This window comes from Nordella sp. HKS 07 (assembly GCF_011046735.1).
Lineage (GTDB): Bacteria > Pseudomonadota > Alphaproteobacteria > Rhizobiales > Aestuariivirgaceae > Taklimakanibacter.
Genome location: NZ_CP049258.1, coordinates 787,980 through 845,650, shown reverse-complemented (window position 1 = coordinate 845,650; position 57,671 = coordinate 787,980). Strand labels below are relative to the sequence as shown.

Sequence of the window (57,671 nt, the reverse complement as noted above, 5' to 3'; positions counted from 1 at the left end):
CTGAGGTGATCTCATCGGCAATGAGGAGGCGGGGTTCGACGGCAAGGGCGCGTGCCAGTCCCACGCGCTGGCACTGGCCGCCCGACAACTGGCTCGGATAGCGTTCGAGCAAGGCGCGCGGCAGTTCGACCTTGTCGGCAAGGTCCTCGACGCGACGGGTGATCTCGAGACCTTGCGCCAATTGATGGCGCATGATCGGCTCGGCGATCGCCTCTTTGACCCTGAGGCGCGGATTGAGCGAGTCGTAGGGATTCTGGAACACCATCTGAACGGCGCGGCGGAAAGAGCTGTCGGAGGAGGTCACTTTGCCGTCGAAGGCGATCTGGCCCGCGACCGGTGCCACGAGTCGGACGATGGCGCGCGCCAGCGTGCTCTTGCCCGAGCCCGATTCTCCGACGATGCCCACCGTCTCGCCCGCTTCGACAGTGAGGCTCACGTTGTCGAGTGCCCGGAAGGGCTCGGCGTCCTTGCCGGTGAGCCGGCTCAGGAGATCGCGCCTTTTGGGGAAACTGACGGTCAGGTCCTTCACCGCAAGAAGCGGCTGCGTAATCCCCGAGGCGATAGGCGTGCTGCTGCCCTTGCTGCGCGAAGGCTGCGAGTCGAGGAGCAGGCGCGTATAGGGATGTTTGGGTGCGCGGATGATCTCCTCTGTCGCGCCTTCCTCGACGATCTCGCCCTGGCGCATCACGATAATTCGGCTGCAATTCTGCGCGATGACCCCCAGGTCGTGCGAGATGAGCACGATCGACAGACCGTTCCTGCGGTTGAGCTCGCGCAGCAATTCAAGGATGCGTGCCTGGACGGTGACATCAAGGGCGGTGGTGGGTTCATCGGCGATCAGAAGCTTCGGTCCACAGCCGATGGCGGTGGCGATCATCGCCCGCTGCTTCATGCCGCCGGAGAATTCATGCGGATATGCCTTCGCGCGTCCGGCCGGATCACTGATGCCCACTTGGCGCAGAAGCTCCACCGCCTGAGCGAAAGCCGCCTCCCGGCCGAGCGCCAGATGCCGCCGGATGGGCTCGGCGATCTGCGTGCCGATGCGCTGCAGGGGATCGAGATGCGAGGCGGGATTCTGAAAGATCATGCCGATGTCGCGGCCGCGGATCTTTCTCAAGTCTTCATCGCTCAGGCCGGAGAGTGACTTGCCATCGAAGCTCACCTCGCCTTCGACCGTCGCGGAAGGCGGCAGGAGACGCATGAAGGCGCGGCAGGTTACCGATTTGCCGGAGCCGCTTTCGCCCACGACGCCGAGCACTTCGCCCTCATCGACATGAAGCGAAATGTTGCGCACGGCCTCCGTGCCGCCGAAGCGCACGGTGAGATTTTTGACATCGAGCAGCCTCGCCATCAGCCCCTCACCGGCCGGCGCAATTGCGCCAGCGCATCGCCGAGGAAAGCCAAGCCTAAGCCCAGCGAGATCGCCGCGATGCCGGGGAAGAAGCAGATCCACCAGGCTTGGTCGATGAAGGCCTGGCCGTCGGCGATCATGACGCCCCATTCGGCGGTCGGCGGCTGCGCGCCCATGCCGAGAAAGCCCAGGCTGGCGCCGGCGAGCATCACCAGAACCGCATCGCTCACCGCATAGGATATGACGGGGGAGAGCGCGTTGGGCAGCACATGTTTCAGGAGAATGACGCGATTGGAGAAACCCAGCACCTTGGCGGCAAGCACATATTCGCTGTCGCGCAGCACCAGGACTTCGGCGCGTACGAGCCTCGCATAAGTGACCCAGCCGACAATGGCGAGCGCGATGAAGTAGTTATTGAGGCCGGGGCCCAGGAGACCGACAATCGCAAGCACCAGGACGAAGAAGGGGAAGGCGACAGTGATGTCATAGACGCGCATGAAGAGCGCGTCGGTCAGTCCGCGGAAGTAGCCGGACAGCAGGCCGATGGTGGTGCCGATGATCAGCGGCGGCAGGACGCCCAGCACGCACATCAGGAGATCGACGCGGGATCCATGGAGCACGCGCGAGAAGACGTCGCGGCCGACCTGGTCGGTACCGAACCAATGGGTGGCGCTGGGTGGCCCCAGCATGTTCATCATGTCGATTGCGTCGGGATCGTAGGGCGCGATCCAGGGCGCGAAGAGCGCCGCGAAGATCCAGCCGCCGAGGATAAGCAGGGCGATCATTCCAGCGCCCCTCAGACGCCAAATCTGTCGCGCCGGCGCTCCGATATGGCCTTCCATCGCCGTCATAGCTCGACCCTCGGATCGATGAAGGTCGAGATGATGTCGACGCTGAGGGTGATGAACACGGTAGCCAGCGCAAAGATGAGAGTAAGGCCCTGCACGACATAATAATCGCGGCCGATCAGGGAGGTAATCATCAAACGCCCGAGCCCCGGAACCGCATAGACGGTCTCGACGATGACAGTACTGCCGATAATGAGGGCGACCATGACGCCCAGGAGATTGAAGGTCGGCAGCACCGCGTTGGGCAGCATATGGCGCCAGAAGACCTCCCGCTCGCTCGCCCCTTGGGCGCGCGCCGCGGTGATGAAGTCGGATGTCGATTTCTCGATGAGGGCCGACCTGAGACTCTGCGTCAGCACCGGGATGAGCCAGATCGCGATCGACAGCGCCGGCAGGAACAGGTGATGCAAATGGCCGGTGAAGCCTTCGCCATAACCCGAGACCGGGAACCAGCCGAGTTTTGCGCCGAACAAGCGTGCCATCATGATGCCGAGCCAGAAGACCGGGATGGTGAGACCCAATATGCCGAGGAGGCGGATCACCTGGTCGGTGAGGCCGCCCGGCCGCCGCGCCGCCGTGACCGCCAATAAAAGGGTAGGCGGCACGGTGATGACGACGACATAGGCGGCGAGAAACAGGGTCGGACCCACGAACTGCCCGAGGAGCTCGGCGACCGGACGCTGGAAGCGCACGGAAAGGCCGAGATCGCCCTGCAGGACATTGGTCATGTAGCGCAGGAACTGCAGCGGCAACGGCAGATCGAGGCCGTATTGCTGGCGCACCGCGGCGATCGTCTCGGGGCTGGCGCGGTCGCCGACGAGGAGGCGTACCGGATCGCCGGGGGCCAGGCGCTGCAACAGGAAGGAAATGATGCTGATGCCAATAAGCACCGGTATCAGCTGCAGCAGGCGGTTGAGGATGGAGCGGAGATGCGACAAGGGTGCAAATCTCAGGGGTATCGATGGCGGTCTATCTTTCCCCTTCTCCCGCTTGCGGGAGAAGGTGCCCGAAGGGCGGATGAGGGTGTCCTTTGATCCGCCAGGAGAGCCCTCACCCGGCCTTCGGCCACCCTCTCCCATCCTGCGGACGGGAGAGGGGAAGTTTAGTGAGGAGCCTAATCACTTCTCGATTGTCGTCTCTTCGAGTGTCCATTGCAGCGACGGCGTCAGCTTCAGGCCTTTCAGCTTCTTGCTGTAGGCGACGGTGTTGGGCGCGTAGAAGAGCGGGATCTGCGCCACTTCCCCGGTCGAGATCTCCTGGATCTCCTTGTAGATCTTGGCGCGCTTCTCGGTGTCCATCTCGCGCGTGCCGGCATCGACCAGCTCATCCACTTTCTTGTTCTCGTAGAACGTGTAGTAGGAGTGCGAACCGCAGGAGCCGCAGACCGCCCAGCGCACCGCCAGGTCGGGATCTGGTGTTTCGTTGAACCACCAGTTGGGTGTGGCGTCATATTCACCCTTGGGGATCGCCTCCCACCAGGCGCCGCCATCCACCGTCTCGATCTTGGGCTTGAGGCCGATCGCCTGCCACTGCGCCTGGAGCAGCAGCGCCATCTGCTGCTGCGAAGGATCGGTGGCGGCGAGAATCTTCACTTCCTTGCCGGCCATACCCGATTCCTCGAGCAGCGCCTTGGCCTTGGCGAGATCATAGGTGATGCCCGGATAGGACTTGTCGTGGAAATCGACCGCTCCCGGCAGCGTCGTATTGGCGGCGGTGGCGAAGCCCTGGGTCACCGCCTGGGTCAAAGCCTTGTTGTCGATCGCCTGGGCGGCGGCAAGGCGCGCCTTGGCGTTGGAGAAAGGCTCGCGCTTGTGATTGAGAAGTGTGATCCAGATGGTCGTCGACGGCTCGAGGCGCATGTCGACGCCGTCCTGCGCCTTAAGGCTTTCGACCTGCGACCACGGCACGGAGCGCACCGCATCGGTCTCGCCGGCCTTCAGCATCGAAATGCGCGCATCGGCGGCCGCGACTTCCTGCAGCACCACGGCGTCGGGACTCTTGGGGTAGCCGGTGCGCCAGTAGTTCGGATTGGGATCGAGGGTGAGGCTCTCATTGGCGCGCCACTCCTTGACCATATAAGGGCCCGATGTCAGGGGCTTCTCGGTGAAAGCCTTGTCCTCGCCACGGGCCTCGACATCCTTCTTCGACACGATGCCCATGTTCCAGATCTCGACATTGCCGAGGAAGGGCGCGAAGGGCGATTTGAGTTTCACCACCACGGTTTTGGGATCGGCAGCCGTAATGCTCTCCACGGCGCCGAGCGGGGCTGGATAGGCCGAACGCTTGTCGGTGCGCACGCGCTCCAGGCTGAAGACGACGTCGTCGGCGGTGACGGGTGAGCCGTCAGAGAATTTCGCCTCGCGCAGCTTGAATGTGTAAGTGAGCCCGTCGGCGGCCGCCTCCCAACTTTCGGCGAGGCCTGCTTCGAGGGCGCCCGTCTCCGTATTGCGGCGCAGCAGGCGCGAATAGAGAAGTCCATAGGTTTCGATATTGCCGGCGCTTGCCGAGCGCATCGGATCGAGTGTCGTGGTCTGGTACGGCGAAACGATGCGGATCACTTCGGCGGAAGCGGCGGTGCTGAAGGACAGGGCGCCGGCAAGGCCGAGCAAAACCGCGCCCGTGAACAGGCTCTTCGGAATGAACATGGCGTTCCTCGATGTTTATCGTTGTGGGGGCTCCTTTGCCCCTTATGCGCGGCCACTATGTTATTTATCTAACATCGTGTCAATCGCCTTGCGCAGAGATGTTAGTGCTCTAACTTAGGCTCACGCGAGGCCCAAGGTCGCGACTGTCAGCACGAGATAGCGGCCGATCTTGGCGAGCGCGACAAGCAGCAGGAAAATGGGGAATGGCTCGCGCAGCACCCCGGCGGCGACAGTAAGCGGGTCGCCTATGATGGGCACCCAGCTCAACAGCAGCGACCACTTGCCATAACTGCGGTACCAGGCGCTGGCGCGATCCAGGGCTGCTTCCTTCACCGGAAACCAGCGCCGGTTGCGGTAGCGCTCGATGCCGCGGCCCAGAAGCCAGTTGCAGGCCGAGCCCAGGACATTGCCGACACTCGCGACGGTCACCAGCAGCCAGACCGGCTGCGCGTCGAGGAGAAGGAGTCCGACGAGAGCCGCCTCCGATTGCATCGGCAGAATGGTTGCCGCGGCAAAAGCGGTCAGAAAGAGCCCGGCATAGACCGCGAGATCACCCATCCATTAACGCAACGCCGGCGCGCTCGGCCATTCGGGATGATGGCTGTCGATCACGAAGATATGGCGGTGACGATGGCCGCCACCCGCCAGATGGGGATGGTCGTGATCCAACGTCTCGTGGACATGCTCGATCTCTTCGGGGTCATTGGCGGGCCACAGCCGGATGGCGGCTATCACCGCGAGGGCGCCGATGGCGCCGAGCACGATGAAGGTGGCGGGCAGGCCTGCTTCGGCGCCGAGCCAGCCGGAGAGCGGATAGGTGATCAGCCAGCAGGCATGCGAGAGGGCGAATTGAGCGGCGAACAAAGCGGGACGGTCCTCGGGTTGAGACGACCGGCGCAGCAGGCGTCCGGACGGCGTCATGGCCAGGGAATAGCCGAGGCCGAGCGCGAACCACAAGACCAGAAGCAGTCCATAGCTCGCCACCGTCGCGCCGAGCAGCAGGCCGATGACGAGAACGACGGTTCCGCCCAGCATGGCCTGGCGGTCGGAAAACCTGTCGAGAAGGCGTGGCAAGCCAAGGGCTGCCGTCATCGAGCCCGCCCCATAGGCTGTGAGTGCCAGCGCCGTCTCGCTCTGGCCGAGCCCGAAGCCCGCCTGCACGAGCACGACGGTGTTCACGATCACCATGGCGCTCGCCGCCGCGATCGCGAGCGTGAGCGCGAGCAGGCCGCGCAAGCGCGGTGTCGCCAGATAGATGCGCAAACCCCGCGTCGTGCGCTCATAGATGCCGCGGGCCGCAGCGGGCTTTGGGCTCGGCAGCGTCACCGACAAAACGAGAGCGGCGGAGGCCAGGAAGCCGAAGACCGTGCCGGCAAACAGGCTGTGAAAGCTGATCACGGTGAGAAGGGCGGCCGCCAGCATCGGGCTCAAGGCGCTTTCGAGATCATAGGCCAGCCGCGACAGCGAGAGCGCGCGGGTATATTGCTTCTCGTCCGGCAGTACATCGGGAATGGTGGCCTGGAAGGCCGGGGTGAAGCCGGCTGAGGCCGCTTGCAGGACGAAGATCAGCACATAGACCTGCCAAACCTCGGTGACGAAGGGCAGTAGAACGGCAACGCCGGCGCGCACGAGATCGAGAGCGATCAGCATGGCGCGGCGTGGCACGCGCTCCGCGAAAGCGGCGGCGACCGGCGCCACGCCGACAAAGGCGATCATCTTGATGGCGAGCGCCGTACCCAGCACCGAGCCGGCGTTGGCGCCCGCCAGCTCATACGCTAGCAGCCCCAGCGCCACGGTCGCGAGGCCGGTGCCGATCAGGGCGATCAATTGGGCGAGGAAAAGATGGCGGTAGGTGCGGTGCTTCAGGACTTCGAGCATGCGCGCATACTATCCCCCAGTATAGTATGTTTGCAAGATCGACGCGACCTCACAGGAACTTCGTGATCGCCTTCAGTTCGTCGAGCTGACCGCGGCTGCTGCTACCGGCGGCGCCGACTAGGCAGTGGTCGATGTGATCGCGGATGAATTTGTCCTTGGCGCCGGAGAGCGCGCTGGTGGCGGCGGCGAGCTGCTGGGCGACATCGACGCAGCCGCGGCCGTCCTCGATCATCGCCGCGATGCTGCGGATCTGGCCCTCGACCCGGCGCAGGCGCTTGACGATATCGGGATGGGATTGATGCTGGTGCTTGGGCATGGACGCGTCGACTTCCTTGGCGGTTCTGCCCAGTCTATAGCCGGTTTGCAGCGTTGGGGAAACGGCGCCGCTGCTCAGAACGTGACCGCCAGCGTGGCGTTGAGGCCATGATCCTCGGCGGCATCGGCGATCTCGCCATTATAGGCAAGGCCGGGCGTGGCGTCGGCTGATATCGACAGATCGAACCCAGCTTCCAGCACCGCCGCGTCGCGTGCGATGGGAGCGCCCGCGATCACGAAATCCGTCGAGCCGTCGAAGGCGAGTGTCGATTCCGGATTGATGTCGCCGAACGCATGCCGCCAGCCCGCCATGGCGCGGAATGATGCCGGCATCGTGCCCAACTCGAAGCCCATGGCTGCGCGCATGCCCAGTGTGGTGAAGGTGTTGTCATTGGTCTCGGAATCGCTCTTGAGCGCCGCCGGTCCGCCATTCTCCTCGAAGCTGTCGGTATTGGTCGAGACATAGGCGGCATTGGCGAAGGGCTCGAGGCGCAGGCTGTCGAGATCGAGTGCATAACCCGCTTCAACGAAGACCTGCACAGTGTCGGCATCATAGTCGGCGGTGAGCTTGTCGCCCAAGGCATGGCGTTCGGTGTCGACATCGTGCCAGGCATAGGCAAGGCCGGCGCGCAGGCCGAAGGCTCCCGACTGGGTGCCGCCATAGAGACCGATGTGGTAGCTATCGGCATTGCCGGAGGAATCGTGATCGTCGTCGAAGCTTGACTGGGCATAGCCGGCGAGCGCGCCCACGCGTATCGCATCGCTGGCGGCCATGTCGGCGCCGGCGAGGAAGCCGCCGGCATTGCGGGTGAACTGCGACGCATTGCCGTCGCTCTTGGTCTTGCCCCAGGCGCCGAAGCCGCGCGTCCACAGAGCGAGGCCCTGCGTGTCGGCCGGCGCATTGGTGAGGCCGGTGGCGCTGAAGCCCATGACCTGCTGGCCGGTCGCGGCGACGCTGCCGAAGGCCGAGCGCAGCCGGTTATTCGCGGCATTGCGCCAGAAGCGGCTGTCCTGATTGAACATGCCGGCGAGCGAAGCATGCACTTCGCTCGACAGCTCGTCGAGCAAAGCGCGGGCCTCGTCCGCGTTGCCCGCCATGGCGAGCGCTGTCCAGACCTCGCTTGAAAGATCCAGCGTGTCGATGGCGCCTGCCGTGGCCCTCTGGTTGCGCGTCTGGGCGACATCGACGAAGTCGACATTGTTGCGCACCAGCGTGAGCGTCACGTCATTGCCATCCCCGCCGGCATAGTCGATGAGCTTGGCGAGGAAGGTGAGATTGTTAATGTCGTCCGGGGTGAAGGTGCCGGTCACGGCGTCGTCGAGATCGTTCTCGATGAGGACATAGGGTCCAGTGAGCACGCCCCAGTCTGCCGCGGTGGTGGGGGTCAGGAGCAGCTTGAGCGTGGCCCCGGTGATGTCGACCGTGCCGTTGACGATGATCTTGTCGGCCTCAGTCGGATTGGCTTCGATCTCCAATATGCCGTGATTGGCATAATCGCCGTCGACCGTCTGGGTGTCGATGGAGTTGCCGGGGGCATGGACACCGCCGGCGGCGACCGTCGTCTTGCCAACCGTGCCGTTGCCGCCGAGCGTCGCGCCGTTCGCGACACTCACCGAACCCCCGAGCCTGTCGTTGACCCGCAAGGTGCCTTCATTGACATAGGTCTCGCCGTCATAGGCCGAGCTGTCGCCGGTGAAGATGAGCGTGCCGATCCCTTCCTTGGAGAGGATCCCTGTGCCGTTACTGGTGAGCTTGCCGGAATAGATCCCTTCGACGCTCTGATCGAAGATGAGCTCGGCCTCGCTCAGGATGTCGCCTTGCAGGCTCGTCGTATCGCCAAGCAGCGTGCCGTCCGAGACGGTCGTGCCACCTGTATAATCGTTGCTGCCGCTGAGCTTCAGCGTGCCGGCGCCGTTCTTTGTCAGCGATCCGCCGCCGCTGATGTCGCCGGTGAGTTCCAGTTCGTCGATCTGGACTTCGATCCCGGCAGCGCCGGTCAGCTCGATGTCCCTGGCGCTGGTGAAGCCGGCAGTGGCGCGCAACGTGCCGTCGCCGATCTCGAGCCCGCCCGTCGCACCGCCGAGACTGTTGTCGGCATCGACCTGCAGCAGGCCGGCCTTGATCGTCGTGCCGCCGGAATAGGTGTTGACGGCGGAGAGGATCAGCGTGCCGTCGCCGTCCTTGATAAGCTTGCCGGCATTGTCGCCATTATCGGTGTCATCGGCGATGACATCGCTGACGGACTGGGTCTGACCTTCGCTTGGCGCGAAGGTCATGCCGGCATTCTGCAGGAAGATGCCGCTGCCACGCGCCATGCCGCCGGTTGCGCCTCCGGCGCCGCCGGCGCTGCCACCCTGCACAGCTCCACCAGAAATGGCGCCCGAGCCGGTGATGATCAGCGATCCGCCATCCTGAACGAAGACCGTGCCGCCGAAACCCGCGCCGCCGCCGCCGCTGCCGGCGCCTGTGCTTCCGCCTTGGCCGCCGCCGAAGCCGCCGAGGCCTCCGCTATTGTAGCCGCCGCCGCCGCCGCCGCCGAAGCCGCCGTTACCCGCAGTTCCGACACCACTGCCGCCGCCGCCGCCGCCATAGCCGCCGGCGCCGCCAGCGCTTTCGAGCTGGCGGGAGCTGCCGCCACCCCCCGCGCCGTAGCCGCCATTGCCCCCTGAGGCGGTCATCCCAAGTCTGCCACCCCCGCTGCCGCCGCCGCCGGAGAGATCGCCGCCATTGCCGCCCGGCATCTCGTAGCCGCCGCCGGCGCCGCCATTGGGGCCGCCGCCGGCGCCGCCCAAGTCGCCACTCGAACTGCCGCCATTGGCGAAGGCGCCGCCGCCGCCGCCGCTGCCATCATCGTCGCTGTGCGCCGCGCCGCCATTGCCGCCGAGGCCGCCGCCGCCGCCGCCAAAGTTATAGCCCGTGAGGGCGCCGCCCTTGCCGCCTATCGCTTGATTATTCGCGAAGCTGACTCCGTCGACCGTGACATTGGCGCCGCTGCGCACATAAAGTGCGCCGCCGGCGCCCATGCCGCCGCCGCCGGCGCCTTCATTGCCGCCGCCGCCCTGGCCGCCCTGCGCCAGGCCATCGGCGATGGTGCCGTTGGAAATGGTGAGCTCACCCTCATTGGCGAAGAAGACGCGCGTCGTGTTGTTGCCGGAAATCGTGTTGCCGCCGAGATCGATAGTGAGCTCGCCGCTGGTCGCGGTCCCGATCGGCGGCAGGAATGTGTTCAGCTCGACATTGCCGGTGAGAACGATCACATCGTTCCCGGGACTGTCATTCGATTGCGCGATGGCATCGGCGAGCTCGGCCTCGTTCGCGACATTGAAGACGGCCGCTTGTGTGGCGCCTCCCCACAGCATCGCCGCGACCGTCAGCGCGGTCGTCGCTGCGAGATTGCGCTGGAAATGCCTTGATGATGAATGCATGCCCCATCCCTTCCGCTACAGCATCGGACCGAAAAGTGCGAAGCGGTTTTCGGATAATCCGATGCGCAAATCAAAGAGGTAGAGCGCCGGACCGATTCCATGTGAGCGTCCGGCGCTCTAAACCGCCGTCTCGACGCGGGATGCGTCTGACCCGCCGGTCCTGCTTTTAGCGAAATGATGAGTGCCCCAATTCACATGCCGCCCTGTAGTACATTTGACACTGGGGAATGTGGGCTGCAACGGAAATGAGGTTGTGCTTCGTGGATTGTTATTACTTTAAGTTGGCCTGCATGTGTCTTCAGAACAGGCCCTTCCAGGCGAGCCCCAGAAGCGCGGTCAGCAGCAGGGTGCGGAATACGCCCTGATGGAAGACGAAAAGGGCGAGCGCCGCGATGATCGAAAGGATCAACGCCGCCGGATCGAGGGTCAGGAACTCAGGCACGAGGCCGAAGCGCGTGCGCTCGAGCGTGGCGAAGAGCACATGCAGCGCGAACCATATGGTGAGATTGAGGATGACGCCGACCACCGCCGCGGTGACGGCGGCGAGCGCGCCCGACAGGCGCGGCATGTTGTGCAGGCGCTCGATATAGGGCGCTCCGACCATGATCCACAGGAAGCAGGGTGTGAAGGTCATCCACAAAGTAATGAGCGCCGCGGCGATGCCGCCCCACATGCCGCCGGCGAAGCGATAGCCCGCCATATAGCCAACGAATTCGGTGACCAGGATCAAGGGGCCAGGCGTCGTCTCGGCGAGGCCGAGCCCGTCGATCATCTGAGGCGCGGTGAGCCAGCCGAAACTCTCCACCGCCTGCTGCGCCATGTAACTCAGGACGGCATAGGCGCCGCCGAAGGTGACAACCGCGAGCTTTGAGAAGAACAAGGCGGTCTGCGCAAAGACGTGGTCCCAGCCGAAACCAACGATGATGAGGCCCAGCGGCACCAGCCACAAAGCGAGCCAGAGCGCCAGCGTGGAAGCGGTCTGGCGCCAGGGAATGGGCGTCGCCGCGACGTGTTCTGACGGTGCGTTGATGCGGAAAAAGCCGAAGAGTGCTGCGGCCAGGATGATAAGCGGGAACGGGACGGCGAAGGCATAAAGCGCCAGAAACGCGATGCCGGCGATCCACCAGTCGCTCGCATGTTTGAGGGCGCGTCGTGCCACCCGCAAGAGCGCCTCGATGACGATCGCCAGCACCGCCGCCTTGATGCCGAAAAACAGAGCCGCCACCATCGGCACCTGGCCGAAGGCGGCGTAGATCATCGAGAGGACGAGAACGACGAGCGCGCCCGGGAGTACGAAGAGGGTGCCGGCGGCAAGCCCGCCCCGCCAGCCATGCAGCGACCAGCCCGCATAGGTGGCGAGCTGCATCGCCTCAGGTCCCGGAAGCAGCATGCAGAAATTGAGCGCCGCCAGATAGCGGCTCTCGCTCATCCATTTCTTCTCGTCGACAAGGACGCGATGCATGAGCGCGATCTGGCCGGCTGGCCCGCCGAAGGAGAGGACACCGATCTTGGCCCACACGCCCAACGCCTCGGCGAAGCTCGGCGTTGGTGTCCGGTCCATGGCCGGTGCCGGCCTCAGTGGCGTCAGGACTTCGGCTTGTTGGTCGGCCAATTATGTGTCTCCTCGGTCGCGTCCCGGCACCAGCGATAGAAAGCGTCATAAAGCAACAGGCCGGCATCGAGCTGCTGCAGGTCGTCGGCATACATGCGCGACAGGCCGAGCGAGGCGGCGAGCAGGCCCGGCGCCTCGGGTGCCAGATCGGGCCGGGCCGTGTCGGCGCCCCGCACGATCAGGGCCAGCCGCTTGAGCGGCTCGGTCATGAGGCCGAATTCCTGGATCATCGTATCGAAGGTGCATGTGTCACCGCGATGACTCCAGAAAACATTCTCGATGTCGAAAGGTGTCGCCCCAAAGCGCTCGCCCACCATGATGACTTCGCTCGGCGCCACGAACAGGAAGACGGCCTCGGGATCGATGAAGCGCCGGATCAGCCACGGGCAGGCGATACGGTCGATCTTGGGGCGCGACCGCGTCACCCAGACGGTGCGGCCTTTCTCGTCGCGGCGCGGCAGTTTCGCGGAAGGCACCAGCGGCAGGCCGGCGGCCTCCCAGGCTTCGAAACCGCCTTCGAGCACATTCGCCTCCTTGCCGAGATGGCGCAGCCACGCGGCCGTGCCGTGGCTGAGTTTCAGGCCCTGCTGGCAGATGACGATGGCCGAATTGCCGGCAAGCTCGGAACCCCAGCTTTCGGCCAGGGGATGCGGGCGCCAGACCGAACCCGGGATCAGGCGCGGGTCGGCGCTGAAATCCTCATCGGTGCGGACATCGATGAGATGCGGGCATTTGGGCAGGCCCGTCAGGCGGGCAAGCTTGTCGACAGTGATGGTGTTGGGTGATGGCATGGGCGTCCTCCGGACTGATGAAATGTGCCAGGACGCGATGCTTCGGCTGTCGCCTTGTGGGGTGATCGCTTCGCCCCATGGGCGGATTAGGCTCCGGAATGACGGGCGAGTCAAGATTGGCGCAAGTCCGTTGCGTGCGCGGCGCTTCGCGCGACAGCTCGTTGCCTATGTTGCAGTGCTTCCGGGGCGCTATTTCTTTTTTCCCCTGGGATACCTACCTTATTGTCGTTGTGCCGCTGAATGATAGAGTTGCCCGCATGACTCAGGCACCGGCTTCGCTCGACGACAAATATGATCTGACCAAGGACCGGGTATTCATTTCGGGTCCTCAGGTCATGGTGCGGGCGACACTCGCCCAGAAGGCGCTCGACCGCGAGGCCGGGCTCAATACCGCGGGCTATGTCACCGGCTATCGCGGCTCCCCGGTAGGTGGCGTCGATCAGGCCTTCGAGCGCGCCGAAAAGCTGCTCAAGCCGGAAGCCATCAAGTTCCATCCCGGCCTCAATGAGGATCTGGCGGCCACCGCCGTCTGGGGCAGCCAGCAGGCCGAGATGTGGGGCGAGGGCGCCTATGACGGCGTCTTCAGCATCTGGTACGGCAAAGGGCCGGGCGTCGACCGGAGCGGCGACGTGCTGCGCCATGCCAATGCGGCGGGGACGTCCAAGCATGGCGGTGTACTGGTCATGGCGGGCGACGACCATGGCGCCGAGTCCTCCACCGTGCCGCATCAGAGCGAGATTGCGCTTCTCGATGCCATGATCCCGATCCTCAATCCGGCCGGCTTGCAGGAGCTTTACGACTATTCGATCTATGGCTGGGCGCTGTCGCGTTTCGCCGGCACCTGGGTGGGCGTCAAATGCCTGCATGACACGGTGGAATCGACCGGTGTCATCGAGGCGGGGCTGCACCGCATCCGCCCGAAGGTGCCGAAGGATTTCAAGATGCCGCCGGGCGGGCTCAATATCAGGCCCAATGACGACCGCCACGACCAGGAAAAGCGTCTGCACAATTTCAAGCGCCAGGCGGCCATTGCCTTCGCGCGGGAGAATGAGCTCAACCAGATCGTCTTCCGCGGCGGGCCACACCCCAAAATCGGCATCGCCAGTGTCGGCAAAAGCTATCTCGACACGCGCCAGGCGCTGGAGGAGCTCGGCATCGACGAGGTCATGGCCGCCAAGATCGGCCTGCGCCTCCTCAAGATCGGCCTCATCTGGCCGCTCGATTCCGCCATCATGCATGAATTCGCGAGCGGGCTCGATCTCATCATCTGCGTCGAGGAGAAACGCGACCTGCTCGAGACGCATGTGCGCGAATTGCTGTTCAACGACCGCAAGCATGCGATCATCGTCGGAAAGAAGGATGAGCAGGGCGAGCATCTTTTCCCCGTCTATGGCACGCTCGAGCCCAATCAGATCGCCATCGCCATCGGCGACCGTGTGCTTGGCCACAAACACTGGCCGCAAGTGGCCGAGAAGCTCGACGCTATCAAGGCGGCGCAGGGCCGGATCAGCAACGCACCCGATCTCCTTGCCCGCACGCCCTATTTCTGCGCCGGCTGTCCCCACAACTCCTCGACCGTGCTTCCCGAAGGCGCGCGCGGCTATGCTGGCATAGGCTGCCACTGGATGGTGCAGTCGATGCCGGCGCGCAACACCCATGGCTCGACGCAGATGGGCGGCGAGGGTGCCAACTGGGTCGGCGAGGCGCCGTTCTCCAAACGCCGGCACATCTTCCAGAATCTCGGCGATGGTACGTATAACCACTCGGGACTTCTCGCTATCCGCGCGGCGCTCGGGGCGGATGTGAACATAACCTACAAGATCCTCTATAATGACGCGGTCGCCATGACCGGCGGGCAGGCGCATGACGGCAAGCTCAACGTGCCGATGATCGCCAATCAGGTGCGCGCCGAAGGCGTTGACCGCATCGCCGTGGTCTCCGACGAGCCGGGCAAACAATATCCTGCGGCCTTCCCGTCCGGGGTCACCTTCCATCACCGCGACGATCTCAATGCGGTGCAGAAGGAGTTCACGGGTGTCGAGGGCACCTCGGTCATCATCTACGACCAGACTTGCGCCGCCGAGAAGCGGCGCCGGCGCAAGCGCGGTGCCTTCCCGGACCCGAACAAACGGGTCTTCATCAATGAGCTTGTCTGCGAGGGCTGCGGCGATTGCGGCGTGCAGTCGAACTGTGTTGCGGTCGCTCCGGTCGAGACGCCTTTCGGGCGCAAGCGGCAGATCGACCAGTCGGCCTGCAACAAGGATTACTCCTGCCTTAAAGGCTTCTGCCCGAGCTTCGTGACGGTGGAAGGCGCCGAGCTGGTGCGTGGGCTCGATGCCAAGAGCCTTCCGGGCAGCAATGCTCTCTTCGAGGTTCTGCCTGAGCCGCAACTGTCGATACTTGACCGGCCCTGGTCGATCATGGTCACCGGCATCGGCGGCACCGGCGTCATCACTATTGGCCACATTCTCGGCATGGCGGCGCATATCGAGGAGAAGGGCTGCGGCATCATCGACATGGTCGGGCTGTCGCAGAAGAACGGCGCGGTGGTGAGCCATCTGAAGATCGCCGCCAGGCCGGAAGACATATCTGCCGTGCGCATCGCCTCGGGCGCCGCCGATCTCATCCTCGGCTGCGATCTCGTGACCTCGGCGGCCGAGAAGGTCCTGGCCGGCGCCTCGCCCGAGCGGACTCATGCGGTGCTCAATATCGCCGAAATCATGCCGGCCTCCTTCACCCAGAAGCCCGATCTCCAGATCCCCTCGGAAGAGATGCTGCTCAAGATCGAGACGCGGGTGAAAGAAGGCGAAGTGCATGCGATCGACGCCACGCGCATCGCCACGCAGCTGATGGGCGATTCGATCGCGAGCAATCTTTTCACTTTGGGCTTCGCCTATCAGAAGGGGCTGATCCCGCTGCAGGCCACCTCCATCGAGCAGGCGATCCGCCTCAACGGCCAGGCGGTGAAGATGAATCTCGATGCGTTCCTGTGGGGCCGGCGTACCGCGCATGATCTCGCGGCGGTCGAGAAGATCGTCGAGCCGAATCAGCCTGGCGCGGCGGACGAAACGCTGGATCAGATGGTGGCGCGGCGCTCGACCTTCCTCGCTTCCTATCAGAACGAGGCCTATGCAGCCGACTACGGCGATTTCGTTGCCAAGGTCCGCCGGCGCGAAGCCGAAGTGGCGCCGAAATCGGAAGCGCTGTCGCGCGCGGTGGCGCGCTATCTCTTCAAGCTCATGGCCTACAAGGACGAATATGAAGTGGCGCGACTCTATACCGATGGCTCCTTCGACCGGGAGCTCGGCAAGCGCTTCAAAGGCGGCAAGCTCACCTTCCATCTGGCGCCGCCGATGCTGGCCAAGACCGATCCGGTCACCGGCGTGCCGCGGAAGATGACATTCGGCCCGTGGATGATGCCGGCTTTCCGGGTTCTTGCCTGGGCGAAGTTCCTGCGCGGGACGGCCTTCGATCCATTCGGCCGTAGTCATGAGCGCCAGACCGAGCGCGCGCTGATCGGCGAGTATCGCGCGGTGATCGAGGAGCTTCTCGGATTGCTCACACCCGCCAATATCGCGCTTGCCGCTGAGATCGCCGGCATCCCGGAGCAGATCCGCGGTTATGGCCATGTCAAGGAGCGCCATTTGAAGGCGGCCAAGGCGCGCGAAAGCGAATTGCTCGATGCGTGGCGCTCCGGCAAGATGAAGATGCCGGCGGCGCTGGCGGCGGAGTAGGGGAAGGCGCCTCTCCAGAGCGGAAATCAGTCCAGACACAGAGTGGGAAATCCTCCATGTGCGGCCGGATCTTCGATCCCGATGAGGTCAGTGAAACCAAGCTCAATCCCTTCCGGCGTCGCGCTGGCGATTACTGGCTCTGGAAGATGCCGCGTCGCTTCAATGTGCCGCCCACAATGCCGGTGCCGGCCATGACCTCGAAGGACGGTGTGCGCACCGTCGAACCTATGCGCTGGGGTCTGATCCCGTCCTGGGCGAAGGACATGAAAGGCGGCTTCAGCACCTTCAATGCGCGCGCCGATACGGTGGACTCGAAAGCCTCGTTTCGGAGCGCCTGGAAGGCCGGACGGCGCTGCCTCGTTCTGGCCGGCGGCTTCTTTGAATGGCGGCGCGCCGGCATCGGCGACAAGCAGCCCTTCGCCATCGCGATGGGCAATCATCAGATCATGCCGCTCGCCGGCCTGTGGGAAAGCTGGAAGGACCCGCAGACCGGCGAGTGGCTGAAATCCTGCACCGTCATCACGACGGAAGCCAATGAACTCATGGCGCCGATCCATGACCGCATGCCGGTCGTTCTGGGCGAGGAAGACTGGGCCAGATGGCTTGGCGAGGAGCCCGCCAATGACAATGAGCTGAAGGCGCTGCTGAAGCCATTTGCGAGCGCGCGCATGGCCGCCTGGCCGGTCGACAAGAAGGTCGGCAATGTGAAGAACGACCTACCGGAACTGATCGACCGGGTGGCCGTCCAGGCATCACTCATCTGAAGGCAATTAGAGCCTTTCCCGTTTTGATCGAATCCATGGATTCGATCAAAACGGGATAAAAAGGCTCGATTACATATACCTGGAGCGCTTCCTTGTCGCGAAAGTCGAGCAACTTTCGCGGGAAGCGCTCTAGGATGGCTCCTTTTCCCTAATACGGTCTTAACCCGTTCATGATAGACTCTACCTTTGGTCAGTTTGTTCACAGTGAGTTCGTCCCATGGCGCCCACAGGCCGACCCTATTGGAAGGGCTTCATCAAGCTCTCTCTCGTCCAGATTGCCGTCCAGATCTACAGCGCCGTCGAGCCGTCGAGCAGCGGCCTCAACCAGATCCACAAGCCGTCCGGCAAGCGCGTCAACTATGTGAAGACGGTCGCCGGCGAGCCGGTCGACGAGGCCGATATCGTCAAGGGTTACGAGGTCAGCGAGGGCAATTATGTGGTCCTCGAGCCCGAGGAACTCGATGCTGTTCGTCTCGAGAGCAAGAAGACCCTCGACTTGGTGGAGTTCGTCTCGGTCGACGATATCGATCCGCGCTATTTCGAGGCGCCGTATTACCTTGTTCCTGAAGACGAGTTCCAGATCGAAGGCTACCGCGTGATCCAGGCGGCGCTGGGACGCAAGCGCAAGCTGGGCCTGGGGCAGATCACCATGTCAGGGCGCGAATATCTCGTTGCCGTTGGCGCCCTGGAACAGGGGCTCGCCATGTATATTCTGCGCTATGCCAATGAGATCCGGGCGGCCGACAAATATTTCGGTGAGATTCCGGATGCAAAGGTCAATCCGGAACTGGTGGATCTGGCCGCCAAGCTGATCGCCGAGAATACTCGTCCCTTCGATGCCGGACAGTTCCGCAATACCTATGAAGTGCGTCTCCATGAACTCGTCCAGCAGAAGTCCAAAGGCAAGAAGCTGATCGTCAAGTCGGATGAAGAGCGGCCCAAAGGTGCCAATGTCGTCGACCTCATGGAAGCGCTCAAGAAGAGCGTGAAGGGCGACAAATCGGCCGGCAAGACGCCGCCGGCCAAGAAAGGCGGCAAGAAGAAGTAGCGCCGACGGCGGGTTGCGTCAGGGAGCGGTCAAGGCCGGCAGGTCCAGAAGCCCGCCGCCCAGCGTCTCGACCGCGGAGTCGCTCACCGATGGCAGGCTGTCCATCACATCAATCACATCGGCCGCCAGTCCTAACCAGAAGGGAATCGCCTCGAGCTTGTCGTTCAGTTCCCTTGCCTCCGGGATATATTTGCCGAGCTCGGGGAGGGGCTGCTTCGATCGCGCGATCTGCTGGCGGCGCGTGCCGGACATCGGCACTTTCTCGGCGATGCTGAGCACGTCGACCGCCCATCGGCGCTCGGCCACGCTGGCATTGGGCTTCTTGAGCAGGATCATGGCGAACTCGACGCTTTTTTGATCGAGTCCGCCGACATTGCGGATGCGGGCGAGTTCCGCCGCACTCTGCTTCTGGATGTTGATGGTCCAGACCGCGCCGCCAATCGAAACGAAGGCGGCCAGGATACTCACGATGAGGGCAGTGCGATGCCAGTCGGGTGTCTTGCTCATAGTCTCGGTTCACCCGCATTTTCGGGCTTCGGTTCTGAATGCTGCCGCGCCATATCCAGCTTTGCGCCGCTTGTCCAGTACGCCATGATTTCTCGAGTGCTGAGCACCGCATCCGACGGCGGTCATCGCTCTGTAGGGCCAAAATTTCGCTGTTCACGACGCGTGCGGATTGATAGCGTCCGTCCCGTGTAAGAGGACCGGACGGTGAGGAATCCCAAGAATAAGGCTGTTAGCGGTCAGCCGCCGTTGCTGCCAGGCGAGCGCATGTTCAGGTGGCGGGCCGTCTATCGTCTCACTGACCGTTTGTATGGCGCCCCTTCGCTTTCGGAGATTTATGAGGCCAGCCTCGACGCGATGATCGAGCTACTCGATTGCGGCAAGGCGTCCATCCTTCGTTTCGACCAGGGAGGGGTCATGCGCTTCGTCGCCTGGCGAGATCTTTCCGACACCTATCGCAAGGCCGTCGATGGACACTCGCCTTGGCGTCAGGGGCAACGGGATCCGGAGCCCATCTTCATCGGTGACGTCGCCAAATCGGATGAGACGAGTAGCCTCTTGCCCGTTCTGCGCCAGGAGGGAATCCAGGCGCTGGCTTTTATCCCGGTCACCCTCAATCGCGCGACAGTCGGCAAATTCATGCTCTACTATGACGCGCCGCATGTGTTCGACGAGGAGGAGCGTGAGATTGCGCTGATCCTGGCGCGCCAGCTCAGTCTCAGCATAGAGCGCCATGGTGCGGATCTGGCCGCCAGCCGGCTCATGGCGCTGGTCGAATCATCCGACGACGCCATCGTCGCCAAGAATCTGGACGGGATCATCCAAAGCTGGAATCGCGGTGCCGAGAACCTGTTCGGCTACAAGGCCGAGGAGACGGTCGGCAAATCCATCACTATCCTGATTCCGGAGGATCGGCTCGTCGAAGAAGCCTCGATCCTCAGCCGTATCCGCAAGGGCGAGCGTGTCGATCATTATGAAACCGTCCGCCGGCGCAAGGACGGCGGCCTCGTCCATGTCTCGCTCACCATTTCCCCGATCGTGGACGCGAATGGCAATATCCTAGGGGCCTCGAAGATCGCGCGCGACATAACCGAGCGTCACCATGCTCGGGAGCGCCAGCAACTGCTTCTGCGCGAGATGAATCATCGGGTGAAGAATCTCTTCGCGGTGACGAGCAGCATCATCAATCTCAATGCCAGATCCGCGGCCTCCGTCGCCGATCTCGCCACTTCGGTCACCAATCGGCTGAACGCGCTCAGCCGGGCCCATTCGCTCACCATGGTGGTGAACGAAGCGGCCGAGAGCTCGGTCGAAAGCGGCGTCACCCTGCACGGCCTTGCTGAAGCGATTCTGTTTCCCTATGACCAGGGAGCGCGCTCGCGCTTGTCGATCGTCGGCGACGACCTGGCGATCGCCGCAAAGTCGATCACGCCCCTGGCACTTCTGCTTCACGAGTTCGCCACCAATGCGGCGAAGTATGGCAGCCTCTCGAACGAAGACGGACGCGTCGATATAACCTGTAGGCTGGATGATCAGACGGCCGAAATTGTGTGGCGCGAGACACATGGACCACAGCACTTGGATGATGGCGAAAAGGGCTTTGGAAGCCGATTGGTCGAGGCCAGCGCGATTCAGCTCGGCGGCCGTGTCGATCGCCAGTGGGAGGCCGGCGGATTGGTGATCAGGATCGAGTTGTCACGCCAGCTGCTCGAGTCGCCAGATACCTGATCGGACGGTCCGCGCAAGTTGAGATGGTCGGGACCGCCCGGTGTCAGTATTGTATTCCAGTCGACCGCCGGAATACGTTAGGCCGCCTCTCTGCGTTCCGCCGCCGGATTGGCGGTCTCGGCCAGGCTGCTCAGTTTCTCGTCCGCCGCCTTCTCTTCCGCCAGACTTGCCTCGAGGAGTTCGGCTGCCTGTGTGAGACCCATCTCCGTGGCCCAGGCGATAAGCGTGCCGTAGCGGGCGATTTCATAATGCTCAACGGCCTGCGCGCTGGCGATGAGCCCGACATCCATGACGGAGTCCGCTTCGGCCTCCTCCATTACATGCTCGCTCTCCTTGGAGAGGCCCTCCAGCGCTTCGCATTTCTTGGCGCGCGGCGTCTTCTCAAGCAGCGAGAAGACCTCCTCGATGCGGCCAACCTGCGTCCGCGTCTCTTCAGCGTGTGAGGTGAAAGCATCAGCCAGTTCCTCGCTGCTGGCCTTCTTGGCCATCTTGGGAAGAATGCGGGTGAGCTTCTTCTCCGCGTAGTACATGTCGCGCAACGTGTCTTCGAACAGGGCCTCGAGTGAGTTCAATGCCATGGGTGGGCCTCCACAGGTGACAGGGTTCATTGTGATGACGGAGTCCTGACCATCCCCCTTAGTCGTCGAAGCTCACGAGCCGCGCCGCTTCGTCTCCAGGGGACCGGCCAGACGTGAGACCAATTGTCAGGACGAGGAAAGGTTCCAGAGCATCGACAGAAGCCTGACCGTTGAGGTCCGGCAACAAGCGGTAAATGGAACTTCGCGGTTCCTCGTCAGTTGCCCACTGACTCTCAAGTTGAGGTGTTCCATGAACCAGATCATTTATCTCATCGGGCTCGTCGTCGTCGTCATGGCGGTTCTGTCGCTGCTCGGCTTGCGCTGAACGGAGGTTTCCATGTCTGTCCAAGATGCCGGGCGAGAACCGGACGTGGCCGTGCTCTCGACCACGATCAACACCGACCGGACATCGTCGGTGGATTGGCCCGCCGTCGCGGCGGGAGCGGTGATCGCCTCGGCGATATCCTTCGTCCTCTTCACCTTCGGCACGGCCATCGGCCTGTCCATAACTTCGCCCTATCCGGCGGAGAACGTGTCCGCCGTGACCTTCGCGATCGTGCTCGGCTTGTGGATCCTGCTCATCACGGTCATGAGTTTCCTGGCGGGCGGTTATTTCACCGGTCTCCTGATGCAGCGCAGAGCCGCGGGCGATCATGAGAGCGAGATGCGCGACGGCATGCATGGCGTGCTGGCCTGGGGATTGGGCGTGCTGCTGGGTGCGGTGATCGCGGCCCACACCATCGCCGGAACGGCCAAGACCGGCACCGAGGCGGTCGCCACTGCCGCGCTTGCGGCAACCAATGACCGCGCCCCGGTTCCCTATTTTGCCGACATGCTGCTGCGCACCGACCGGCCGTCAGCGATCGCGCCGGCGGAAACCGAGGCCCGGCGCGGCGAAGTCACGCGCATTCTTCTCCGCAATCCGTCCGGAGAGGTGGACCAGGCCGATCGAACCTATCTCAACCAAATGGTGATGCGGCAGACCGGGTTGGCGGAAGCCGATGCTACGTCCCGCGTCGATACGGTGCTGACGGATCTGCGGTCAGGCGTCGCAAAGGCACTGGAAGCGGCCGAAAAGGCCCGGAAATTTGCGCTGTTTCTCGGTTTCGCCGTCGCCGGCGCGCTGGCGGTCGGTGCTGCCGCCGCCTGGTGGGCGGCGGTGCAAGGCGGCGAGCATCGCGATCAGAATATCGATCTTCGGCCCTATATAGGGTGGAACAGAGCCATCAGGTTCCGGAAGGTGGGCTGACCACAAATATCCGCGCGGCGACGAGGAGAACTCTTCGAGCCGCGCATCTTCTTTGGTCGAAAGAGGATCCTGTTTGAAATGCTCGTGCGGCTATCGCGCCTGTTCGTTTTCCCGAATCAAGCGCCTGCGATTTCTCGCCTGGATCAGCCGGTTCAAACGGTCGGAAATTGTCGCCAGATCCAGATAGCCGTCAACGACGATGCCGTTGCGATCGGCGCCGCCGATAACCGCCTTGCCGAATCCCACTTCCTCGATCAGCGTCAGGAGATCCGCGCGTGTGATGATGTCTGTCTTCATATCGGGTCATGCTTCCTTTTCGGGGGACGCCGACCCTTCAACGCTGATTTCTGAATCCGGTTCCGGATGGCGGGGATATTCAATGAATTTCCGCTCGGATCTTCTGGAACCAACCCGCTCCATTGGAGTTGACTTCAGCCTCCCGGACATCCGCGGGGCAAAGAACGGCCCGTCACACTCATTGCCGTCCCTTGGTGACGGGCCGTTTGTTTTCCGAGCGTTAGGAAACTTCCTGCGCGAGAATTATCTCTTTGGCCATTCGATAGCGCTCCATGCGCTCATGATCCTCGGGGCGGGGCGTCTTAATCCTCATCAGGTGCATGTTGTCGTTGAGATCGGCGAGCTTCACGCGACGGCCGATTTCGTTCTGCGCGGCGCGGCGGACAAAGGCTTCATAGTTCTCGCCTTCGCGCCGGCTTACTGCGTCAACCGCCTGCAGGATCGCTTCTGCGAAGCCTTCTGCGCGCAAGGCGGCCAGCGGCCAGGCCACGTTGTCCTCGACCACGTCATGAAGCACCCCGACAATGCGATCCTCGGTCGCCTCCAGAGCCATCATGACCCGGAGGGGATGCAAGATGTAAGGCTCGCCTGCCTTGTCGAACTGACCCGCATGGGCTTCCGCTGCGATCGCGATCGCACGTTCCAAAGTGCTCATAGCGCACCCTTCGCAAACTACGGTTCTGAGTGAGAGATCTCGCCCCGCATCGCGGCGGCGAGGAATACAGCCTGGGACCCAACGTCCCCCGAACGAGCTGTACTGACAAGAGCTACAGAATGACGGCGCCGATTTCAAGGGCCGCACCGGTGTCCGGCAATTTTTCAGGTCGCCGGGATGCAGCACCGGTTCCATCTATGGAACTCGATCCCAGGAGGGCAGTCCGGGCTCGTCACGGCAGTAGTTTGCGCATTCGTACACGCCACGGCGGGCGCTTGACATCGTGGGCCAGATGGCAGGCTTTTGGAAATATCAAATTCAGGAGTTGCGTTCGGACTTCAACTCCTGAGTCTGGTCGATATAACTCGGATAGGATCAAGCGAATGGCTCTAGGCCTCCGAATAATCCTTGAAGTCGTGCAAGCTTTGCTACGCGTGTGGAACAAGAAGGATGAGGGTAATCTCCTCGAGAATGCCGCACAAACCAGCACGGCCTCTGACGATGGAGCTGTCCATGGCCGGCCATTGAATGCGGCCAAATTGTTGAGCGCGCAACACAATTGGTCTTTGGCGGAACAGGGACACATCAAACGCCCCGAGAATACAAACAAGGGATCAAGTGATCCCGGAGTTCACATCGTTATGGCCAAGAAAGCTCCGCAGCAGGAGAAGCAGGTGCCGGAATTTCGCTGCAGAAGATCCAGCGAAGTCAATTGGCCGGCAGGTGTCGCCACGTAAATTTAGCGGTTCGCCAGGCTCCCGATCACATTGCAGACGAGGCGCGCAGCGGTAAAGGCGCCGATGCCATCCTTGTCGTTCTTGGGGACGAACTCTATGAGATCGAAGCCGACCAGCCTGGCCTTGGCGATTGCACCCTGGATCAGACGGGTCACCTGTGTGTGGGTGAGGCCGCCGGTCGAAGGGTACGTCACCGCCGGCATGATCGACCAGTCGAGCCCGTCGCAATCGAGCGTGATCAGAAGGGGAGAACCGGCCGTGATATGCGTGAGCGCCGCGCCGATGCCCTTCTCATGGATGATGGCGGCGGTGATGAGCTTGGCGCCCCAGGCTTCGGCGTCGCGCACTTCCTCTTCGCGCGCCGAGCCCATGCCGCGCATGCCCACCTGGACGATCTTCTTCACATGCGCCATTTCCGAGGTGCGGCGCATGGTGCTGGAGAAGCCCCAAGGTTCGCCATAGCGCTCCTGGCGCCAATCGATATGCGCGTCGATCTGCAGGATGGTCAGAGGGCCGTGATCGGAAAAGGCCTGGATGAAGGGAATCGGCGTCGAATCATCGCCACCGATCATGATCGGCACGGCGCCTTCGGCGAGGATGCCGCGCGCGCAAGATTCGATCAACTTGCGGTTCTTCGTGCCCTGTTTCGACTGAGTCGGCAGATCGCCGAGATCCGCGAAACGATATTGTCCTTTTTGCCGAGCAGCGGCCCGCCGAAATCGAAATCCCATGAATCGAGAAAGGCGGCATCGGCCTTGAGCGCCTTGCGCAAGGCATCGGGTGCCTTTTCATACGGGCGGTTGTCGATGCCCTTGTAGGGCGTGCCGTGCGGCGCGCCGAACAGCGCGGCCTGGGTGGCCTTGGGCGATGCAGAGAAGCGGCTGCCAAGGAAAGGAGTGGAGGGTTTCTTCATGCGCATGGACTCTCTATTTCATAGCGAGCGATGCGGCGCCAGCGGTTTCCGGGTCCGAGGTGTCGAGAGGCTCCGGCCATTTCACGCGCGTCGCCGGCAGGATGAGGCGCGCCGTTGTGCCTTCATCCTTGATGCTGTCGAGTGTAACGTCGCCATCATGCAACCGGGCGATCTTGCGTGCGATGGCAAGACCGAGCCCGAGGCCGCCGTGACGCCTCGAGGAGGAGGCATCGCCCTGCTCGAAAGCCTCGAAGACCCGCTCGATGTCGCCGGGCGCTATGCCGATGCCGTGATCCTCGATGACGAAAGCGAGGCCATCGTCCGGCAAGCGCTCGATCCACAGGGCGATGGCGTTGCCAGGCTCGGAAAATTTGATGGCGTTGGTGACGAGATTGATCAGCACCTGGCGGATGCGGGTGATGTCGCCCTGGATTTCCGCCGTCCTTTCGAGATCGGCGGCCAAGGGAGTATCGGCCGCCTTGGCTTGCGCGCGGCACATCTTGTAGGCGATCTCGAGAATCTCCGCAGCATCCATATCCTGCTCGACCAGATGCAGCGTGCCGCGCTCGATGCGCGTGACGTCGAGGATGTCGGCGATGATGTTGCGCAGATGCGAGCTGCTCTGCAGAATCGTCGAGGCATATTCGGCGTAGACCGGGCTGCCGAGCGGTCCTTCATGCTGCGCCACCAGCATCTCGGAAAAGCCGACAATGGCATTGAGCGGCGTCTTCAATTCATGGCTGGTGATAGCAAGGAACTGCGATTTGGCGGATGAAGCGCGTTCCGCCTCTTCCTTGGCCGTGATGAGGTCGAGTTGGGCGCGACGCTCGAGCGAGATGTCGCGGATCACGCCGCGATAGCCGAGAAACTCCTGGGCGTGGCCCCATAGCGGATGGGCGGTGATCATCCACCAGTCGGTGATGCTGGGGCGCCTCACTTCCAGGCGCAGACCGTCGATGGCCTGCCGGTTGCCGGTGAGCTGGGTGAAGTCCTGCCAGCCTTTGTCATCGGGGCGGGCGCCGGCCGCCTCCTCCAACGTCTTGCCGAGGAGCTGGGTAGAGGTGCCGAGAAGTGTCGGCAGGCGGTCGGAAAAATAGGTCAGCTTTCCCGCCTCGTCGGTCTCCCACAGGAGATCGCTGGAGCACATCTCGAAGTCTTTGAGCAGAAGCGCAATGAATTCGCTCTGCCGATTCAAGTGATAGCTGTCGGCCGCGCGCCGCACGAGCGTGCGATAAAGTGCTACGCTCATCAGCGACATCAGCGAGGCGACGGCGACCGCGATGAAGCCCAACAGCAGGTCGACATCCTCGCCGCGCCGAATCTGGCTCACGAACAAAGCGCCGCTCACAACGACAGTGAAGGTGATCGAGGCCAGAGGGAGACGGGTCAAGGCGAAGGCGCCGGTCACCGAGATGATGAAACAGACGGCGAGGACGACATGCTGTGCGCCGATAGGCAGCTCAGGCAGGAGTTCGAGAAGGGGAAATGCCCAGAGGACGGCGAAAGCCAGGCTAGCAGCCTCGATGGCGGCAATGGTGCGGTGGTTGCTGCTGGCAAAATTGCGGTCTCGGAACCAGTGGTACAGCACCGTGACGGTGAGGCCGGCCTGGCACACGGCCCACAGATAGACCCAAGGCCCGACCGTCGCGGGAAGGCTGGACCAGATGACGATCAGCACGGCCAGCGCATTGGCGCCCATGACATAGGGGCGGAACTGCGCCAGGGGGGCGATCTGTTCGGCGCGGAACTTGCTGAAGTCGAACTTTGACCAGGAATTAATGCCGCCAAAGGCCGGGCCTGACGCATCGCCTGTGCGGTGTCCCATTTGCCCGATCGGGCCATCGCTTAACATCGGCATACGCAGTCAACCTGTCTCCCCGGCGACTAGCAGCCGGACGCACACATAGAATCGGCCCGGCGCTCTAACTCTTTGATTTGCGCATCGGATTATCCGAACTGGCAAAATTCGACCCTATTATTCCCAGTGGCGCTTGGGGTTGCGTTAAGGTGTCACCCGTTCTTCCGCTCTGGTTAACAATCCGCTACTGCAAAGTCCATCATGCAGAATATCACAGAGAAGGGCGGTCATAGAGCGACAGGCGAGGGCCGCGTCGGCGTCCTGATCGTCAATCTAGGAACTCCGGAAGCCACATCCTATTGGCCGATGCGGCGCTATCTCAAGGAGTTCCTGTCAGACCCGCGCGTCGTCGAGACCAACCGGCTCGTATGGTGGTTCGTTCTCAACGCCATCATCCTCACGAAACGGCCGACGAAGAGCGGCCATGCCTATGAGCAGATCTGGAACAAGACGCTCGACGAATCGCCGCTCAAGACCATTACGCGGGCTCAGGCCGAGAAGCTCGGTCGGAGACTCGCGGGAGACGCCCGCATCGTCGTCGACTGGGGCATGCGATACGGCTTGCCGCCGGTGGGCGAGCGTCTCGCGGCCTTGAAGGAACAGGGATGCGACCGCGTCCTGATCTTCCCGCTTTATCCGCAATACAGCGCCTCGACGACGGCGACCGTGGTGGACAAGGTGTTCGAAACCATGGCGAAACTGCGCTGGCAACCGGCGCTGCGCTTCGTGCCGCCTTATTATGCGGAACCCTCTCATATCGACGCGCTGGCGCACAGCATCGAGAGCCATCTCGCCACGCTTGACTGGCTTCCCGATACAATCCTCGCATCCTATCACGGTCTGCCGGAAAGCTATGTCGAGGCGGGGGACCCCTATTATGACCACTGCCAGGAAACGACGCGACTGCTGCGGGCGAAGCTGAACATGCCGGAAGAGAAGCTACGGGTGGTGTTTCAGTCGCGCTTCGGCAAAACGGAATGGATCAAGCCCTATGCGCAGGATACCGTTGCGGCGCTGCCGGCACAGGGCGTGCGCAATCTGGTGATGGTCATGCCGGGCTTCGCGGCGGATTGTGTCGAGACCCTCGAGGAAATCGCCATCGGATTGGCCGCGACATTTCGCGAAAACGGCGGCGAAAATTTCTCCGCCGTTCCCTGTCTCAACGAATCGGATGCCTCGATCGCAATGCTCGAGTCAATTATCCGCAAGGAATTATCGGGCTGGTGATGAAGGGACTTGCGATTCAATAACTTGTCCCTATGTTAACCCGTTGAAGACGGCGCTTGACTACTTTCCCGGGTCGCAAGCACCTTCAGGCCGCATGGGCCAGGTGTGAAGATGTGATCGGGACTTCAATTTTGGCGCGTGACGGCAGGGAAGGCCGGCGCGCAGCTTTCCAACCGCGCGCCAGTCATGGAGTGGAGACGGGCTTATGTTCGAAGGCGCTGGCATTGCAGTCATAATTCTCCTGGCGGTGGTCCTGTTCGGCCTCTTGCGGTCGATCCGGATGGTGCCGCAAGGCTCCAACTACACGGTGGAGCGTTTTGGCCGCTATGTTCGCACCTTGCCGCCTGGCCTCGGCGTCATCATTCCGTTCTTCGACCGCGTCGGCCATAAGCTCAGCATGATGGAGCGAGTCCTCGACGTGCCGAGCCAGGAAGTCATCACCCGCGACAACGCCATGGTGAAAGTCGACGGCGTTGCTTTCTTCCAGGTCATCGACGCCGCCAAGGCCGCCTATGAAGTGCAGAATCTGGAACATGCCATCCTCAATCTGGTGATGACGAATATCCGTACCGTCATGGGCTCAATGGACCTCGACAGCCTCCTATCGCAGCGCGACGAGATCAACCACCGCCTGCTCGGCGTAGTCGACCAGGCGACGACGCCCTGGGGCATCAAGATGAACCGCATCGAGATCAAGGACATCAGCCCGCCGCGTGATCTCGTCGATGCCATGGCAAGGCAGATGAAGGCCGAACGCGACAAGCGGGCCACCGTCCTCGAGGCGGAAGGCCAGCGCCAGTCGCAGATCCTGCGGGCCGAAGGCGAGAAGACATCGGTGGTGCTCGAGGCCGAAGGCCGGCGCGAGGCCGCCTTCCGCGACGCCGAAGCGCGCGAGCGCGCGGCGGAAGCCGAGGCCAAGGCGACGCTCCTCGTCAGCGACGCCATCGCCAGCGGCAATATCCAGGCGATCAACTACTTCGTCGCCAACAATTATGTGAAGGCCATCGAGGCGCTCGCCAGCGCTCCCAACCAGAAAGTGCTGATGCTGCCGCTCGAGGCCACGGCGCTCATCGGCTCGCTTGGTGGCATCGCCGAGATCGCCAAGGAAGCCTTCGGCGGCGACGGAGATCAGGCGGCCGCCAGGCGCAAGAGTTCGGCCAGCGTTCCGCCCGTTCTGCCCAAGAGCTGAGAGGGAGCCTTCCGGCCATGCAGCAGTTCTTTCCGTTTCTCGGCGGCTGGACCTGGTGGATCATTGCCGGGCTCCTGCTTCTCGCGGAGCTTGTGCTGCCGGGCGTTTTCTTCATCTGGCTGGCGCTCGCCGGAGCGGTTATCGGCGCCCTCGACATTTTTCTCGACCTCTCCTGGCAGATCGAGATCGCCTTGTTCGCCGCTCTCACCGTGCTGTTCGTCCTCTTCGTGCGGCCGCGCTTCAAGCTGCCTGGTGGCGCGGCGAATAACCTCAATCAGCGCATGTATGGTTATGTCGGGCGCAGCTACGCCCTTGACGAAGCGATCGTCAACGGCCGCGGAAAGGTCCGCATCGACGACACGCTGTGGGTCGTGACAGGCGCCGACCGCGGCAAAGGCGAGTGGGTGAGGGTCAAGGCCGTCGACGGCGCGTGCCTCGTCGTCGAGCCGGTAAACGGGCCCAACTGAGCTCCCCTCTCACGCTGGGCGCGGGAGAAGGGGGCAGGTCGAGATCTGAGCGTCCTTCCTACTGCACGCCGTGGCGCAAGAGGTCGTGGACATGGACGAGGCCGACGGGCCGGTTCTTGTCGTCGACGACAAACAGGCTGGTGATCTTCGTCGAATTTAGAATTTCGAGCGCTTCCGACGCCAGCGTGTCGGACACGATAGTGCGCGGCGTGCGCGTCATGACGTCTGAGACCGTGAGGTCGATGAGATCGCGCGACATGTGACGGCGAAGGTCCCCGTCGGTGAAAATGCCGATCAGCTCACCGCTTTCACCGTCGACGACGCCGAGGCAGCCGAAGCTTTTCTGTGTCATGGTCACCAGTGCCTCGGCCATCGGCGTCGTGGGCGCGACCAGCGGTAGTTGCGACGCTTTGTGCATGAAGTCCTTCACATGGGTAAGCGCGGCGCCAAGCAGCCCGCCCGGATGGAAGGTCTTGAACTGCGCGGCGTTGAAGCCGCGGTCCTCGAGCAGCGCCAGCGCCAATGCGTCGCCTATCGCGAGCTGCAGCATGGTCGATGTGGTCGGCGCCATGCCGATCGGACAGGCTTCGCGGCAATCGGGCAGGCAGAGTGCCACATCGGCGTGATGGCTGAGCGTGCTGTCGGCGCGGCTCGTCAGGCCGATCATCTTCACCTGGAAGCGCTTGGCATAGTCGAGCACCGCCCGCAGCTCGGCCGTCTCGCCGGAATTCGAGATCATGATGATGATGTCGTCGCGCCCGATCATGCCGAGATCGCCGTGACTGGCCTCGGCCGGATGGACGAAGAAGGACGGGGTGCCGGTGGAAGCAAGCGTCGCCGCGATCTTGCGGGCGATATGTCCGCTCTTGCCCATGCCGGTCATGATGACGCGCCCGGAGCCCTGCTTGATCAGGCGGATGGCTTCGCCGAAAGCGCGGCCGAGCGGGCCGTCAAGGGCCTGGATCAGCCGGGCCATCGCCTCGCTCTCGATGGTCAGGGTTCGTTTGGCGGAACCGATCCAGCTCCGCAGTCCCTCGGGGTCGACTTCAATTACTTTTGCCATGGGTATCCCTTAGCGGGCGATCGGGCCTTAGCGGGTACGGTTTCCCGTCCGATCACGCGCCAAAACTTAAGATTTCGGTCACATTCATCAGTTCAGGCCGATCCGGCCCAGACCGATCGTGGTCTAGCGCATCCGGCAGCAACAATAAACCGGACACGGTATCGGCGCGGAGAATGCCCGCCGTCAACCGTCCCTTAACCATGTTTTCGCTAGGTTATCAGTCATATGAGGGGGAGTATGGTCCGCCAGCGTATTATATATTGCGGGATGGCGGCGGCATTTCTCTTGAATGGCGCGGCGCAGGCCCAGGATTATTCTCTGGGATTGAGGAATAGTCTTGACGCAGTGGATTCCCTTCAGGAAGTCGAAATCAGGAACCCCAATCCGACGACGCTCGAGGTCAATCCAACGGTCGAGCCACCGCCCGAGCCGGTGCGCAAGCGGCGCACCGAAGACGATCCTTACGCTGCGCTCGGTCTCGGCATCGGCGGCCTCACTGTGTTTCCGGTGTTGCGCGCCGGCATCATCGCATCCGACAATCCGGCTTCATCAGATACCGACCGAAAGAGCGATGTTGGCGTCCGTCTGCGGCCGTCTCTGCGAATCACCAGCGACTGGGTGCGGCACGAACTCCTGATAGAAGGCGATGGTGATTTCATCGCCTATGAGGACATGTCCGAAAACGACACGAACGACGCTTCCGTCCTCTCGCGGCTCAGGCTCGACATGCGCCGCTCGACCACGCTCGTCCTCGATGCCGCATATGAGTTGTCGCAGGACAGCGGTGCGGAGAACGAAGTGCCCAATACGGCGATAGGCAATCGCACCGATCAGATCATCAGCCAGAACATCGCGCTCACTCATCGGGCTGGGCGGATCGCCGCGACGGTGAGAGCCGGGTCCGATTGGCAATATTACGGTGATGTTGATCTCGCGGGGGGCGGCAAGGAAGACAACTCCGATCGCGACTATGTCGAGCCCATCGCCTCTCTGCGGGTCGGCTATGAAGACTCTCCAGCATTCCAGCCTTTCGTCGAGGCGGCCTATGTGCCGCGTATTCATTTCGACAAGCGCGACCGCAACGGCCTCGAGCGCAGCTCGGAAGGTTATCGTTTCGGCGCCGGCGTCGCCTTCGACCCGTCGCCCCTATGGTCGGGCGAGTTGGCCCTCGTTTATGCCTTGCGCGACTACGAGGATCCCGAGCTTGAAACGCTCGACGTCTTCGGTCTCGATGGCCGGGTGACATGGCGGCCGAGCGAGCTGACGACGCTCGATCTGATACTTGCCACCGGTCTCAATGAGACGGCCTCGGCGGATTCAAGTGGTGCACGCACCTACATAGCGCGCCTCAAGGCCGCACATGATCTGCGCGACAATCTCACGACGACCGCTGGCGCCGGTCTCACCTATGAGAAATATCAAGGCACCGGCGAGACGGAGCTGACATTGCGGACCAATGCCGGTCTCCTGTGGCGGATGAATCGCTGGCTCGCCTGGACCCTCGATTACGATCTCATCTACAATGACAGCAATGTGCCCGGTAACGACTACTACGAGAACCGCGTCACCGCCGGCATCGAACTGCGGCGGTGAGCGGCTCACTTTATTGTCAGCCTAGTCCACCAGCTTCTTCGATGAGGCTCTTCAATTCGCGCTTGAAGGCGCCGGAGAGATCGTCGCGGGCCAGGCCATAGGCGACATTGGCGGCGAGAAAACCGACCTTGTCGCCGCAGTCATACGTCTTACCGCTGAATTTGAGGCCGGAGAATTTTTGCCGCGCCTGCAGGCGGATCATCGCGTCGGTGATCTGGATCTCGCCGCCGGCGCCCGGCTCCTGCTTCTCGATCTCGGCGAAGATTTCGGGCTGCAGGATATAGCGGCCGGAGATGATGAGATTGGAGGGAGCCGCCTCGCGCTTCGGCTTCTCGACCATCGCCTCGATGGTGAAGGCGCGGCCCGACCAGGTTCCGGGCTTGACCACGCCATAGCGATGCACATTCTCCCACGGCACTTCCTCGACCGCGATGACATTGCCGCCGCCCTGGGCCTCATAGACATCCATCATCTGGCGCAGGCAGCCCGGCTTGGCGTGGATCAGCATGTCGGGAAGGATGAGCGCGAAAGGCTCGTCGCCGACAATGTCGCGTGCGCACCAGACGGCGTGGCCGAGGCCGAGCGGCTCCTGCTGACGAGTGAAACTGGTCTCGCCGGCGCGGGGGAGGGAATTCGCCAACAGCTCGAGCTCGGCCGTCTTATTGCGCTGACGGAGCGTCGCCTCGAGCTCATATTGCTTGTCGAAATGATCCTCGATGACGTTCTTGTTGCGTCCGGTGACGAAGACGAAGTGCTCGATACCCGCCTCGCGCGCCTCATCCACCACGATCTGTATGACCGGCCGATCAACGATGGTCAGCATTTCCTTCGGGACAGCCTTGGTCGCCGGCAGAAAACGCGTGCCGAGGCCGGCCACGGGAAAAACTGCTTTCTTGATACGGCGCTGCATTGTGGTTTACTCCTTGTTAAGCGTTTTCTCTGCCGGTCCCGAAGTCGCGACGCATTTTTGCGCCAATTTGGGTTAAATCGTGAAGATAGGGAATATTTCTGACGAAAGCTTTAGAGGAGAACAGAAGCATGGCCGTATTGGTGACCGGAGGGGCGGGCTATATCGGCAGCCATATGGTCTACGCGCTCGCTGATGCCGGCGAGGAGGTCGTCGTGCTCGACAATCTCTCGACCGGCTTCTGGTGGGCGATCGCACCCCAGGCCAGACTTGTCGAAGGCGATATTGGCGACGAGACGCTCGTTGCGCAACTGGCCAAGGATCACAAATTCGACGCGATTATCCATTTCGCGGGCTCCATCGTCGTTCCCGAATCCGTCGCCGACCCTCTCAGCTATTATCTTAACAACACGGTGAAGACGCGCAGCCTGATTTCGGCCGCGGTCAAGGCTGGAATTCCGCGCTTCGTCTTCTCCTCGACCGCGGCCGTCTATGGCAACCCCGAGAAGGTGCCGGTCGAAGAAAACGCGGTGCTGGCGCCGATCTCGCCATACGGCTCGTCCAAGCTCATGAGCGAATGGATGCTGCGCGACAGCCATGCCGCCTATGGGCTGCAATATGTGGCCTTGCGCTACTTCAATGTGGCGGGCGCCGACCCCAAGGGAAGGACCGGCCAGTCGACGCCCAAGGCGACGCATCTCATCAAGGTCGCCTGCCAGACCGTGCTCGGCGAGCGTCAGCAGATGGATATCTTCGGCAACGACTACGACACGCCGGACGGCACATGCCTTCGCGACTACATACATGTCAGCGACCTCGCCCAGGCGCATCTCGATGCGCTGAAGCATCTGCGGAATGGCGGCGCCAGCGGCGCCTATAATTGCGGCTACGGCCTGGGCTACAGCGTGCTCGACATCATCAAGGCGGTCGAGAAGGCGGCGGGCAAGCCGGTCAATGCGCGCCTGGCGCCGCGCCGGGCGGGCGATCCTGCGGCGATCGTCGCGGCCTCCGACAAGATCAAGCGGGAGATGGGCTGGATGCCCCGGCACCAGGATATCGACCGCATCGTCCAGAGCGCGCTGGCCTGGGAAGATTATCTGCGCCAGCGCAACGAGGCCGCCTGAAAGGGGCCGCATTTGGCGGCTTTCTTCGTCCTCTGATATGACGGTTGAGCTGGCGAATCACCTCAGCCGTGAATCGAGGACGATAATGGCAAGATTCAGGACATTGGCGGCCGCTCTTCTGACGGCGGGCCTTTGCGCGATGACGGCATCCACGGCTTTCGCCGATGCCAAGTTCGAGAGCTTCATCCAGAGCCTGTGGCCCCAGGCCAAGGCGGCCGGCATCTCGCGCGACGTGTTCGACAGCGCCTTCGCGGGCATCACCGATCCCGATCCCGATGTGCTGAAGCTGGCGAGGGACCAGCCGGAATTCACCACGACCACCTCGCAATATCTCAGCAAGGCGATAACCCAGATCCGCATCGATACCGGCCAGAGCCTGAAATCCTCGCAAGCGGATCTGCTCTCGGCGATCGAGAAGCGCTACAAGGTCGACCGTGCTATCCTCCTCGCCATCTGGGGCATGGAAAGCAATTTCGGCAAGGACAAAGGGCAGATGAAGGTCATGCGCTCGCTCGCGACCTTGCTCTATTCCGGAAGCCGAAAAGACTATGCGGCGGAGCAATATATCGCCGCGCTGAAGATCCTGCAGAGCGGCATCGTCACGACGCAGAACTTCACCGGCTCCTGGGCCGGCGCCATGGGCCATACCCAGTTCGTGCCGACCTCCTATCTCTCCTTCGCGGTAGACTGGACCGGCGACGGCAAGAAGGACATCTGGAACTCTAGCCAGGACGCGCTCGCCTCGACGGCCAACTATCTTGCGAAGTCGGGCTGGAAGAATGACCGGCCGTGGGGCTGGGAAGTGAAGCTGCCGGACAAGTTCAACCGCGCGCTGATCGGCCGAACCAACTGGCGTCCAGTGGCCGAATGGGCGAAGCTCGGCGTCAAGCCGGCGCGCGGCGGCGAATTCGGGTCGTCCAAGGCCGACGCCTTCGTGATGGTTCCGCAGGGTGTCGATGGGCCTGCCTTCCTGGTCACCCGCAATTTCATGGCCCTCATGGACTACAATCAGTCGCACTCCTATGCAGTGGCGGTGGGCCATCTGGCCGACCGCATCAAGGGTGGAGCGCCCTTCGTGACGCCATGGCCCAATGTCGACTACGATCTTTCCTTCGAACAGCGTGTGGAGATCCAGACACTGCTCTATCGCCGCGGCTTCGATCCGGGCGGCACCGATGGACGCATCGGGGCGCGCACCTATGAGGCCATTCTCGGTTTCCAGCGCAAGGCCGGGCTCAAGCTCGACGGCACGCCGAATGTGGCGCTGCTTGAGCGGCTGCGCACCGGCAGCTAGGATCACCTGATGATCCGGCGTGTGCTCATCCTGGTTGTGGCGATCTTCGCCTTGGCTGTGCCGCTCGCGGCGCAGGAGGCGAAATCCGACAAGGCCTATTTCACCGCCAAGGAGACCTATCAGATCTTCGTGCTGGGCGACTCGCTCGCCGCCGGTCTGTGGTCGGGTCTGTCACGCCAGATCGAGAACGACGACCGCCTGTCGCTCAACGGACGCTACAAGGAGGATTCGGGCCTGTCGCGACCGGAATATTACGACTGGAACGGTGCGCTGCCGAAGATCCTCGCCAGCAACAAGATGGACATCGCGATCGTGATGATCGGATCAAATGACGCGCAGGCGATCCGCGATGGTCAGACGCGCTATGACTTCGACACGCCAGAATGGCGGCAGGCCTATGTAAAGCAGGTCGACGCGCTGATGGCCAGCCTCAAGGCGGCGGGAGCGGCGGTCTACTGGATGGAAATGCCGCCGATGCAAGCCGCCAAATACGATGCCTCGCTGAAGATCATTTCGACCATCCATGAGGAGCGCGCCAAGGCGGCGGGCGTCCGCTTCATCCGCACGCGCCAGGACCTGTTGAACAAGGGCAAATACACCGACTCAGGTTTCAACCAGGATGGTGAATTCTTGCGGATGCGCGCCCGCGACGGCGTGCATTTCCTGCGTGAGGGCAACAACAAACTGGCCGCCATGGTAATGGCTGCGGTCAACAAGGATATCGACGCCGCGGTGGCGGCCGAACCGGCCGAGCCGGTGGAAACGCCGCCAGAAGCGGCACTCAGCGAGACACCGCCGGGCTCAGGCCTGACCGGTTCGGAGCTGCTTGGGCATGGCAAGGGCGACTTCGCGGGCAAGCCTGCCACGCCCAGCGATCCGGCGATGGCGCAGCTCGTCAGAACGACGAAGCCCGGTACCGAGGCCTCGCGCCTCTTCGGCCGCGGCGAGGCTGTCACGGCCAAGCCTGGACGCTTCGACGACATCTCGCCGGTTCAATAGCTCAAGACCCATCCCTGACTCGCAGATCCTCGCTCGCCGTGAAGCCGAGCATCGCCGCGCCGATGAGTCCCGAGTCGGTGCCGAGTTCCGCAGGCAGCACCGGTGTGTCTCTGTTCGCGTCGCTCCACAACCGGCGCCGGATGGACGGTTCCAGGCGGTCGCGCAGGAAGCCGTCCGAGAGACCGAGGCCGCCGCCGATGATCAGAGCGCCTGGGTCGATCATGTCGATCATCTGGGCAAGCCTGTCGCCCAGCAGCTCGACGGCATCGCGCAGGACGCGGGCGGCAATCGGATCGCTCCGTTCAAGAGCAAGGACGTCCTGTGCACTGCTGCCGGCCCGGCTGGACAGTCGATCATAACGGCCGGCCAGGCCCTTGCCCGATGCATAATCCTCGACGATCGCGTCGGTACCTTCCGTGTGGATGCCGGGCCAGTAGCTGACAGTGCTGCCGAAGTGAATGGCGTAGCCCCTGGCACCGCGATAGGGCCTGCCGTCGATCATCAGGCTGTAGCTGAGACCGGTGCTGATCGTGACATAGGCAAAATTGGCGAAAGGCCGTCCAGCGCCGAAACGCGATTCCGCCATTGCCGCCGCCCTGGCATCCGAGTCGTAAAAGGCCGGCGCAAACCCCGATAGATGGGCCAGTAGAGCCTGGCCGTCGCCGGGTAGATAGGTACTGCTCTGCAACCTGCCGGTGACGTCGACAAGCTCCGGCATGCCTATGCCGATCGCGGCGATGCGCGTGCCCGCCGCCTCGCTGCAAAGATCCGCAACCAGGTTCTTGACGTCGTCCTCTATGGCCTTGGGGTTCCGATGCGCCAGGGTCGGAACGATCCGCCGCGCGAGGACGGCGCCCGATGAAATATCGACGAGGCCCGCCGCAATCTTGGTGCCGCCGAAGTCGATGCCAATGCAAACTGTCACGCGACTAGGCCCTTGCTCCAGCCGCCGGGGAATCGGCATAGACACGAGCGTCGGCGCAATCCCAGATGACGGTGGATGGCCAGTCCGGATCATAGGCAGTGGCGGCCATGATCCGCCGGAGCGCTGTCTGTTTGTCGGCACCGATCAGCACCAGAACCGCCGAGCGTGTGAGGTCGGCAATGGTCGCGATGCCGACGGACACGCCAAATTCGGGAACGCGGCTCGCCGAGCCGAAAGCGGGGTCGGTAACCACATTGTCCTGGCGGGTCGCCTCGGCAAGGCGGATCACCCGCGAAATGCTGTTGCGCGGCGATCCCTGTGGATTGAAGGCAACGTGGCCGTCGGAGGCGCCGCTGGCGAGCAGGAACAGATCGATGCCGCCGGCCTGCGCGATGCGGGCGTCGAAGGCGGCAGGATCCATCGGATCGGGAAACCATATGTTCTCGCCGCGGATATGAAGCGCCGGTGCAAGGCCCGCATTGATCGGCCGGCGCAGTTCATATTCGGCGAAATGGAGGCAGGTCGTGGGATCCGTATCGGACAAGAACGAATACCGGCCGGCCTCATCGCGCGTCACATAGTCGTCCATCATCACGATGACCAGTCGGGAGAGGTCGGCGGCCTGCTGGGCGGCAAGGCGCGCGAGAGCCTCATAGGTCGACCTCAGGCTGCGTCCGGCCGGGCAGCCGAGCAGGAAAGGCGCCTCACCCTTGGCGACGATCCGGGTGAGTATATCCTGGGCGAGGCGTTCGCCGAGGGCCTGAGACGTTTCGAACACATGCAACTTTTCGGGCAAAATGACTGATCCTTCCTTGGATGATTTCGGAGCGCCGCCTCGTCAGCCCCTGAACTTCGTCAGCCGCATGGCGATGAGCGTGCCGCCTAGCGTGGCCGCCAGAAGCAGCGTGCCGAGCGCATTCGTCGCCGGCGTGAGATTTGTCCTGATCATCGACCAGACCAGCGTCGGCAGAGTGGCCGCACCGCTGCCGGTGAAGAAGGTGATGATCAGGTCGTCGATCGACAAAGCCAGCGCGATGAGGGCGGCGCCGATGAGGGTGGGAGCGATGATCGGCAAGGTGACGGTCCAGAAGGCGCGCGCCGGCGAAGCGCCGAGATCCCGAGCGCTCTCGATGATCGACAGGTCGAACGTACGCAGGCGCGAGAAGATGATCATCACGACGAAGGGCAAGATGAAGAGGAGGTGGCTCAGGATGACGGTGAGCAGGCCGAGCTTGAGACCGATGCCGATGAAGAACGACAGGAGCGAGACCGCCAGGACCAAAGCGGGCAGCAGCAGCGGCAGTCCCAGGAGAAAAGTGACAAGTGCCGCCGTGCGCTCTGAGAGCTTCAGCATGCCCAGCGCCGTTACCGTGCCCACGATGGTCGATATCGCGGAGACGGACAGTCCGATGATCGTGCTGTTGCGCAGGGCGTCGAAGAATTCGGGCTTGGCGAATAGCGCCCGCCACCAGCGCAGCGACAGGGAAGGAATGGGAAAGGCCGCGATGTCGCCGCCGGTGAAGGAGAACAGCACGACCAGCACGAGGGGCGCGGTCATGAAGATGACAAAGACCAGACCGGTCAGTTGCCAGATGAAGGAGCGGCTCGCGGTTTCCATCAACGCGGCCTCCACAGGCGCAGGAGGAGACCGGCGGTCAGCAGCACCAGGGCCGAGGCGGACAGCATGACGAAGGACATCGCCGCCCCAAGCGGCGCATTGAAGGCCTGGCCGAACTGGCTTTCGATGATACGGCCGAACATGCTGATCGTGCCGCCGACGATCGCCGGCGTGATATAGTCGCCGACGGCGGCGAGAAAGCAGAGGGAAAAGGCCGCGAGGATGCCGGTGCGGCAGCGTGGCACGAGGATGTCACCGACGATCCGCCAGCTCGAGGCGCCGAGATCGCGCGCCGATTCAATCTCCGTTTCCTGCACGCCGCGCAGCGACGAGAAGATCGGCAGCACGGCGAAGGGGAGCAGGAAGTGGACCAGCGTGACGACAACAGCGCCCGGAGAGTAAAACAGCGACGTGATAGGCTGCTCGATGAGCCCAAGGCCGATCAGAGCGCTGTTGATGACACCCTCGTTTCCGAGAATCGTCTTCCAGGCATAGACCTTCATCAGATAGCCGCCGAACAAGGTGAGCAAGGTCACGAGCAGCAGGAATGGCGCCAGCTTTCCGGCCTTGAATCGGATCACATAGGCCAGCAGGAAGCCCAGCACGGTCGTAATCAAAGCCGTCAGCAGGGCAAGCTTGAACGTATAGAAGAGGACCGGAAGGTGCTGGCCGAGGGTGCGCGCGTAATTGGCCAAGGAGAAATCGTGGACAACGCGAAAGGCCGCCACGCGCCAGAAGCTCATTATGAAATAGTTCAGGGACGGCAGAATGAAGAGCAGCATGAAGATGACCGCCACCGGCGTCATCATCCACGCTACCGACCATTGCTGCCGGTTCCACCGCATCATGCCGTCCCCGTATCGTCCTGCGCCGTCAGGCCGCCTTGAAGCCTTCATAGGCCTCTTGCCAGTCGGTCCAGGTCATGATGCCGTCCGCTGCCTCGAGCGGTGGCATCTGGTAGAATTTCGCCTTGCTGCCGAAGTCTGCCAGATTGTCATAGGGGTAGATCTTCAGGGACGGATCGAGTGCCGCGATCGCATCCTGGTTGCAGATTCCCTGGACCGTCTCCTTCGCGAGCGCGAGCTGCGATTTGGTCTCGATCATCTCGTTGAGCACCTTGTGGGCGGCGGCGGTGTTGCGGCTGGTGGCCGACAGAGCGCAGACATCGAGCCAGGCGAAGGTGCCTTCCTTCGGATAGGTGAACTCGACCGTCTTGCCTTTGTCGGCGGCATATTTCTTGATGAATTCACCGCCGCTGAAGGTGATTCTGACCTCGTTGCGCGCCAGTGCGTCGGCGAGCTCGCCGAAGCTGACGGCAATCTGGCGTACATGCTCCTTCTTCAGTTTGACCAGGAAGGCGATCGCCTTGTCGAGTTGCTCCCGCGTCAGGCGGGTCGGGACTTCGGCGTCGGTGGTCAGCATGGCCGCCAGCAGCAGGTTGCCCAAGGGATCGTCCGCCATTCCGACCTTGCCGGCATATTCGGGCTTGAGCACGTCGAGCCAGCTGGTCGGGGCGCTCTTGATGACGGCGGGGTCATAGATCATGGCGCCCGATCCCCAGGTGAACGGGACCGCATAACGCTTGCCATCGATCAGGATGTTGCGGTCGTCGCGGAACAGCTCGGACACCTTTTGCAGATTGGGGACCAGCGCATCGTCGATCGGCTGAATGAGGCCGGCCGCCGCCAGCAGCGGCACATAGCCCATATAGGGCGTAATGAGATCGATATCGCCGCCGCCGCTGGCGAGGCGGGTGATGATCTCGTCATTGTTGTTCATCGCCGCGAAAGCGAGTTCGATATTCTGGTCGGCCAGGTTGGATGTCGCCATCAGGCCGGCCTGATAACCGTCCCAGCCGAACATGGTCACCTTATCCTTGCCGGCAGCGGCGGCGGAGCGGAACGAGGCCAGGGCCGCGGTGCCGCCTGCCATGACGGCCAGCATCTGCCGTCGTGATACCCGCGCCACCTGGCGTATTCCGATTATTCCGTTGTCGCTCATTCAAATTCCTCCAGTTTGTGTCGATGGGTTTGTTCGAAGCTTTAGCTGTCGAGCAGAACTTGCGCGTCATGCGTCCAGCCGACAGTCAGCTCCTGGCCGGGGACATGCGGGTTGCGCTGATCGGCGGCGTCGGCGGCGACGACCAGCTGGCTGCCATCGGAAAGCGCTAGCGCATAGCGCAGATGCGATCCGAGATAGATGCGCTCGAGCAGGCGCCCTTGAAGGGTGATGTCGGCAGTGCCGGCGGGCGGTGCGATCCTGATCAGTTCCGGCCTGACCGCGATGCTGAGATCGCCGTCCTGTCCCTTGCTCTCGAAGCTGCCGCCGGCATCCAGCGTCACGCGGTTTGATCGGCGCGCCGCCTCGAGAACATTGGCCTCGCCGAGGAATGTCGCGACGAAGCGGCTGCGCGGGCGCTGATAGATATCCTCCGGCGAGCCGATCTGGACCAGATGGCCCTCGTTCATCACGGCTATCCGTGTCGCGAGACTCAACGCCTCGGCCTGGTCATGGGTGACAAAGACGAAAGTGCCGCCGATCTCGCGATGGATGCGCCGCAGCTCCTCCTGCATGGTCTGACGCAGCTTCAGATCGAGCGCCGCCAGGGGCTCATCGAGCAGCAATACCTTCGGCCGCATGACCAAAGCGCGGGCAAGTGCTACGCGCTGGCGCTGGCCGCCGGAGAGCTTGTCGATCGGACGATCGAGGAACGACTGCATCCGGACGAGTCCGGCGATATGCTCGACGCGCTGCGCGATGTCGGCGCGGTCGCGTCCGGCGATGCGCAGGCCGTAGCCGATATTCTGTCTGACATTCAGGTGGGGAAAGAGGCCGTAGCCTTGGAAGACGGTGTTGGTCGGCCGTTTCTCCGGACCGACGGCGGTCAGATCCTGCCCGTCGATGAAGATCCTGCCGGAGCTCGGACGCTGGAAGCCGCCGAGCGCGCGCAGCAGGCTCGTCTTACCGCAGCCCGATGGGCCGAGAATGGCGAGGAAATCGCCATGCTCGATCGTCAGATCCAGCGGATGCAGCGCATGGAAGGCGCCATAGGTCACTGCGAGACCGTCCAATCGGACAAGCCCGTGCTCGCTCACCCCTGTCGCGGCGGATGGATGCACGGTCTTCACAACTCCGCGGCAGGCTTGCCGATGCTCGCCATCCCGTGCTCCGGATCCGGCAGCGGAAACGGACCTGTCGTCGGTATGGCGAAGAGCGACTCCTGGAGCTGCGCGAGGCCGGTCGCCAAGGCGCCGACCAGGGTGGCGCGATTGCCGAGCGCGCTCGCCTTGATCAGCGGCGGCTGCTCCGAGCCGGCTTTGACATAGGCGCCGGCGCGCTCGACCAGTTCGGGCTGAATGCCGATATTGCCGCCGAGAACGATCATGTCCGGGTCGATGATCGCGGTGAGCGAAAGGAGTCCGAAGGCGAGCAGCTTCGCGGTTTCGTCGATGGTGCTCTCGGCGAACGGGTCGCCCCGGCGCATGGCCTCGAAGATGTCGTGAACGGATTGAACAGCCGGGTCGTCGCGGCGCTCTGTGGCCAGGCGGCGATAGCGGGCCAGAATGCCTCGGCTGCCGATGGCGCGCTCGAAGGCGCCCTCGCCGAGGATGTTCTCTTCGAAGGGATCGTTCTCGATTGGCAGGAAGCAGATTTCTCCGGCCGCGCCGCGCTTGCCGCGGACAAGCCTGCCATTGATCATCAGGCCGAGGCCGATGCCGGTGCCGAGGGCGGCGAAGGCCAGGTTGTCGGCGCCGCGTCCGCGTCCCTGCCAATGTTCGCCCAGGACGGCGAGATTGACGTCGTTTTCGGCTGACGTCGGCACGCCGAGCAAGGTGCTGAGAGATCCGGCGATATCGGTTCCGGTCAGGTCGGGTATGGATGGCGAATGATTGAGGCGGCCACTGCGCGGATCGATGATTCCGGGGCAGCCGATAACGGCGCGCTGGATCCTCGCCCGGTCAATACCGGCCTCCGCGATGAGGCGGTCGACTTCGTCCGCGATGTGACGCAAGGCCTGGAGCCCACCGCCCGGATGCGTGGCGGTCGTCGCCTCGGCGACGACATGCGAGCTCAGATCGGCAAGGGCGAGCCGGCATTTGGAGCCGCCCAGATCGATCCCGACGACATAGGCGGCGGAAGATACGATCTGATAGGTGATGCCGGTTCGGCCGATATTGCCGTGTGTGCGGCCGACCTTGCCGATCCATCCGGCGTTCTCGAGCTGGAGCGCCACTTCCGATACGGCCTGCTTGGACAGTCCCGTCCGCCGGGAAATCTCGGCACGCGTGATCGGGCCTGCGGTGACGATCATTTCGACCACCGTTCGCAGGCTGAAGAGCCGGGGCAGCGCCGTGGCGGAGGCGTTTGGCGGGAGAGTTTCCATCACACTTTGGAGGCGGGACAGTTAGTTCAATCTGGTGACGAACTAATTAGGCATGGAGAAAAGCAGCTGTCAAGCCGGGCAATTTATCAAATCCGCTCCGCCGTCGGCGCCGGAGGGACGGAGGCGGGGTGGAGTTGATGGGAGCCTGACAGGGCTCCCGGAAGGCGCTGCGCGCCCTCCGACGCTCTATCTCGGCAGTTCCGAAGATCCCATCAGATACTCATCGATGGCGCGCGCCGCCTGGCGGCCCTCGCGAATGGCCCAGACGACCAGCGACTGCCCCTTGCGGATGTCACCGGCGGCAAAGACCTTGTCGACGGAGGTCTTGTAGTCGTCGGTCGTGGCTTTGACATTGCTGCGCTTGTCCCGCTCGAAATGCGTCTCTTGCAAGAGCCCTTTCTCTTCAGGTCCGGCAAAGCCAATGGCGATCAAGACCAGGTCGGCCTTGATGATGAATTCCGTGCCGGGCAAAGGCTCGCGCTTCTGATTCACGCGGGCACATTTGACACCCGTGACCTTGCTCTTTTCGCCGACAATGGCGAGCGTGGCGCAAGAAAATTCGCGCGCCGCGCCCTCGGCCTGTGATGAGGAGGTGCGGAACTTGGTCGGCCAATAGGGCCATACCAGCATCTTGTCTTCCTGCTCCGGCGGGACCGGGCGGATATCGAGCTGCGTCACCGACAGAGCGCCTTGCCGGAAGGACGTACCGATGCAGTCGGACGCCGTGTCGCCGCCGCCGATGACGACGACGTTCTTGCCGGTGGCGACAAGCGGGGGCTCGCCCGACACATCCTCGCCGCCGACACGCCGGTTGCTCTGGATGAGGAAGGGCATGGCGTAATGCGCGCCTTGAAGCTCCATGCCGGGCAGGCCCGGATCGCGCGGACGCTCGGCGCCGCCGGCCAGCAGCACCGCGTCATAGGCATCTGTGAGCGAATGGAAGGGACGCGTTACGCCGATATCGACGTTGTAATGGAAGGTGACGCCCTCGGCCTCCATCTGCTCGACCCGACGGTCGATCGGATGCTTCTCCATCTTGAAGTCGGGAATGCCATAGCGCAGCAGGCCGCCGGCCTTGGCGAAACGCTCAAAGACATGCACCTCGTGGCCGACGCGGGCGAGCTGCTGGGCGGCGGCGAGGCCGGCCGAGCCCGAGCCGACGATCGCCACGCGCTTGCCGGTCCGCTCCTCCGGCGGCTCAGGCTTGATCCAGCCTTCCGACCAGGCCTTGTCGGCGACCGCCTGCTCGATGGTCTTGATCGTCACTGGCACGTCTTCGAGATTGAGCGTGCAGGCTTCCTCGCAGGGTGCGGGACAAATGCGGCCGGTGAATTCGGGGAAATTATTGGTCGAATGGAGATCGATCGCCGCCTCCCGCCATTTGCCCTGATAGACGAGATCGTTCCAGTCCGGGATCTGGTTGTTCACCGGGCAGCCGGTGTGACAATAGGGAATGCCGCAATCCATGCAGCGCGCCGCCTGCTTTTGCGTGTCGCGGTCATCGAGCGGAATGGTGAACTCACGGAAATGGCGCACGCGGTCTGAGGCCGGCGCGTATTTCTGCTCCTGCCGATCGATTTCCAGAAAGCCGGTAATCTTCCCCATCGTCTTCTCCTAGTTTCCCGCCGGCGGCAGGCCGAGCGCCATCTCGGCGCGCATGATCCAGGCCCCCACATCGGGCCGTGAGCTGAGATCGAAGCCACCCTCATGGGCAAGCCGCGTATATGCGAGAAGGGCGATGTCGGCGACCGACAGGCTGTCGCCCACGAACCACATCTTTCCCTTGATCAACTGCTGCATCAGGTCGAGCGCCTTCTCGCCGCGCTCGACGCGCCAGGCTTCGCGCTGATCCTTGGTGCGGCCGAGATAGACCATGTGGTAGCGGCTGGTCGCCACATAGGGCTCGTGGCTGTATTGCTCCCAGAACAGCAATTCGTCGATCTTCGCCTGGGTGAAGAGATCGGCGGGAAGCAGGCTCGTATCCTGCGCCAGATAACGGATGATCGCATTGGACTGCGCCAGGCAGCGGCCGTCATCGAGCTCGATCATCGGCACCTGGCCCATCGGGCTCTTGCGGAGATAGGCCTCCGTGCGGCTTTCCCCCTTGGTGATGTCGATATCGATCCATTGATAGGGGATCTGCAGAAAGTCAGCGGTGATGCTGACCTTCTGACAGTTGCCGGACCCCTTGTCGCCATAGACGCGCATCATCCGTCAATACCCCTCATGCTGAGGTGGCCGCCGAAGGCGGGCCTCGAAGCGTCCATCAGGATAGAGCGAAAGTGCGGAAGCATACCCTTCGAGGCTCGCTGCGCTCGCACCTCAGGGTGATGGTTTTGGGATCGGCCTGCACTCATCATGCCCTCCGCTGCATGCCAATGGTCATGCCGTCGCTCGTCTCCTGTGCCTTTTCGAGCTCGTGCAGAGCGCGGGCATATTCGACCGGCATTACTTTCACGAATTTCGGCAGGTAGTCGCCCCAGTGATCGATGATTTCGCGTGCCCGGCCCGAGCCCGTATATTTCAGGTGACGGCCGAGCAGATGCCAGATGCGCTCGGCGTCGTGACGATCCATATGCGCCGTCACGTCGACGAGCCCGTGATGCTCGAGATCGCCGCCATGATGGTGGAGCCGTTCGATCGATTCCTCTTCCGCCGGCACAGGGGCGAGGTCGACCATCGCGAGATTGCAGCGCTGGGCGAAATCGCCGCGCTCATCGAGCACATAGGCGACGCCACCCGACATGCCGGCGGCAAAGTTGCGCCCCGTCTCGCCGATCACCAGCACGACGCCGCCGGTCATGTATTCACAGCCATGATCGCCGACGCCCTCGACGACGGCAATGGCGCCGGAATTGCGCACCGCGAAGCGCTCGCCGGCGACCCCGCGGAAATAGCATTCGCCGCCGATCGCGCCGTACAGCACCGTATTGCCGGCGATGATGGACTTTTCCGGGACGAAGCCGATCCTATCATGCGGCTTGACGATGAGCTTGCCGCCAGAGATGCCTTTGCCGACATAATCGTTGGCCTCGCCGGTGAGTTCCAGCGTCACGCCATGCGCAAGAAAAGCGCCGAAGCTCTGTCCGGCAATGCCGGTGAGGCCGACGCGGATCGTGTCCTCGGGGAGACCTGTGTGACCATAGCGCTTGGCGACCTCGCCCGAGAGCATCGCGCCGATGGTGCGATGGACATTGGTGACCTTGGCCTCGATTTCGACGGGCGTGCCGGAAGTGAGCGCAGGCTCGGCCTGCTCGATCAGATAGGTGTCGAGCGTTTCGGAGAGATCGTGCTTCGGAGGCTCGTCGCGGCGGATCGATACCTTGCCGATGGCCTGAGGCTTCTCGAAGATGCGGCTGAAATCGAGGCCCTTGGCCTTCCAGTGGTCGATGGCCGCAAGCTTGTCGAGATATTCGCTCATGCCGACGAGATCGTCGAAGCGGCGGATGCCCATCTCGGCCATCAGCTCGCGCACTTCCTCGGCGACGAAGAAGAAATAGTTGATGACCTGCTCAGGCGTGCCCTTGAAGCGCTTGCGCAGCACCGGATCCTGGGTGGCGACGCCGACCGGGCAGGTGTTCAGATGGCACTTGCGCATCATGATGCAGCCGGCGGCAATGAGTGGTGCCGTCGAGAAACCCATTTCATCGGCCCCGAGCAGGGCCGCGACCATGACATCGCGGCCGGTGCGGATGCCGCCATCGGCCTGGACGATGATGCGTCCGCGCAGGCGGTTGGTGACGAGGGTCTGCTGTGTCTCGGCGAGGCCGATCTCCCACGGGCTGCCGGCATGCTTGATCGAGGTCAAGGGTGAAGCGCCGGTACCGCCCTCGAAGCCCGATATGGTGACATGATCGGCGCGCGCCTTGGCGACGCCCGCCGCAACCGTGCCCACACCCACTTCGGAGACGAGCTTTACCGACACCGAGGCGGAAGGATTGGTGTTGCGCAGATCGAAGATGAGCTGGGCCAGGTCTTCGATCGAATAAATATCGTGATGAGGCGGTGGCGAGATGAGGCCGACTCCCGGCGTCGAATAGCGCACGCGGGCGATCGTCGCGTCGACCTTGTGGCCGGGCAGCTGGCCGCCTTCGCCAGGCTTGGCGCCTTGCGCCATCTTGATCTGGATCTGATCGGCGTTGACCAGATATTCGGTGGTGACGCCGAAGCGGCCGGAGGCGACCTGCTTGATCGCCGAGCGCATCGAATCGCCATTGGGCAGCGGCTTGAAGCGATCCGGCTCCTCGCCGCCTTCGCCGGTGTTGGAGCGTCCGCCGATGCGGTTCATGGCGATGGCGAGCGTCGTATGGGCCTCGCGGCTCAAGGAACCATAGGACATGGCGCCCGTCGCGAAGCGCTTGACGATGTCCTTGGCGGGCTCGACGTCGTCGACGGGGATCGGCTTGCGACCGATCTCTTCCGCCTTCCTGATGCGGAACAGCCCGCGCGGCGTCATGAAATGTTCGCTCTGGTTGTTCACCAGCCTGGCGAAATCGCGATATGTTTCGTGCGACTCTCCGCGCACGGCGTGCTGCAATTTGGCGACCGATTCCGGTGTCCAGACATGCTGCTCGCCACGGATGCGATAGAGATATTCGCCGCCCACTTCGAGCGTGCTCGACAGCACAGGATTCTCGCCGAAGGCCGCGGCGTGGCGGGCGAAGGCTTCCGCGGCGATCTCGCCGAGGCCGACGCCTTCGATCTGACTCGCCGTGCCGGTGAAATAGCGCTTGATGAATTCGCTCGAGAGACCGATGGCGTCGAAGATCTGGGCGCCGCAATAGGACTGATAGGTCGAGATGCCCATCTTGGACATGACCTTGAGGATGCCCTTGTCGACGGCCTTGATATAGCGCTTGGCGGCCTCCTCGGGCGTAATCTTCTCGTCGAGCGAGGCGATCATGTCCTCGAGTGTCTCGAAGGCCAGATAGGGGTTAATCGCTTCCGCGCCATAGCCCGCGAGCGTGCAATATTGATGCACTTCGCGCGGCTCGCCCGATTCCACCACGAGGCCGACCGAGGTGCGCAAGCCCTGACGGATCAGATGGTGATGGGTGGCGGAGGTGGCGAGCAGCGCCGGGATCGGCACACGCTCGGCGGACACCGCGCGATCCGACAGGATGATGATGTTGTAGCCGTCGCGCACCGCGCGCTCGGCTCCCGCCGAGATGGCCTCGAGGGCGGCTTCCATATATTCGGGGCCATTGGCGACGTCATAGGTGACGTCGATGGTCACGGTGCGGAACGAGTTGTCCTTGACCACGCCGATGGTGCGGATGCGCTCCAGCTCCTCATTGGTGAGGATGGGCTGCGGCACTTCGAGACGCATGTGGCTCGAGGTGCCCTTGAGGTCGAGCAGGTTGGGCCTGGGGCCGATGAAGGAGACCAGCGACATGACCAGCTCTTCGCGGATCGGGTCGATCGGCGGGTTGGTCACCTGCGCGAAGTTCTGCTTGAAATAGGTGTCGAGGAGCTTCGGCTTGTCGGATAGCGCCGAGATGGGCGTGTCATTGCCCATCGAGCCGACGGCTTCCTGGCCTGTCTGCGCCATCGGCGCCATCAGGAGCTTCAAGTCTTCCTGGCTGTAGCCGAAGGCCTGCTGGCGGTCGAGCAGGGGAACGGCGATCTTCGGCCGCTTGGTCCTGGCGGCCGGCATCTCGCGCAGCACGACCTGGGTGCGCTTCAGCCATTCCTTGTAGGGATGCTGGGTCGCAAGCGATTTCTTCAACTCGTCGTCGGAGATGATGCGCTTCTGCTCGAGGTCGATGAGCAGCATCTTGCCGGGCTGGAGGCGCCATTTCTGGATGATCTTCTCCTCGGCGAATTGCAGGCAGCCCATTTCGGAGGCGAGCAGCACGAACCCGTCATCCGACACCATGTAGCGCGAGGGGCGCAAACCGTTGCGGTCGAGCGTGGCGCCGATGAGGCGGCCGTCGGTGAAGACCATGGCGGCGGGCCCGTCCCAGGGCTCCATGAGTGCCGCGTGATATTCATAGAAGGCGCGGCGATCGTCATCCATCAGCGGATTGCCGGCCCACGCCTCAGGGATAAGCATCATCATCGCATGGGGGAGCGAATAGCCACCCATGAAGAGAAGCTCGAGCGCGTTGTCGAAACAGGCGGAATCGGACTGACCTTCATAGGAGATGGGCCAGAGCTTCTCGAGATCGCGGCCCAGGATGTCCGACTTCATATTGGCCTGGCGCGCCGCCATCCAATTGTAGTTGCCGCGCAGCGTGTTGATCTCGCCATTGTGGCAGATGAAACGATAGGGATGCGCCAGCGGCCAGGACGGGAAGGTGTTGGTCGAGAAGCGCTGATGCACCATGGCGAGCGAGGAGGTCACGCGCTCATCCGCCAGGTCTTTGTAATAGAGGCCCAGATCCTTGCCGAGGACGAGTCCCTTATAGACGATGGTGCGGCTCGAGACCGAGACCGGATAATAGGTGCGGCCCTTGGCGCCCAGCACTTCGAGGACGCGGTTCGACACCACCTTGCGGCAGACGAAGAGCTTCCTCTCGAAATGCGCCTCGTCGCGGATGGTGGGGCCGCGGCTGATGAAGAGCTGGCGGTGGAAAGGTTCGGTCGGCTTGACGCTATGGCCGAGCACGCTCTCGTCGACCGGCACGTCGCGCCAGCCCAATACCTTCAGGCCTTCCTCGCGCGCCGTCTCCCACCAGATGCGCTCGATGTCCTGGCGATAGACGGGCTCGCGCGGCATGAAGAGCTGGCCCACGGCGTATTGCTGCGGCTCGGGCAGGGCGAAGCCAAGGCGCTTGGCCTCGGCCTGGAAGAAATCATGCGGGATCTGGAGCAGGATTCCGGCGCCGTCGCCCGCCTTGGGATCGGCGCCGACGGCACCGCGATGCTCGAGATTGCGCAGGATGCTCAGGCCATCGGCGATGATCTTGTGGCTCTTGATGTTCTGGATGCTGGCGATGAGGCCAATGCCGCAGGCATCATGCTCGCGGCGCGGATCGTAAAGACCCTGCGCCTCGGGCAGGCCTTCGGGAAGAAGCGGGGTCGCGTGGTTCATGGCCTCGAGCCTTTCACGTTTCCTGAACACTTTTATAAACCACTGCGCGGGGTGAGAAACCCGTTCAGTGGGGCAGATCGTACGGTCGGTGCTGGAGTTTCGTGATGCCGGGCCTGCCGCGGGCTTTCCCGCGTGGCCTGATCTGGATCGAACCTCCGGCACCCTTCAAGGGTCGTCCCGGAGCTTCAATCCTTTTTCGTTTTCGTCGTTTTAGCTCGGGGCGTGCGCAGGCAGTCGGCCGTGTTACCGGTCGTCGTGTTCAGAGCCGTATTGGCATTGGTCCGGATCATCCGGGCGTTCCTGAACTTTGTTGCGCTGCAAAAAGGACAGTCATGCTGTCCTTTTTCTTTTATGTCAGACTAAACCCAGGGGCGCAAGTAAAGATTGGCCGTCGAATAAAGATCGAAACAAAATTGCGCGAGGTCAGCTGAGTGAAGGGTTGGCAGGCGGCTTGCGCTTGAGTAGGCATCACTTCCTCACCGAAAGGCCTCCTCCATGAATTTCGCCTCCGACAATGTCTACGGCATTCACCCGAAGATCCTCGCCGCGATCGAAGCGGCCAATCAGGGCACGTCTCCATCCTACGGTTATGACGATTATTCGAAGCGGGCAGAAGCGAAGCTCTCGGAGGTATTCGAGAAAGAAGTGCGCGCCTACCTGGTAACGACCGGCACGGCGGCGAACGGACTGGCTCTCTCGGCGCTGGCGCCGCCTTACGGCGCCGTGTTCACCCACAACGAGGCGCATACGGCGATCGATGAATGCAACAGCCCGGAGATGTTCACCGGTGGTGCCAAGGTCATCGGACTCGAAGGCGCCGAAGGCAAGATCACGCCGGCGGTTGTCGAGAAGGCGTTGAAAGGCTTCCTGCGCGGCGAACATGATCCGAAGCCTGCCGCACTGTCGATCACCAATTCGACCGAGCTTGGCCGCGTCTATCAATCGGCCGAGATCAAAGCGCTCTCGGAGGTCGTCAAATCGCGCAAAATGAAGTTCCACATCGACGGGGCGCGCTTCGCCAATGCGGTCGCGGCGCTCGGTGTGAAACCGGCCGAGATCACCTGGAAGGCCGGCATCGATGTCATGTCTTTCGGCGGCACCAAGAATGGCGGCATGTTGCTCGAGGCCGTCGTCTTCTTCGATACGGGGCTGGCGGAGGATTTCCTCTATCGGCGTATGCGCGGCGGGCAGCTCATTTCAAAGAGCCGTTTCCTCGGCGCCCAGATGCTGGCCTATCTCGAAAACGACCTGTGGCTCGATAATGCGCGCATCGCCAATGGCCTTGCCCAGTACCTGGCGAAAGGCTTGCGGCAATCGAACAGCGTCCGCATCCCGCTGCCGGTCGAGGCCAATGAGATCTTCGCGGTGATGCCGCGCGCCCTGCATGACAAGCTGCAGGCGGCGGGTGCGCACTTCCATCAATGGGGAGTGGACATTCTAGGCCCCGGCGGCATCGCGGAGGACGAAGTCTTCTGCCGCTTCGTGCTGTCCTTCGCAACGCCACGCGAGGATGCCGATCGCTTCATCGGACTGCTGAAACAGGGCTAGCCGAAAATGTGGCGATCCCTGGCCCAAACAGCCAGATGATCACGCAGCATCTCCACATAATGTGGATCGTCGGCGAGCTCGGCGAGGTCCGACAGCCTGTGCATGCCGATCAATATGCCGATGCGCTCAGGCTCCATCGAATTTCCTGTCATACGTCCATATCGCTCGGCGATCATTAGCGTCAGCTGCGGCGCTATGAGCGAGGAATAGATGAAATCCTGATGCAGCGGTCCGAAACCTGAATCGGCGAAATCGTAGACTCCATTGATGCGCTGGTTCCCGTGATCGAAGGCCATGTTCCAGCCATGTCCGTCGAAGAAGCCGTAGGTCGCGCCCAAGGGATCAGGCGTCAGAGCCTCATAGGCATCGAGCGTTCTTTCACAAAGTGCTCGATATTCGGCCGGCACGAGCGGCAGCGCCTTGGAACGGATATCAGCGAGGGGGCGCCAGGGCAGTATCGCCGTCGCGCCGGCGGCACGCAGGATCGCCGGATCGAGCGCGTGTAATTCGGCATAGAACTGCGCCAGGTCATCGGCGAGACAGTCGCGCGTTGTCGTTGGCAGCTTCTCATATTGTTCCCTGACGAGATGCTCGCCCTTTATCTTCGTATGGCGTGAGAAGAGCATCGGCTCCTCGATCAAATCGAGATCCGGCACCGGCAGCGTGACATGCGGGCGGATGGCGGCAAGGATGCGGGCTTCGCGGCGCAAGGCCTCCTCGGCCTCTTCGCCGCGCGGGAACTTGAAGATCAGGCGATCGTCGACGTCGAGCGCCAGGGAATGAAAGCCCATGGTGAGCGGGCGGAAGCTGGCGGTCGCCAGATCCGGAAACACGCGAATGACGGCATCGCGGTAAGGGGTAATGTCCTGAGTCATCTCTGCTGTCCCAGTTGAGAAAGTGGGTTGGCGCGCTGAAACAAGCGCGGCAGTTGGCTCAGACAATGTGTCGGGTGATCATCCTCATTGAGTCCTATATGGCCAAGCGAACCCTGAGGAGCAAGTTCAAACCACCTGGAAGCCCTTCACATAGGGATCGTTGTCATCGAGGAAGATGGTGTTTAGGCCGGTGATGCGGGCCCAGCCTTCGATCGAGGGGATGATCGCGTCGAGATCACCAACCTTGGTGTGGCCTTTGATGCGGCCCTTGAAGATCGAGCCGATGATCGATTCATGCACGAAGACATCCTTGTCGCCGAGCCGGCCCGTCGCTGCGAGCTGCGCCATGCGCGCCGAGGTGCCGGTGCCGCAGGGGGAGCGGTCGATCGCCTTGTCGCCATAGAAGACGGCGTTTCGGGCCGAGCCGCCTCTCGTCTGCGGCTTGCCGGTCCACAGCACATGAGTGAGGCGGTCGATGGCGGGGTTTGCCGGATGCGCGATCTTATGGCGTTTGTTGAATGCATCCCTGAGCTGCGGCGACCAGCGCAGGAGATCGGCGGGCTTTGTCTCGGCCAGGTCGAAGTAGTTCTGCTGGGCCTCGACGATCGCGTAGAAATTGCCCCCATAGGCGATATCGACGTGAAGTTCGCCCAGGCCCTCGACGGCGATCGGATAGGCGCGGCCCAGGAGAAAGGAGGGGACATTGACGATGCGCACGCGCTCGACATGGTTCCCGGTCTTCTCAAAATGCGCCTCGACGAGACCCGCAGGTGTGTCGAGACGCAGGAGTCCCGGCGTCTTTGGTACGACTAGCCCTTGTTCAATGATGACCGTGACGGTGCCGATTGTTCCATGACCGCACATGGGCAGGCAGCCCGAGGTCTCGATGAAGAGGATGCCGACATCGCAATCTTCGCGTGTGGGCGGATAGAGAATCGCACCCGACATCATGTCATGGCCGCGCGGTTCGAACATCAGCCCGGTGCGAATCCAGTCATAATGCTCAAGAAAATGCTGGCGGCGCTCGAACATCGTGACGCCGTCGAGCCTCGGCACGCTGCCGCCGGTGATGACCCGCACCGGATTGCCGCAGGTATGCGCGTCGATGCAGAAAAATGTAGATCTGGCCATAGCTTAGCCTTGAGCTCCATCGCTGATGGTTCTGTACATTGTATAAAATATAAAAACAAGAGCCCGAATCGCGGACAATATTCAACCACGGGATAGCGCGGGAACACACGTGCTTCGCACCCTGTGCTCGCCATTTTCGCACGTTTGTCCGACAGTGTCGGATGAAGGGAGCTCGCGCGACGTGATTACGACCTGTCGTAGTGCATTTTTTTGCCGGCGCGTCGGACTAAAAGTCTCACCGCGGGCAAACTTCACCCGGCCGTATTGACGGCCAAGGGGCTGGTGGTTGACAATCGCGCCTCGGAACGGGGCGGTGCTTTCTCGAAGCCCCTGAACGATAAGCGTGATCCGCACGCAAGCAACCCAGGTGGATAGGATTTATGCGATACGAAGCACCCAGCTCGACCAAGGCCGCGGTTACACTTCTCTCAAAGGAAAAAGGAAAGTCTGCAATTCTGGCGGGAGGAACCGATCTTCTCGTCCGCATGAAGGGGGGCTTCATCGAGCCTGACCTCATCGTCGACATCAAGCATATCCCGCAGATGCGGCAGATCAAGAAGACCGCCTCCGGTTTCCAGGTTGGTGCTGCGGTCTCGGGCGTCGAGCTCGGTGAAAGCGCGGTCAAGAAAGCCTGGCCAGGCGTCGTCGAGGCGGCGAATCTCATCGGCTCGAAGCAGGTGCAGGGTCGCTGCACCATGGTGGGCAACCTCTGCAATGCATCGCCCGCCGCCGACAGCGTTCCGGCTCTCATCGCCGCAGGCGCGCAGGCCGTCATTGTTGGGCCGAAAAAGAAGCGCACCGTCCCGGTCGAGAAAATTCCGACCGGTCCGGGCCGCACAAGCCTCGCCAAGGGCGAAATCGTCGAATCGCTGCTGTTGCCCAAGCGCCCGGCGCGCTCGGGCGATGCCTATCTGCGCTTCATCCCGCGCTCCGAAATGGACATCGCGGTGGTGTCGGCCGGCGTCAATCTCGTGCTCGACGCGAAGGGTGTGATCAAAGAGGCGCGCGTGGCGCTGGGCGCCGTCGCGCCGACCGTGCTGCTGGTAGCGCCTGCCGCCAAGGCCATCATCGGCAGCAAGCTCGACGATGAAGCGCTCGACAGGCTCGCCGCGGCATGTTCGGCCGCCTGCTCGCCGATCGACGATAAGCGCGGAACCATCGAATTCAGAACCAAAGTCGCAGGCGTGCTGGCAAAGCGGGCTGCAAAAATCGCGTATCAGCGCGCAGGAGGCAAATAATTATGGCTGGCGTTCACGTATCCACAACGATCAACGGCGATCCCGCCGAGTTCGTCTGCGAGGCGAACGAGCCGCTGCTCGATGTCCTGCGCAACCGTCTCGGCCTGACCGGCGCCAAGGAAGGCTGCGGCACCGGCGACTGCGGCGCCTGCAGCATCACGCTCGACGGTGAACTCGTCTGTTCTTGCCTGGTGCTCGGCGCCGAAGCGAACGGCCGCAAGATCGAGACCATCGAAGGCATGGCGGATGGCGACAAGCTGCATCCGCTGCAGCGTAAATTCATCGAGCATGCCGCTCTCCAATGCGGCATCTGCACGCCGGGATTCCTGATCGCGGCGCGCGCTTTGCTCAAGAAGAACGCCAACCCGACCGAAGAAGAAATCCGCTTCGGCCTCGCCGGCAATCTCTGCCGCTGCACCGGCTATGACAAGATCGTGCGCGCCGTACAGGACGCTGCCCGTGAGATGAGAGGAGCCTGATCCATGGCTTACGACACCAACTATACCGGTCAGAAATTCAAGGTCGTCGGCACCCGCCCGCTGCGTCCCGATGGCATCGACAAGGTGACGGGCCGCGCCCGCTACGGGGCCGATGCATTCGCGCCGGGCCAGCTTGTGGGTCTCGTGCTGCGCTCGCCGCACGCCCATGCCAAGATCGTCAAGATCGATACGTCGAAGGCTGAAAAGCTCGCCGGCGTGAAGGCGGTCATCACCAGCGCCGACCTGCCCGACCTCACCAATGGTGACAGCGGCATGTATGACATCCTGGTTAACTGCATGGCGCGCGAGAAGGCGCTCTATGACGGCCATGCGGTGGCCGCCGTCGCCGCCGTCGATGCGAATACGGCGAAAAAGGCGCTGAAGCTCATCAACGTCGAATACAAGGTCCTTCCGCATGTGACCGACGTCGATGAAGCGGTGAAGCCGACGGCGCCGGTTCTGCATGCCAAGATGTTCACCGAAGGCGTCGAGCCCAAGCCGACAAAGGCATCCAACGTGGCCAAGCGTACGGAATATGGCCATGGCGATGTCGAGCAGGGCTTCAAGCAAGCCGATGTCATCATCGAGCGGACCTTCAAGACCGAGCAGACACATCAGGGCTATATCGAGCCGCATGCCTGTCTCGCCAATGTCGGGCCGGACGGCCAGGGCGAGATGTGGGTCTGCACCCAGGGCCACTTCGTCTATCGCAATACCTGTGCCACGCTTCTCGGCATCGATGCCGCGAAACTGCGCGTGACGGCGTCCGAGATCGGCGGCGGCTTCGGCGGCAAGACCCATGTATGGGCCGAGCCGCTGGCACTCGCTTTGTCGCGCAAGGCCAACCGGCCGGTGAAGTTGGTGATGACCCGCGATGAGGTTTTCAAGGCCTCTGGTCCGACGAGCTCGACATCGATCGACGTCAAGATCGGCGCCACGAAGGACGGCCGGATCACTGCCGCCCAGGCCACCTTGCGTTATCAGGGCGGCCCGTTCCTCGGCATGTGGGCCGAGCTCGGCGCCATGACCTCCTATGCCTGCTACGACCTCAAGAATGTGAAGACGGTCGGCTATGAAGTCGTGGTCAACCGGCCGAAGGTCGCCGCCTATCGCGCGCCCTCCGCGCCGATGGCCGCTTTCGCGGTCGAAAGCGTGATCGATGAGCTCGCGCATAAGATCGGCATGGATGCCGTCGAGTTCCGCATCAAGAACGCAGCCAAGGAAGGCACCAAGTCCTCCTATGGCCCGACCTATGGCCCGATCGGCATCGGCCCGACCCTCGAAGCGGCGAAGAACCATCCGCATATGAAGGCGCCGCTCAAGAAGAACCAGGGACGCGGCATGGCCTGCGGCTTCTGGTTCAATTTCGGCGGCCAGACCTGCACTTCGCTCAACGTCACGCCCGACGGCTCGGTGACGGTATCGGTCGGCACGATCGACGTCGGCGGCTCGCGTGCCTCCATGGCGCTGATCGCGGCGGAAGAGCTGGGCGTGCCTTACGAGAATGTGCGCTGCATCGTCGCCGATACGAGCTCGCTCGGTCACAACGACATGAGCGACGGCAGCCGCGTGACGTTCTCCTCGGGCATGAACACGGTCATCGCCGCGCGCAATGCCAAGAAGGTGCTCATCCAGCGCGCCGC

Annotated in this window: 49 protein-coding genes (2 of these 49 cut by a window edge); 18 read left to right on the top strand and 31 right to left on the bottom strand. The window is 62.7% G+C overall.

All coding sequences use genetic code 11. The features are described 5' to 3' along the window. The 10 genes from G5V57_RS04080 to G5V57_RS04035 all read right to left on the bottom strand — a co-directional run. Window positions 1–1,351: the 5' portion of an ABC transporter ATP-binding protein gene (locus G5V57_RS04080; RefSeq protein WP_165166318.1), read on the bottom strand. The gene continues 251 nt to the left of window position 1, outside the view; the window shows 1,351 of its 1,602 coding nt (coding positions 1–1,351); the start codon lies at window positions 1,349–1,351; its stop codon lies off the left edge, out of view. Further along, window positions 1,351–2,136 carry an ABC transporter permease gene (locus tag G5V57_RS04075; protein WP_246737517.1) on the bottom strand — a complete coding sequence of 262 codons (786 nt, stop codon included), beginning with the start codon at window positions 2,134–2,136 and terminating at the stop codon, window positions 1,351–1,353. Before G5V57_RS04075 ends, G5V57_RS04080 begins: the two co-directional genes overlap by 1 nt. Before the next feature lie 62 nt (window positions 2,137–2,198). Beyond that, window positions 2,199–3,137 (bottom strand): ABC transporter permease, encoded by a 939-nt coding sequence (locus G5V57_RS04070; protein ID WP_165166317.1) that lies wholly within the window; start codon window positions 3,135–3,137, stop codon window positions 2,199–2,201. Between the two features lie 180 nt (window positions 3,138–3,317). Next, window positions 3,318–4,844: an ABC transporter substrate-binding protein gene (locus G5V57_RS04065; RefSeq protein ID WP_165166316.1), complete on the bottom strand. Its 1,527-nt coding sequence runs from the start codon at window positions 4,842–4,844 to the stop codon at window positions 3,318–3,320. Between the two features lie 120 nt (window positions 4,845–4,964). Next, window positions 4,965–5,402 (bottom strand): YqaA family protein, encoded by a 438-nt coding sequence (locus tag G5V57_RS04060; protein ID WP_165166315.1) that lies wholly within the window; start codon window positions 5,400–5,402, stop codon window positions 4,965–4,967. Between the two features lie 3 nt (window positions 5,403–5,405). Beyond that, window positions 5,406–6,722 (bottom strand): MFS transporter, encoded by a 1,317-nt coding sequence (locus G5V57_RS04055; RefSeq protein ID WP_165166314.1) that lies wholly within the window; start codon window positions 6,720–6,722, stop codon window positions 5,406–5,408. 49 nt (window positions 6,723–6,771) lie between these two features. Continuing rightward, entirely contained in the window at window positions 6,772–7,038 is a 267-nt protein-coding gene (locus tag G5V57_RS04050) for a metal-sensing transcriptional repressor (protein ID WP_165166313.1), read from the bottom strand. A gap of 74 nt (window positions 7,039–7,112) precedes the next feature. After that, window positions 7,113–10,463, bottom strand: coding sequence for an autotransporter domain-containing protein (locus G5V57_RS04045; protein ID WP_165166312.1), 3,351 nt, complete (start codon window positions 10,461–10,463; stop codon window positions 7,113–7,115). 298 nt (window positions 10,464–10,761) lie between these two features. Beyond that, on the bottom strand, window positions 10,762–12,075 hold the full coding sequence (gene chrA / locus G5V57_RS04040) for a chromate efflux transporter (protein ID WP_371744727.1): 1,314 nt from the start codon (window positions 12,073–12,075) through the stop codon (window positions 10,762–10,764). After that, complete coding sequence (locus tag G5V57_RS04035; RefSeq protein ID WP_165166311.1) at window positions 12,048–12,866, bottom strand: sulfurtransferase/chromate resistance protein; 819 nt, start codon at window positions 12,864–12,866, stop codon at window positions 12,048–12,050. Before G5V57_RS04035 ends, chrA begins: the two co-directional genes overlap by 28 nt. A gap of 257 nt (window positions 12,867–13,123) precedes the next feature. Between G5V57_RS04035 and G5V57_RS04030 the strand changes: the two genes are divergently transcribed. The 3 genes from G5V57_RS04030 (at window position 13,124) to G5V57_RS04020 (ending at window position 18,412) form a co-directional block, all read left to right on the top strand. Beyond that, window positions 13,124–16,600, top strand: coding sequence for an indolepyruvate ferredoxin oxidoreductase family protein (locus G5V57_RS04030; RefSeq protein WP_165166310.1), 3,477 nt, complete (start codon window positions 13,124–13,126; stop codon window positions 16,598–16,600). 56 nt (window positions 16,601–16,656) lie between these two features. Next, window positions 16,657–17,364 (top strand): SOS response-associated peptidase, encoded by a 708-nt coding sequence (locus G5V57_RS04025; RefSeq protein ID WP_165166309.1) that lies wholly within the window; start codon window positions 16,657–16,659, stop codon window positions 17,362–17,364. Between the two features lie 217 nt (window positions 17,365–17,581). After that, entirely contained in the window at window positions 17,582–18,412 is an 831-nt protein-coding gene (locus G5V57_RS04020; protein WP_165166308.1) for a Ku protein, read from the top strand. An 18-nt stretch (window positions 18,413–18,430) separates the two neighbouring features. On the opposite strand, the gene G5V57_RS04015 is transcribed toward G5V57_RS04020, so the two are convergent. Continuing rightward, window positions 18,431–18,919: a hypothetical protein gene (locus G5V57_RS04015; RefSeq protein ID WP_165166307.1), complete on the bottom strand. Its 489-nt coding sequence runs from the start codon at window positions 18,917–18,919 to the stop codon at window positions 18,431–18,433. A 264-nt stretch (window positions 18,920–19,183) separates the two neighbouring features. Between G5V57_RS04015 and G5V57_RS04010 the strand changes: the two genes are divergently transcribed. After that, window positions 19,184–20,644: a sensor histidine kinase gene (locus G5V57_RS04010; RefSeq protein ID WP_165166306.1), complete on the top strand. Its 1,461-nt coding sequence runs from the start codon at window positions 19,184–19,186 to the stop codon at window positions 20,642–20,644. 77 nt (window positions 20,645–20,721) lie between these two features. Here G5V57_RS04010 and G5V57_RS04005 read toward each other — a convergent pair whose 3' ends face one another. Next, window positions 20,722–21,222, bottom strand: a complete 501-nt coding sequence (locus G5V57_RS04005; RefSeq protein ID WP_165166305.1) for a ferritin-like domain-containing protein — start codon at window positions 21,220–21,222, stop codon at window positions 20,722–20,724. A 337-nt stretch (window positions 21,223–21,559) separates the two neighbouring features. On the opposite strand from G5V57_RS04005, the gene G5V57_RS04000 reads away from it, so the two are divergent. After that, window positions 21,560–22,471: a hypothetical protein gene (locus G5V57_RS04000; protein ID WP_165166304.1), complete on the top strand. Its 912-nt coding sequence runs from the start codon at window positions 21,560–21,562 to the stop codon at window positions 22,469–22,471. A gap of 90 nt (window positions 22,472–22,561) precedes the next feature. Here G5V57_RS04000 and G5V57_RS03995 read toward each other — a convergent pair whose 3' ends face one another. Together G5V57_RS03995 and G5V57_RS03990 are read right to left on the bottom strand one after the other, a co-directional pair. Then, entirely contained in the window at window positions 22,562–22,768 is a 207-nt protein-coding gene (locus tag G5V57_RS03995; protein WP_165166303.1) for a hypothetical protein, read from the bottom strand. Window positions 22,769–22,988: 220 nt separating this feature from the next. Further along, complete coding sequence (locus tag G5V57_RS03990; RefSeq protein ID WP_165166302.1) at window positions 22,989–23,423, bottom strand: HD domain-containing protein; 435 nt, start codon at window positions 23,421–23,423, stop codon at window positions 22,989–22,991. A gap of 383 nt (window positions 23,424–23,806) precedes the next feature. Between G5V57_RS03990 and G5V57_RS03985 the strand changes: the two genes are divergently transcribed. Next, window positions 23,807–24,160, top strand: coding sequence for a hypothetical protein (locus G5V57_RS03985; RefSeq protein WP_165166301.1), 354 nt, complete (start codon window positions 23,807–23,809; stop codon window positions 24,158–24,160). Between the two features lie 2 nt (window positions 24,161–24,162). Here G5V57_RS03985 and G5V57_RS03980 read toward each other — a convergent pair whose 3' ends face one another. From G5V57_RS03980 to G5V57_RS03975, 3 genes are read right to left on the bottom strand one after another with little or no spacing between them, the layout of a single operon-like run. Beyond that, window positions 24,163–24,891, bottom strand: coding sequence for an arginase family protein (locus G5V57_RS03980; RefSeq protein ID WP_246737516.1), 729 nt, complete (start codon window positions 24,889–24,891; stop codon window positions 24,163–24,165). Beyond that, window positions 24,780–25,073 (bottom strand): hypothetical protein, encoded by a 294-nt coding sequence (locus G5V57_RS34185; RefSeq protein WP_246737515.1) that lies wholly within the window; start codon window positions 25,071–25,073, stop codon window positions 24,780–24,782. Before G5V57_RS34185 ends, G5V57_RS03980 begins: the two co-directional genes overlap by 112 nt. 13 nt (window positions 25,074–25,086) lie before the next feature. Beyond that, on the bottom strand, window positions 25,087–26,898 hold the full coding sequence (locus G5V57_RS03975) for a PAS domain-containing sensor histidine kinase (RefSeq protein WP_165166300.1): 1,812 nt from the start codon (window positions 26,896–26,898) through the stop codon (window positions 25,087–25,089). Between the two features lie 234 nt (window positions 26,899–27,132). On the opposite strand from G5V57_RS03975, the gene hemH reads away from it, so the two are divergent. The 3 genes from hemH (at window position 27,133) to G5V57_RS03960 (ending at window position 29,814) form a co-directional block, all read left to right on the top strand. Then, window positions 27,133–28,158, top strand: a complete 1,026-nt coding sequence (gene hemH, locus G5V57_RS03970; protein WP_165166299.1) for a ferrochelatase — start codon at window positions 27,133–27,135, stop codon at window positions 28,156–28,158. Between the two features lie 205 nt (window positions 28,159–28,363). After that, window positions 28,364–29,347 (top strand): SPFH domain-containing protein, encoded by a 984-nt coding sequence (locus tag G5V57_RS03965; RefSeq protein ID WP_165166298.1) that lies wholly within the window; start codon window positions 28,364–28,366, stop codon window positions 29,345–29,347. A 17-nt stretch (window positions 29,348–29,364) separates the two neighbouring features. Then, window positions 29,365–29,814 (top strand): NfeD family protein, encoded by a 450-nt coding sequence (locus tag G5V57_RS03960; RefSeq protein WP_165166297.1) that lies wholly within the window; start codon window positions 29,365–29,367, stop codon window positions 29,812–29,814. 58 nt (window positions 29,815–29,872) lie between these two features. Here G5V57_RS03960 and G5V57_RS03955 read toward each other — a convergent pair whose 3' ends face one another. Further along, on the bottom strand, window positions 29,873–30,877 hold the full coding sequence (locus G5V57_RS03955) for an SIS domain-containing protein (protein WP_165166296.1): 1,005 nt from the start codon (window positions 30,875–30,877) through the stop codon (window positions 29,873–29,875). A 345-nt stretch (window positions 30,878–31,222) separates the two neighbouring features. Here G5V57_RS03955 and G5V57_RS03950 point away from each other — a divergent pair, with 345 nt between their 5' ends. Continuing rightward, window positions 31,223–32,470, top strand: a complete 1,248-nt coding sequence (locus tag G5V57_RS03950; protein ID WP_165166295.1) for an outer membrane beta-barrel protein — start codon at window positions 31,223–31,225, stop codon at window positions 32,468–32,470. Window positions 32,471–32,486: 16 nt separating this feature from the next. Here G5V57_RS03950 and galU read toward each other — a convergent pair whose 3' ends face one another. Further along, entirely contained in the window at window positions 32,487–33,380 is an 894-nt protein-coding gene (gene galU, locus G5V57_RS03945) for a UTP--glucose-1-phosphate uridylyltransferase GalU (protein ID WP_165166294.1), read from the bottom strand. Window positions 33,381–33,508: 128 nt separating this feature from the next. On the opposite strand from galU, the gene galE reads away from it, so the two are divergent. From galE to G5V57_RS03930, 3 genes are all read left to right on the top strand, one after another. Further along, window positions 33,509–34,501 (top strand): UDP-glucose 4-epimerase GalE, encoded by a 993-nt coding sequence (gene galE / locus G5V57_RS03940; protein WP_165166293.1) that lies wholly within the window; start codon window positions 33,509–33,511, stop codon window positions 34,499–34,501. Window positions 34,502–34,586: 85 nt separating this feature from the next. Next, a complete protein-coding gene (locus tag G5V57_RS03935) occupies window positions 34,587–35,795 on the top strand; it encodes a lytic murein transglycosylase (RefSeq protein WP_165166292.1) in 1,209 nt (402 codons plus the stop codon). 9 nt (window positions 35,796–35,804) lie between these two features. Then, window positions 35,805–36,794, top strand: coding sequence for a DUF459 domain-containing protein (locus tag G5V57_RS03930; RefSeq protein ID WP_165166291.1), 990 nt, complete (start codon window positions 35,805–35,807; stop codon window positions 36,792–36,794). Window position 36,795: 1 nt separating this feature from the next. Here G5V57_RS03930 and G5V57_RS03925 read toward each other — a convergent pair whose 3' ends face one another. The 10 genes from G5V57_RS03925 to gltB form a co-directional block, all read right to left on the bottom strand. Continuing rightward, entirely contained in the window at window positions 36,796–37,719 is a 924-nt protein-coding gene (locus G5V57_RS03925; RefSeq protein ID WP_165166290.1) for an ROK family protein, read from the bottom strand. Between the two features lie 4 nt (window positions 37,720–37,723). After that, window positions 37,724–38,515 carry a 6-phosphogluconolactonase gene (locus G5V57_RS03920; RefSeq protein ID WP_165166289.1) on the bottom strand — a complete coding sequence of 264 codons (792 nt, stop codon included), beginning with the start codon at window positions 38,513–38,515 and terminating at the stop codon, window positions 37,724–37,726. Window positions 38,516–38,557: 42 nt separating this feature from the next. Continuing rightward, the gene (locus tag G5V57_RS03915; protein ID WP_165166288.1) at window positions 38,558–39,337 is read right to left on the bottom strand and encodes an ABC transporter permease; all 780 of its coding nucleotides are present in this window, start codon (window positions 39,335–39,337) and stop codon (window positions 38,558–38,560) included. Further along, on the bottom strand, window positions 39,337–40,185 hold the full coding sequence (locus G5V57_RS03910) for an ABC transporter permease (RefSeq protein ID WP_165166287.1): 849 nt from the start codon (window positions 40,183–40,185) through the stop codon (window positions 39,337–39,339). Before G5V57_RS03910 ends, G5V57_RS03915 begins: the two co-directional genes overlap by 1 nt. 25 nt (window positions 40,186–40,210) lie before the next feature. Next, window positions 40,211–41,338, bottom strand: a complete 1,128-nt coding sequence (locus G5V57_RS03905; protein ID WP_165166286.1) for a PotD/PotF family extracellular solute-binding protein — start codon at window positions 41,336–41,338, stop codon at window positions 40,211–40,213. 41 nt (window positions 41,339–41,379) lie between these two features. Continuing rightward, on the bottom strand, window positions 41,380–42,456 hold the full coding sequence (locus G5V57_RS03900) for an ABC transporter ATP-binding protein (protein WP_165166285.1): 1,077 nt from the start codon (window positions 42,454–42,456) through the stop codon (window positions 41,380–41,382). Window positions 42,457–42,461: 5 nt separating this feature from the next. Then, window positions 42,462–43,721 (bottom strand): ROK family transcriptional regulator, encoded by a 1,260-nt coding sequence (locus tag G5V57_RS03895; protein WP_165166284.1) that lies wholly within the window; start codon window positions 43,719–43,721, stop codon window positions 42,462–42,464. Window positions 43,722–43,907: 186 nt separating this feature from the next. Beyond that, window positions 43,908–45,326: a glutamate synthase subunit beta gene (locus tag G5V57_RS03890; RefSeq protein ID WP_165166283.1), complete on the bottom strand. Its 1,419-nt coding sequence runs from the start codon at window positions 45,324–45,326 to the stop codon at window positions 43,908–43,910. Window positions 45,327–45,335: 9 nt separating this feature from the next. Continuing rightward, window positions 45,336–45,929, bottom strand: a complete 594-nt coding sequence (locus G5V57_RS03885) for a glutathione S-transferase family protein (protein WP_165173804.1) — start codon at window positions 45,927–45,929, stop codon at window positions 45,336–45,338. A 148-nt stretch (window positions 45,930–46,077) separates the two neighbouring features. Continuing rightward, a complete protein-coding gene (gene gltB / locus G5V57_RS03880; protein ID WP_165166282.1) occupies window positions 46,078–50,757 on the bottom strand; it encodes a glutamate synthase large subunit in 4,680 nt (1,559 codons plus the stop codon). A gap of 104 nt (window positions 50,758–50,861) precedes the next feature. On the opposite strand from gltB, the gene G5V57_RS03875 reads away from it, so the two are divergent. Continuing rightward, entirely contained in the window at window positions 50,862–51,188 is a 327-nt protein-coding gene (locus tag G5V57_RS03875) for a hypothetical protein (RefSeq protein ID WP_165166281.1), read from the top strand. Between the two features lie 64 nt (window positions 51,189–51,252). Next, complete coding sequence (locus tag G5V57_RS03870) at window positions 51,253–52,305, top strand: low specificity L-threonine aldolase (RefSeq protein ID WP_165166280.1); 1,053 nt, start codon at window positions 51,253–51,255, stop codon at window positions 52,303–52,305. Here the strand turns inward: G5V57_RS03870 and G5V57_RS03865 are convergent. Both G5V57_RS03865 and G5V57_RS03860 read right to left on the bottom strand, forming a co-directional pair. Beyond that, a complete protein-coding gene (locus G5V57_RS03865) occupies window positions 52,302–53,180 on the bottom strand; it encodes a phosphotransferase family protein (RefSeq protein ID WP_165166279.1) in 879 nt (292 codons plus the stop codon). The genes G5V57_RS03870 and G5V57_RS03865 overlap by 4 nt on opposite strands. Before the next feature lie 126 nt (window positions 53,181–53,306). Continuing rightward, the gene (locus G5V57_RS03860; protein ID WP_165166278.1) at window positions 53,307–54,311 is read right to left on the bottom strand and encodes a 4-hydroxyproline epimerase; all 1,005 of its coding nucleotides are present in this window, start codon (window positions 54,309–54,311) and stop codon (window positions 53,307–53,309) included. A 380-nt stretch (window positions 54,312–54,691) separates the two neighbouring features. Between G5V57_RS03860 and G5V57_RS03855 the strand changes: the two genes are divergently transcribed. The 3 genes in view from G5V57_RS03855 to G5V57_RS03845 are tightly spaced (at most 3 nt apart) and all read left to right on the top strand, a layout consistent with a single transcriptional unit that may run on beyond the window. Beyond that, window positions 54,692–55,549: a xanthine dehydrogenase family protein subunit M gene (locus tag G5V57_RS03855; RefSeq protein WP_165166277.1), complete on the top strand. Its 858-nt coding sequence runs from the start codon at window positions 54,692–54,694 to the stop codon at window positions 55,547–55,549. A gap of 2 nt (window positions 55,550–55,551) precedes the next feature. Further along, window positions 55,552–56,028, top strand: coding sequence for a (2Fe-2S)-binding protein (locus G5V57_RS03850; RefSeq protein ID WP_165166276.1), 477 nt, complete (start codon window positions 55,552–55,554; stop codon window positions 56,026–56,028). 3 nt (window positions 56,029–56,031) lie between these two features. Next, window positions 56,032–57,671, top strand: the 5' portion of a protein-coding gene (locus G5V57_RS03845) for a xanthine dehydrogenase family protein molybdopterin-binding subunit (protein WP_165166275.1). The gene runs 634 nt beyond the window's last position; the window shows 1,640 of its 2,274 coding nt (coding positions 1–1,640); the start codon lies at window positions 56,032–56,034; the stop codon falls past the right edge of the window.

Coding starts and splice junctions, on each gene's coding strand:
- G5V57_RS04075 (WP_246737517.1), bottom strand. CDS start 2,136: ATGATCGCCCTGCTTATCCTCGGCGGCTGGATCTTCGCGGCGCTCTTC.
- G5V57_RS04065 (WP_165166316.1), bottom strand. CDS start 4,844: ATGTTCATTCCGAAGAGCCTGTTCACGGGCGCGGTTTTGCTCGGCCTT.
- G5V57_RS04060 (WP_165166315.1), bottom strand. CDS start 5,402: ATGGGTGATCTCGCGGTCTATGCCGGGCTCTTTCTGACCGCTTTTGCC.
- G5V57_RS04055 (WP_165166314.1), bottom strand. CDS start 6,722: ATGCTCGAAGTCCTGAAGCACCGCACCTACCGCCATCTTTTCCTCGCC.
- G5V57_RS04050 (WP_165166313.1), bottom strand. CDS start 7,038: ATGCCCAAGCACCAGCATCAATCCCATCCCGATATCGTCAAGCGCCTG.
- G5V57_RS04045 (WP_165166312.1), bottom strand. CDS start 10,463: ATGCATTCATCATCAAGGCATTTCCAGCGCAATCTCGCAGCGACGACC.
- G5V57_RS04035 (WP_165166311.1), bottom strand. CDS start 12,866: ATGCCATCACCCAACACCATCACTGTCGACAAGCTTGCCCGCCTGACG.
- G5V57_RS04030 (WP_165166310.1), top strand. CDS start 13,124: ATGACTCAGGCACCGGCTTCGCTCGACGACAAATATGATCTGACCAAG.
- G5V57_RS04025 (WP_165166309.1), top strand. CDS start 16,657: ATGTGCGGCCGGATCTTCGATCCCGATGAGGTCAGTGAAACCAAGCTC.
- G5V57_RS04020 (WP_165166308.1), top strand. CDS start 17,582: ATGGCGCCCACAGGCCGACCCTATTGGAAGGGCTTCATCAAGCTCTCT.
- G5V57_RS04015 (WP_165166307.1), bottom strand. CDS start 18,919: ATGAGCAAGACACCCGACTGGCATCGCACTGCCCTCATCGTGAGTATC.
- G5V57_RS04010 (WP_165166306.1), top strand. CDS start 19,184: ATGTTCAGGTGGCGGGCCGTCTATCGTCTCACTGACCGTTTGTATGGC.
- G5V57_RS04005 (WP_165166305.1), bottom strand. CDS start 21,222: ATGGCATTGAACTCACTCGAGGCCCTGTTCGAAGACACGTTGCGCGAC.
- G5V57_RS04000 (WP_165166304.1), top strand. CDS start 21,560: ATGTCTGTCCAAGATGCCGGGCGAGAACCGGACGTGGCCGTGCTCTCG.
- G5V57_RS03995 (WP_165166303.1), bottom strand. CDS start 22,768: ATGAAGACAGACATCATCACACGCGCGGATCTCCTGACGCTGATCGAG.
- G5V57_RS03990 (WP_165166302.1), bottom strand. CDS start 23,423: ATGAGCACTTTGGAACGTGCGATCGCGATCGCAGCGGAAGCCCATGCG.
- G5V57_RS03985 (WP_165166301.1), top strand. CDS start 23,807: ATGGCTCTAGGCCTCCGAATAATCCTTGAAGTCGTGCAAGCTTTGCTA.
- G5V57_RS03980 (WP_246737516.1), bottom strand. CDS start 24,891: ATGGGATTTCGATTTCGGCGGGCCGCTGCTCGGCAAAAAGGACAATAT.
- G5V57_RS34185 (WP_246737515.1), bottom strand. CDS start 25,073: ATGAAGAAACCCTCCACTCCTTTCCTTGGCAGCCGCTTCTCTGCATCG.
- G5V57_RS03975 (WP_165166300.1), bottom strand. CDS start 26,898: ATGGGACACCGCACAGGCGATGCGTCAGGCCCGGCCTTTGGCGGCATT.
- hemH (WP_165166299.1), top strand. CDS start 27,133: ATGCAGAATATCACAGAGAAGGGCGGTCATAGAGCGACAGGCGAGGGC.
- G5V57_RS03965 (WP_165166298.1), top strand. CDS start 28,364: ATGTTCGAAGGCGCTGGCATTGCAGTCATAATTCTCCTGGCGGTGGTC.
- G5V57_RS03960 (WP_165166297.1), top strand. CDS start 29,365: ATGCAGCAGTTCTTTCCGTTTCTCGGCGGCTGGACCTGGTGGATCATT.
- G5V57_RS03955 (WP_165166296.1), bottom strand. CDS start 30,877: ATGGCAAAAGTAATTGAAGTCGACCCCGAGGGACTGCGGAGCTGGATC.
- galU (WP_165166294.1), bottom strand. CDS start 33,380: ATGCAGCGCCGTATCAAGAAAGCAGTTTTTCCCGTGGCCGGCCTCGGC.
- galE (WP_165166293.1), top strand. CDS start 33,509: ATGGCCGTATTGGTGACCGGAGGGGCGGGCTATATCGGCAGCCATATG.
- G5V57_RS03935 (WP_165166292.1), top strand. CDS start 34,587: ATGGCAAGATTCAGGACATTGGCGGCCGCTCTTCTGACGGCGGGCCTT.
- G5V57_RS03930 (WP_165166291.1), top strand. CDS start 35,805: ATGATCCGGCGTGTGCTCATCCTGGTTGTGGCGATCTTCGCCTTGGCT.
- G5V57_RS03915 (WP_165166288.1), bottom strand. CDS start 39,337: ATGGAAACCGCGAGCCGCTCCTTCATCTGGCAACTGACCGGTCTGGTC.
- G5V57_RS03910 (WP_165166287.1), bottom strand. CDS start 40,185: ATGATGCGGTGGAACCGGCAGCAATGGTCGGTAGCGTGGATGATGACG.
- G5V57_RS03905 (WP_165166286.1), bottom strand. CDS start 41,338: ATGAGCGACAACGGAATAATCGGAATACGCCAGGTGGCGCGGGTATCA.
- G5V57_RS03895 (WP_165166284.1), bottom strand. CDS start 43,721: ATGGAAACTCTCCCGCCAAACGCCTCCGCCACGGCGCTGCCCCGGCTC.
- G5V57_RS03890 (WP_165166283.1), bottom strand. CDS start 45,326: ATGGGGAAGATTACCGGCTTTCTGGAAATCGATCGGCAGGAGCAGAAA.
- G5V57_RS03885 (WP_165173804.1), bottom strand. CDS start 45,929: ATGCGCGTCTATGGCGACAAGGGGTCCGGCAACTGTCAGAAGGTCAGC.
- gltB (WP_165166282.1), bottom strand. CDS start 50,757: ATGAACCACGCGACCCCGCTTCTTCCCGAAGGCCTGCCCGAGGCGCAG.
- G5V57_RS03875 (WP_165166281.1), top strand. CDS start 50,862: ATGCCGGGCCTGCCGCGGGCTTTCCCGCGTGGCCTGATCTGGATCGAA.
- G5V57_RS03870 (WP_165166280.1), top strand. CDS start 51,253: ATGAATTTCGCCTCCGACAATGTCTACGGCATTCACCCGAAGATCCTC.
- G5V57_RS03865 (WP_165166279.1), bottom strand. CDS start 53,180: ATGACTCAGGACATTACCCCTTACCGCGATGCCGTCATTCGCGTGTTT.
- G5V57_RS03860 (WP_165166278.1), bottom strand. CDS start 54,311: ATGGCCAGATCTACATTTTTCTGCATCGACGCGCATACCTGCGGCAAT.
- G5V57_RS03855 (WP_165166277.1), top strand. CDS start 54,692: ATGCGATACGAAGCACCCAGCTCGACCAAGGCCGCGGTTACACTTCTC.
- G5V57_RS03850 (WP_165166276.1), top strand. CDS start 55,552: ATGGCTGGCGTTCACGTATCCACAACGATCAACGGCGATCCCGCCGAG.